Source organism: Geomonas sp. RF6 (assembly GCF_021044625.1).
GTDB lineage: Bacteria > Desulfobacterota > Desulfuromonadia > Geobacterales > Geobacteraceae > RF6.
In genome coordinates this window covers 1-57,671 of record NZ_CP087999.1, presented here as the reverse complement: position 1 = coordinate 57,671, position 57,671 = coordinate 1, and the positions used below count along the sequence as shown (strand labels likewise).

51 protein-coding genes and 1 tRNA gene (1 of these 52 running past the window's edge) are annotated in these 57,671 nt (G+C 60.9%); 23 read left to right on the top strand and 29 right to left on the bottom strand.

What is annotated here, in order from left to right; translation table 11 throughout:
- Positions 1-61 carry the beginning of an adenosine-specific kinase gene (locus LPW11_RS00260; RefSeq protein ID WP_230996124.1) on the bottom strand. Its footprint begins 428 nt before the window's first position, so only the first 61 of its 489 coding nucleotides appear in the window; the start codon lies at positions 59-61; its stop codon lies beyond the left edge, outside the window.
- Positions 62-240: 179 nt separating this feature from the next.
- On the opposite strand from LPW11_RS00260, the gene LPW11_RS00255 reads away from it, so the two are divergent.
- From LPW11_RS00255 to LPW11_RS00245, 3 genes are all read left to right on the top strand, one after another.
- Positions 241-921: a peptidoglycan recognition protein family protein gene (locus LPW11_RS00255; protein WP_230996123.1), complete on the top strand. Its 681-nt coding sequence runs from the start codon at positions 241-243 to the stop codon at positions 919-921.
- Positions 922-1,120: 199 nt separating this feature from the next.
- A complete protein-coding gene (locus tag LPW11_RS00250; protein ID WP_230996122.1) occupies positions 1,121-1,642 on the top strand; it encodes a MucR family transcriptional regulator in 522 nt (173 codons plus the stop codon).
- Between the two features lie 270 nt (positions 1,643-1,912).
- The gene (locus LPW11_RS00245) at positions 1,913-3,076 is read left to right on the top strand and encodes a hypothetical protein (RefSeq protein ID WP_230996121.1); all 1,164 of its coding nucleotides are present in this window, start codon (positions 1,913-1,915) and stop codon (positions 3,074-3,076) included.
- 474 nt (positions 3,077-3,550) lie between these two features.
- On the opposite strand, the gene LPW11_RS00240 is transcribed toward LPW11_RS00245, so the two are convergent.
- Together LPW11_RS00240 and LPW11_RS00235 are read right to left on the bottom strand one after the other, a co-directional pair.
- Positions 3,551-4,060: a methylated-DNA--[protein]-cysteine S-methyltransferase gene (locus LPW11_RS00240; RefSeq protein WP_230996120.1), complete on the bottom strand. Its 510-nt coding sequence runs from the start codon at positions 4,058-4,060 to the stop codon at positions 3,551-3,553.
- A gap of 14 nt (positions 4,061-4,074) precedes the next feature.
- Positions 4,075-5,559, bottom strand: a complete 1,485-nt coding sequence (locus LPW11_RS00235; RefSeq protein WP_230996119.1) for an AlkA N-terminal domain-containing protein — start codon at positions 5,557-5,559, stop codon at positions 4,075-4,077.
- A gap of 399 nt (positions 5,560-5,958) precedes the next feature.
- Between LPW11_RS00235 and LPW11_RS00230 the strand changes: the two genes are divergently transcribed.
- The 4 genes from LPW11_RS00230 to LPW11_RS00215 are packed head-to-tail and all read left to right on the top strand — an operon-like array spanning position 5,959 to position 10,260.
- The gene (locus LPW11_RS00230; protein ID WP_230996118.1) at positions 5,959-6,657 is read left to right on the top strand and encodes an ABC transporter ATP-binding protein; all 699 of its coding nucleotides are present in this window, start codon (positions 5,959-5,961) and stop codon (positions 6,655-6,657) included.
- On the top strand, positions 6,654-8,075 hold the full coding sequence (locus LPW11_RS00225) for an ABC transporter permease (RefSeq protein ID WP_230996117.1): 1,422 nt from the start codon (positions 6,654-6,656) through the stop codon (positions 8,073-8,075). The genes LPW11_RS00230 and LPW11_RS00225 overlap by 4 nt, the downstream gene beginning before the upstream one ends.
- Entirely contained in the window at positions 8,072-8,860 is a 789-nt protein-coding gene (locus LPW11_RS00220; RefSeq protein ID WP_230996116.1) for an outer membrane lipoprotein-sorting protein, read from the top strand. The genes LPW11_RS00225 and LPW11_RS00220 overlap by 4 nt, the downstream gene beginning before the upstream one ends.
- Positions 8,857-10,260 carry a hypothetical protein gene (locus LPW11_RS00215; protein WP_230996115.1) on the top strand — a complete coding sequence of 468 codons (1,404 nt, stop codon included), beginning with the start codon at positions 8,857-8,859 and terminating at the stop codon, positions 10,258-10,260. The genes LPW11_RS00220 and LPW11_RS00215 overlap by 4 nt, the downstream gene beginning before the upstream one ends.
- Before the next feature lie 170 nt (positions 10,261-10,430).
- Here the strand turns inward: LPW11_RS00215 and LPW11_RS00210 are convergent, their stop codons facing one another.
- The 8 genes from LPW11_RS00210 to LPW11_RS00175 form a co-directional block, all read right to left on the bottom strand.
- Positions 10,431-10,664: a hypothetical protein gene (locus LPW11_RS00210; protein ID WP_230996114.1), complete on the bottom strand. Its 234-nt coding sequence runs from the start codon at positions 10,662-10,664 to the stop codon at positions 10,431-10,433.
- 7 nt (positions 10,665-10,671) lie between these two features.
- On the bottom strand, positions 10,672-11,190 hold the full coding sequence (locus LPW11_RS00205; protein ID WP_230996113.1) for a hypothetical protein: 519 nt from the start codon (positions 11,188-11,190) through the stop codon (positions 10,672-10,674).
- 207 nt (positions 11,191-11,397) lie between these two features.
- Positions 11,398-12,084: a cytochrome c biogenesis CcdA family protein gene (locus LPW11_RS00200; RefSeq protein ID WP_230996112.1), complete on the bottom strand. Its 687-nt coding sequence runs from the start codon at positions 12,082-12,084 to the stop codon at positions 11,398-11,400.
- On the bottom strand, positions 12,081-12,464 hold the full coding sequence (locus tag LPW11_RS00195) for a thioredoxin family protein (RefSeq protein ID WP_230996111.1): 384 nt from the start codon (positions 12,462-12,464) through the stop codon (positions 12,081-12,083). The genes LPW11_RS00200 and LPW11_RS00195 overlap by 4 nt, the downstream gene beginning before the upstream one ends.
- 45 nt (positions 12,465-12,509) lie before the next feature.
- Positions 12,510-12,737, bottom strand: a complete 228-nt coding sequence (locus LPW11_RS00190) for a thioredoxin family protein (protein ID WP_230996110.1) — start codon at positions 12,735-12,737, stop codon at positions 12,510-12,512.
- 53 nt (positions 12,738-12,790) lie between these two features.
- Entirely contained in the window at positions 12,791-13,738 is a 948-nt protein-coding gene (locus LPW11_RS00185) for a permease (protein ID WP_230996109.1), read from the bottom strand.
- Between the two features lie 58 nt (positions 13,739-13,796).
- Positions 13,797-14,174, bottom strand: coding sequence for a DUF2703 domain-containing protein (locus LPW11_RS00180; protein ID WP_230996108.1), 378 nt, complete (start codon positions 14,172-14,174; stop codon positions 13,797-13,799).
- 11 nt (positions 14,175-14,185) lie between these two features.
- Positions 14,186-14,500: an ArsR/SmtB family transcription factor gene (locus LPW11_RS00175; protein ID WP_230996107.1), complete on the bottom strand. Its 315-nt coding sequence runs from the start codon at positions 14,498-14,500 to the stop codon at positions 14,186-14,188.
- Positions 14,501-14,706: 206 nt separating this feature from the next.
- Between LPW11_RS00175 and LPW11_RS00170 the strand changes: the two genes are divergently transcribed.
- Positions 14,707-15,552 carry an isocitrate lyase/PEP mutase family protein gene (locus tag LPW11_RS00170; protein WP_230996106.1) on the top strand — a complete coding sequence of 282 codons (846 nt, stop codon included), beginning with the start codon at positions 14,707-14,709 and terminating at the stop codon, positions 15,550-15,552.
- A gap of 46 nt (positions 15,553-15,598) precedes the next feature.
- Here the strand turns inward: LPW11_RS00170 and LPW11_RS00165 are convergent, their stop codons facing one another.
- From LPW11_RS00165 to LPW11_RS00110, 12 genes are all read right to left on the bottom strand, one after another.
- Positions 15,599-16,090, bottom strand: coding sequence for a putative zinc-binding protein (locus LPW11_RS00165; protein ID WP_230996105.1), 492 nt, complete (start codon positions 16,088-16,090; stop codon positions 15,599-15,601).
- Between the two features lie 26 nt (positions 16,091-16,116).
- Positions 16,117-16,356, bottom strand: coding sequence for an SHOCT domain-containing protein (locus LPW11_RS00160; protein WP_230996104.1), 240 nt, complete (start codon positions 16,354-16,356; stop codon positions 16,117-16,119).
- Positions 16,357-16,800: 444 nt separating this feature from the next.
- A complete protein-coding gene (locus tag LPW11_RS00155) occupies positions 16,801-17,403 on the bottom strand; it encodes an RNA polymerase sigma factor (RefSeq protein WP_230996103.1) in 603 nt (200 codons plus the stop codon).
- A 124-nt stretch (positions 17,404-17,527) separates the two neighbouring features.
- A complete protein-coding gene (locus tag LPW11_RS00150) occupies positions 17,528-18,907 on the bottom strand; it encodes a heterodisulfide reductase-related iron-sulfur binding cluster (protein WP_230996102.1) in 1,380 nt (459 codons plus the stop codon).
- A gap of 312 nt (positions 18,908-19,219) precedes the next feature.
- Positions 19,220-19,660 carry an arsenate reductase ArsC gene (locus LPW11_RS00145; RefSeq protein WP_230996101.1) on the bottom strand — a complete coding sequence of 147 codons (441 nt, stop codon included), beginning with the start codon at positions 19,658-19,660 and terminating at the stop codon, positions 19,220-19,222.
- Between the two features lie 21 nt (positions 19,661-19,681).
- Positions 19,682-19,969: a mercury methylation ferredoxin HgcB gene (gene hgcB / locus LPW11_RS00140; RefSeq protein ID WP_230996100.1), complete on the bottom strand. Its 288-nt coding sequence runs from the start codon at positions 19,967-19,969 to the stop codon at positions 19,682-19,684.
- Between the two features lie 13 nt (positions 19,970-19,982).
- Positions 19,983-21,125: a mercury methylation corrinoid protein HgcA gene (gene hgcA, locus LPW11_RS00135; protein WP_334314428.1), complete on the bottom strand. Its 1,143-nt coding sequence runs from the start codon at positions 21,123-21,125 to the stop codon at positions 19,983-19,985.
- A gap of 3 nt (positions 21,126-21,128) precedes the next feature.
- Positions 21,129-22,202 (bottom strand): ACR3 family arsenite efflux transporter, encoded by a 1,074-nt coding sequence (gene arsB / locus LPW11_RS00130; protein ID WP_230996098.1) that lies wholly within the window; start codon positions 22,200-22,202, stop codon positions 21,129-21,131.
- An 81-nt stretch (positions 22,203-22,283) separates the two neighbouring features.
- The gene (locus tag LPW11_RS00125) at positions 22,284-22,622 is read right to left on the bottom strand and encodes an ArsR/SmtB family transcription factor (protein ID WP_230996097.1); all 339 of its coding nucleotides are present in this window, start codon (positions 22,620-22,622) and stop codon (positions 22,284-22,286) included.
- A 700-nt stretch (positions 22,623-23,322) separates the two neighbouring features.
- Positions 23,323-24,777 carry an ammonia-forming cytochrome c nitrite reductase subunit c552 gene (locus tag LPW11_RS00120; protein ID WP_230998346.1) on the bottom strand — a complete coding sequence of 485 codons (1,455 nt, stop codon included), beginning with the start codon at positions 24,775-24,777 and terminating at the stop codon, positions 23,323-23,325.
- Between the two features lie 75 nt (positions 24,778-24,852).
- Complete coding sequence (gene nrfH / locus LPW11_RS00115; protein WP_230996096.1) at positions 24,853-25,320, bottom strand: cytochrome c nitrite reductase small subunit; 468 nt, start codon at positions 25,318-25,320, stop codon at positions 24,853-24,855.
- 831 nt (positions 25,321-26,151) lie between these two features.
- Positions 26,152-27,159, bottom strand: a complete 1,008-nt coding sequence (locus LPW11_RS00110) for a glycosyltransferase (protein WP_230996095.1) — start codon at positions 27,157-27,159, stop codon at positions 26,152-26,154.
- 293 nt (positions 27,160-27,452) lie between these two features.
- On the opposite strand from LPW11_RS00110, the gene LPW11_RS00105 reads away from it, so the two are divergent.
- The 11 genes from LPW11_RS00105 (at position 27,453) to LPW11_RS00055 (ending at position 48,885) form a co-directional block, all read left to right on the top strand.
- Positions 27,453-27,794, top strand: a complete 342-nt coding sequence (locus LPW11_RS00105; protein ID WP_230996094.1) for a hypothetical protein — start codon at positions 27,453-27,455, stop codon at positions 27,792-27,794.
- On the top strand, positions 27,784-28,656 hold the full coding sequence (locus LPW11_RS00100; RefSeq protein WP_230996093.1) for an HDOD domain-containing protein: 873 nt from the start codon (positions 27,784-27,786) through the stop codon (positions 28,654-28,656). The genes LPW11_RS00105 and LPW11_RS00100 overlap by 11 nt, the downstream gene beginning before the upstream one ends.
- Positions 28,649-30,763 (top strand): sensor histidine kinase, encoded by a 2,115-nt coding sequence (locus LPW11_RS00095; protein WP_230996092.1) that lies wholly within the window; start codon positions 28,649-28,651, stop codon positions 30,761-30,763. The genes LPW11_RS00100 and LPW11_RS00095 overlap by 8 nt, the downstream gene beginning before the upstream one ends.
- A gap of 599 nt (positions 30,764-31,362) precedes the next feature.
- Positions 31,363-33,408, top strand: coding sequence for a TonB-dependent receptor plug domain-containing protein (locus LPW11_RS00090; protein WP_230996091.1), 2,046 nt, complete (start codon positions 31,363-31,365; stop codon positions 33,406-33,408).
- A 342-nt stretch (positions 33,409-33,750) separates the two neighbouring features.
- Complete coding sequence (locus LPW11_RS00085) at positions 33,751-35,694, top strand: TonB-dependent receptor plug domain-containing protein (protein ID WP_230996090.1); 1,944 nt, start codon at positions 33,751-33,753, stop codon at positions 35,692-35,694.
- Between the two features lie 6 nt (positions 35,695-35,700).
- Positions 35,701-38,205 carry an EAL domain-containing protein gene (locus LPW11_RS00080; RefSeq protein ID WP_230996089.1) on the top strand — a complete coding sequence of 835 codons (2,505 nt, stop codon included), beginning with the start codon at positions 35,701-35,703 and terminating at the stop codon, positions 38,203-38,205.
- 472 nt (positions 38,206-38,677) lie between these two features.
- Complete coding sequence (locus tag LPW11_RS00075) at positions 38,678-38,899, top strand: hypothetical protein (RefSeq protein ID WP_230996088.1); 222 nt, start codon at positions 38,678-38,680, stop codon at positions 38,897-38,899.
- 26 nt (positions 38,900-38,925) lie between these two features.
- Positions 38,926-42,822 (top strand): multicopper oxidase domain-containing protein, encoded by a 3,897-nt coding sequence (locus tag LPW11_RS00070; RefSeq protein WP_230996087.1) that lies wholly within the window; start codon positions 38,926-38,928, stop codon positions 42,820-42,822.
- 848 nt (positions 42,823-43,670) lie between these two features.
- Positions 43,671-43,892 carry a hypothetical protein gene (locus tag LPW11_RS00065; RefSeq protein WP_230996086.1) on the top strand — a complete coding sequence of 74 codons (222 nt, stop codon included), beginning with the start codon at positions 43,671-43,673 and terminating at the stop codon, positions 43,890-43,892.
- Between the two features lie 25 nt (positions 43,893-43,917).
- Positions 43,918-47,793: a multicopper oxidase domain-containing protein gene (locus LPW11_RS00060; RefSeq protein ID WP_230996085.1), complete on the top strand. Its 3,876-nt coding sequence runs from the start codon at positions 43,918-43,920 to the stop codon at positions 47,791-47,793.
- Between the two features lie 222 nt (positions 47,794-48,015).
- Positions 48,016-48,885, top strand: a complete 870-nt coding sequence (locus tag LPW11_RS00055) for a response regulator (RefSeq protein WP_230998345.1) — start codon at positions 48,016-48,018, stop codon at positions 48,883-48,885.
- Positions 48,886-48,952: 67 nt separating this feature from the next.
- Here the strand turns inward: LPW11_RS00055 and LPW11_RS00050 are convergent, their stop codons facing one another.
- From LPW11_RS00050 to LPW11_RS00040, 3 genes are all read right to left on the bottom strand, one after another.
- A complete protein-coding gene (locus LPW11_RS00050) occupies positions 48,953-49,372 on the bottom strand; it encodes a hypothetical protein (protein WP_230996084.1) in 420 nt (139 codons plus the stop codon).
- 239 nt (positions 49,373-49,611) lie between these two features.
- Positions 49,612-49,688: transfer RNA gene (locus tag LPW11_RS00045), tRNA-Arg, on the bottom strand.
- Between the two features lie 110 nt (positions 49,689-49,798).
- Positions 49,799-50,485, bottom strand: coding sequence for a DUF1573 domain-containing protein (locus LPW11_RS00040; protein WP_230996083.1), 687 nt, complete (start codon positions 50,483-50,485; stop codon positions 49,799-49,801).
- Positions 50,486-50,611: 126 nt separating this feature from the next.
- Here LPW11_RS00040 and hpt point away from each other — a divergent pair, with 126 nt between their 5' ends.
- On the top strand, positions 50,612-51,175 hold the full coding sequence (gene hpt / locus LPW11_RS00035) for a hypoxanthine phosphoribosyltransferase (RefSeq protein ID WP_230996082.1): 564 nt from the start codon (positions 50,612-50,614) through the stop codon (positions 51,173-51,175).
- Positions 51,172-53,007: a DUF3426 domain-containing protein gene (locus tag LPW11_RS00030; RefSeq protein ID WP_230996081.1), complete on the top strand. Its 1,836-nt coding sequence runs from the start codon at positions 51,172-51,174 to the stop codon at positions 53,005-53,007. The genes hpt and LPW11_RS00030 overlap by 4 nt, the downstream gene beginning before the upstream one ends.
- Positions 53,008-53,161: 154 nt before the next feature.
- Here LPW11_RS00030 and LPW11_RS00025 read toward each other — a convergent pair whose 3' ends face one another.
- Positions 53,162-53,329 (bottom strand): DUF362 domain-containing protein, encoded by a 168-nt coding sequence (locus LPW11_RS00025; RefSeq protein ID WP_230996080.1) that lies wholly within the window; start codon positions 53,327-53,329, stop codon positions 53,162-53,164.
- A 241-nt stretch (positions 53,330-53,570) separates the two neighbouring features.
- On the opposite strand from LPW11_RS00025, the gene LPW11_RS00020 reads away from it, so the two are divergent.
- Both LPW11_RS00020 and LPW11_RS00015 read left to right on the top strand, forming a co-directional pair.
- Positions 53,571-54,836 (top strand): acetate kinase, encoded by a 1,266-nt coding sequence (locus LPW11_RS00020; protein ID WP_230996079.1) that lies wholly within the window; start codon positions 53,571-53,573, stop codon positions 54,834-54,836.
- Between the two features lie 158 nt (positions 54,837-54,994).
- Complete coding sequence (locus LPW11_RS00015) at positions 54,995-55,303, top strand: hypothetical protein (protein ID WP_230996078.1); 309 nt, start codon at positions 54,995-54,997, stop codon at positions 55,301-55,303.
- A 259-nt stretch (positions 55,304-55,562) separates the two neighbouring features.
- Here LPW11_RS00015 and LPW11_RS00010 read toward each other — a convergent pair whose 3' ends face one another.
- Together LPW11_RS00010 and LPW11_RS00005 are read right to left on the bottom strand one after the other, a co-directional pair.
- A complete protein-coding gene (locus LPW11_RS00010) occupies positions 55,563-55,760 on the bottom strand; it encodes a hypothetical protein (RefSeq protein WP_230996077.1) in 198 nt (65 codons plus the stop codon).
- Positions 55,761-55,961: 201 nt separating this feature from the next.
- Positions 55,962-57,404 (bottom strand): hypothetical protein, encoded by a 1,443-nt coding sequence (locus LPW11_RS00005; protein ID WP_230996076.1) that lies wholly within the window; start codon positions 57,402-57,404, stop codon positions 55,962-55,964.
- Positions 57,405-57,671 lie beyond the last annotated feature (267 nt).

The window sequence follows — 57,671 nt, the reverse complement described above, 5'->3', positions numbered from 1 at the left end:
CGAGGATGATATTGCATCCGTCTGGATAATCGACCTGCATTACGTCTATCTCGAGTTGCATGGCGAACCTCCTTAGCTGGACTGAATTTCCCAAAACCTTCCAACTATAAACAACAGGCACCCGTTGTCGAGAGAGTGAATCTTCCCCGGCAATGATGCATCTTGCCGCATCGCTCCCTGTATTGACAGGCGGCCGATAGTATGGTCAATTGCCAGGCTGAAAATCGGGAGAGAAATTGCATGCACCGAGTTCGCCAGTCAGCCTGTCCCCTTTTACTGATGCTGTTCGCTGTCCTTGCAGGGTGCTCGCATGGCGGCGAGGGCCGGCTCAAGGTCATCAAGCGGCCGCTCTTCAACGAGGAGCGGCTGGCGCTCACCAACGATTACTGCAGGCTCCACTACGGAAACGAAGGGCATCTGCTGGAAAAGCCGCAGATGATTGTCGTTCACTACACCGCTTTCCTGAGCCTCGCCGAAAGCGAGCGCTTTTTCACTCCCGCCGTTCTTTCGCGCGAGGACATCCGCAGCGGCGGCGCTGTCAACGTCTCCGCGCATTTCATGGTCGACCTCAACGGAACCATTTACCGGCTCGCACCTGACAACGTGGTCTGCCGGCACACGATCGGCTTCAATCACCTCGCCTTGGGGATTGAAAATGTCGGGGAAGGGGAGAGTGCGCTTACCGAGGCCCAGCTTGAGGCGGATGCGGCGCTTATCGCCGATCTCGTTTCTCGTCATCCCTCCATTGGCTATCTCCTGGGACACCACGAATACCAGGACAAGGCGCTGCCTCACTACGCGCTCCGCAGGGAGCTCGACGGAAGGTACCGTCCAACCGTGAAGATCGATCCCGGTGAGCGCTTCATGACCCGGCTTCGAAATCTCCTTAAAGAGCGCTATGGCATGATGCTCAAGCGATAGCTCCGCAAGTACAGGAGTGGCGTGAATTCCGTGCATTGCTTCGACTCGGACCGTAGGACCCCGAAATCTCTGTTTGGAAAGACCGTCTACACATTTTTTTTACTGTAGTTGCTCATAATTGTGCAGTTGGCTATTGACACTTCCCTTAAACCGGAACATTATTCCACAGGTAATTATCCTATAGACGGAAGGAGCACCGATGGCGACACTGGTAGAAGTCGCAGCAAACCTAGTAGCAGCGCATGCTGCTAAGACAACTATGACGACAGAGGAGCTGTTAGCCGAGATCGAAAAGGTTCACACCGCCCTGAAGAAGTTGGAAGGTGGGCAGTCGCTCGAAGAAACAACAGAGGCTAAAGCTCCTTTGATGGTCAAGGATGCCTTCAAGAAGCACGAGGTCATCTGCTTGGAGTGTGGGGCCGGCGGTTTCAAGACCCTTACCCGGCACCTCAGCACGGCTCATCAGATGAAGCCGGGCGCTTACAAGAAAAAGCACGGTATCCCCGCAACGCAGTCGCTCTCGGCAAAGAGCTACTCGGAGGCGAGGAGGCAGATGGCACAGGAGCGCGGCCTGGCGGACAACCTGGCAAAGGCGCGTGAAGTGCGCATGGCAAAGCTGGAGGCAAAGAAAGCTCCTGCAAGAGGGAAGGGCGGCGACAAGGCTGCCAAGCCCGCAAAGCCCGCAAAGACAAAAAAATCTTCCGCCAAGGCAACCGCCTAAAAAACAGAAAAGGCCGCCTCCGATTGAGGAGCGGCCTTTTTTCTCGCCCATACTTTCAGCGTTCAATCCCTGACTCAGAGTCTTCTGTGCCAAACACAGCGGTAGTGAGAGCTTATGTCCTTGTACAGGATTTATTGGGGCCTCGCTGTCATTGACCTTTAAGAGTATTGCACCGGGGAGGAAAAGCTGCTATCAAGACGCAGCACATGCAGTATTTACACTGTTATCGGGACAGGCTCACACCCTGTCTCATAAGACACGGAGGAATTGATGAAGAAGAACGCGCTGTATATGATCCTTGGGGCAGTTGCGCTGTCACTGGCGGGATGCGGCGGTGGAGGCGGGGCTGGGACGACGGCCACCAATACCGTGAGCGGTGTCGCCTCGGCTGGGCTTATCAAGAACGGCCTCAGCAATGTAAATATCTACTCGATCAGCCAGCTGTACGGCGAAAGCGGCCAATTGCTGAAGACGACCTCCACTGACGCGAGGGGGTACTACGCTGCAGATCTCGGGAGCTACAGCGGCCCGGTCCTTGTGACCGTCAGCGGGGCGTACCTTGACGAGGCTACCGGCACGGCGGTCACCATTACGCCGCAGAAGCCGCTTATGGCTGCCGTGGACAAGGTGGCGGGCAACGTAACGGTTTCTGTCACGCCGCTCACCCACCTCGCCGTCCAAAAGGCCGGCACGCTCACCGCCGCCAACATCAAAGCCGCGAACGCAGTGGTCAGCACCATCTTCGGGGTCGATGTGATCGGAACGACACCGGTGGACGTCACTGCTCTGGCCATGTCTACTGCCACCACCCCGCAGAAAATCTACACCCTGGCGCTCGCCACCCTTTCGAAGATGGCTACGACCAATACTGCTGATGCCGTCTTCAACCTCGTAACTGCCCTACAGAACGACTTGGCTGCAAACAGCGACGGCATGTCCGAGGCGAAGAAGACAGCGTTCACCACGGCACTCAATGCATACCTTGGAAGCAACCTGAACCAGACGGGCGTGACGACGGGCACCGTGCCGCCCGCGCTTCTCAATGTCGGTTCGAAGACGATGGTTGTGAAGCTGTCGCTTGCGGGGGGGACGGCAAAAGCGTACGGTATCGACCTGACCCTCGACCTGCCTGCAGGGGTGACCGTTGTCTCCGACACCACCGGGGCTGTGGCGGGTGCCGTAATGAGCGCGGCCAGCGGGTCGCTCGCCATCGCCAAGTACACCGCCGCCTCCACGGGCACCCCCGGAAAGGTACGTGTCGGGCTGGCGAGCTCGGACGGACTCGCCTCCGGACAGTTCATCAGCATCGCCTGCGCAGTGCCCACCGGCACAACGCCCGCCTTCACCAGCAGCCTCATTGAGGCGGGAGCGAAGATTGTCGATCTGGACGGAAACACGGTCCCCGGCGCATCGATAACTGTGACGGCGAATTAGCTAAAAAAGGGTATCTACAGCAAAGGAGAAGCCCCGCGGCGATGGTCACGGGGCTTTTTCTGTGGGATCCAGCAAGTAAAAGCTCTATTCGCAGATTACGCAGAGACAAATAAGCGGTCGCCGCCCGGTACAGGCTGGGAAGACCGAAAATCGGCGATTACAGCAGGCTGCTGCCGTCACGACCGGGGTGGCTATGAAGACGACTGCCGGCACCGCGCTGGAGCGTAGGCATCTTGCCTGCGATGGCGGCGCAGCCGCCACAGGTGCGGCGGCTGGCGCCGCCGGTACAGGCTGGGAAGCCTGTGCTCCAGCGCGGGTTCACTATATGAAGTATAAAATCGGCGATTACGAGGAGGGCTGCTGCCGTCACGATCCGGGGGGGGCTATGAAGACGACTTTTGGCACCGCGTGGAGCGTAGGCCTCTTGCCTGCGATGGCGGCGCAGCCGCCATAGACGCGCGCCCGGCGCCTACCTCACAGCCGCACGCCGATCGATCCGGCTTCCAGCCGCAGCAAGGCCTCTTTCTTCTCCACGCCTCCCGCATACCCCGTGAGCTTCCCGTTTGCCCCCAGCACCCTGTGGCACGGTATCACTATCGATATCGGATTGTGTCCCACCGCGCCCCCTACCGCTTGCGCGGACATCGTCGCGCACCCCATGCAACCGGCTATCTCTTTGGCAATCGCGCCGTACGTCACCGTCTCCCCGTAAGGGATCCTCGTCAGCGCCTCCCATACCGCTTTCTGGAATGGCGATCCCTGTGGTGCCAGCGGGAAGTTGTGGGCGCACGCTTCACCCGAAAAATACCGGGAGAGATAAAGCTGCACCGCCCGAAAAACCGGATGCTTTTCCTGGCAAATCCACTTCTCCGCACAGGTAGGGTAGTATTTCTGCCCCATGAACCACAGCCCCGTGAGCGCATCGTCCTGCACTGCTGCTGTCATTGCCCCAAGCGGCGTTTCGATCGTGCACGTGTAGATCATTTCATCTCCTCTCTCTATTCCTTCGTCGTACTCAGCAGATTCCAAAGCGATATCGTAGCGTAGGAGCGCCAAGGGCTCCATGTCTTCGGCAACTCCCGCCGCTTACCTTCCGGCAACGTTGCGAGCGCCTTCTTTACGCCATAATCAGTATCGGGGAAGGCATCTGGCCAGCCAAGGGCGCGCATGGCGACGTACTGGACAGTCCATGGGCCGAAACCGGGGAGCTTCAGAAGCTTTGCCATCTCCTGTGCGGCATCGGCATGAGGGGAAAGGGTGATGGAGCCGGAGGAAATCCCCTGCGCCAGCGCCTGAATGGAACGCGCCCTCGCGCCTATCACCCCCAGTGGCCCCAGATGATCGGCCACAGGCTCGAGCCCGCACACCCTTTCTGGAAGAGGAAAGGTGCAGCAAAGCTCTGCAAAGGGCGTCTCCACCTTTTCACCGAAAGAAGCGGCCAGCCGCGTCGCCAGCGTGCGGGCCGCCTTCACCGTAACCTGCTGCCCCAGAACCGCCCGCGTCGCCATCTCGAATGCGTCAAAGGAGCCGGGGACCCGGATGCCGGCGACGGGAAGGTGAGGTGAAAGTGCCGCCATCGACGAGAGCTTTTCCTGCACCGCTGCCGGGTCGGAGTCGAGGTCGAAAAGATGCCTGATCCGGGCGAGAGCCTGCGGCAGGACCGGGAGCAGCGACATGGAGAGTGTGGCGGTCAGCGCATCACGGCGCGGCGCCGGCGAAACGGAGATCCACCCCTTGTGCACGGTATCCCCCTTTCGAATCGCCGCAGTTCGACGGTACGCTTCCGCTGTCACCGACTCCACCCCCGGAATGGCGCGGTCCCGCAGGAAAGAGAGAAGCTCGTTCCAGGCGTACGGCGGGCGGTACGCGAGGGTGAAGGTGAGGGAGTCTGCCACCCGCAAGCCGCTCTCCGTCTCCTTTCGAAGTCTCGACGGCGCGAGGCGGTAGCGTTTCTGGAAAAGGTCGTTGAAACGGCGGATGCTGCCAAACCCTGCTGTCATCGCCACCTCCGTTACAGGGAGGGAGGTATCGGTGAGGAGGCTCTTTGCCAGGAGCAACCGGCGGGTCTGGAGGAACTGCACAGGGGAGACTCCGTACTCCGAGAGGAATATGCGGCGCAGGTGGCGGTCGGTGATCCCCAGCATCTCGGCTAGGTCGACGATCTTTTGGTCAGCGAGGCACTCCGTTTCGATGATGCGGGCGGCCGATCTGGCAATCCTTGCAAAGGAATCGGCAGGGGCGAGGCCGGGAGCGAGCTCCGGCCTGCACCTGAGGCACGGGCGGTACCCTGCAGCCTCGGCGGCGGCAGCGCTCGGAAAGAAAGAACAGTTCTTCTCCTGGGGAAGCTTGACGCGGCAGATAGGGCGGCAATAGATCCCGGTGGAAGAAACTCCGCAGAAAAAGCGGCCGTCAAAGCGGGAGTCGTGGGCGCGCATGGCGTCGTAGCAGGCTGTTTTGTCGAGCGGAAGGGTGCGAATTTCCATCCTCTATCTCCTCTTCTCTACTTCTATAGCATCGGAAGGGATAAGACTAGCTGTTTTCGGACATCAACACGGAAGTCACAATGAGCTTTCATAGACGGTCTGGTTGTTCTCGGAGCTCGATTGACATTCTCTTTTGTATGCTTTAATCTGCCGCAGCTGAGGAAGAGTCAAATGTGCACTCATGACATCAGCACCGCTTCAGAGCGTGCGGTACCTCCGAGGACTTCGGGCAGGAGTTGGAACGTCCCCTCCCCCCATGCGGGGGAGGGACAGGGTGGGGGGGAAGGTGCCACGAGTCCAGCTGGTAGCAGCCTCACCCACCCCCTGTCTCCCTCCCGTCAAGGGAGGGGGGACCTCAAGTAAAATTCTTAGTCTGAGTGATATGAGGAGGGGCGCTTCGTGCAGGAAGATCAGGTGGTGATATTCCAGGGGGTGTCGAAGATCTACCAGGTCGGGGAGGTCTCCATCCCTGCTCTGAACAAGGTCTCCCTTTCCATCCCTCGCCGGCGCTTCTCCATGGTACTGGGCCCCTCCGGGAGCGGGAAGACAACGCTCCTCAACATGATCGGCTGCCTGGACCAGCCGACGGAAGGACGGATCGAGGTGTGCGGGCAGGATGTCGGCGCCATCTCCGACGACTCCATCTCCGAATTCCGTGCGAAGCACATCGGCTTCGTCTTCCAGAACTTCAACCTCATCCCTGTTCTCTCCGCCTTTGAAAACGTGGAGTACCCCCTGACCCTCCTCGGGCTCCCGGCGGCGGAGCGGCGCGAGCGCTCCATGGCGATGCTCGAGTCCGTCGGACTCGCGGACCATGCGTCGCACCGGCCGAACCAGCTGAGCGGCGGGCAGAAGCAGCGGGTCGCGATAGCGCGTGCGCTCGTGAAGGGGCCGAGCCTCGTGCTGGCGGACGAGCCGACGGCGAACCTGGACAGCAAGACGAGCGCCGCCATCATCGAGCTCATGTACGGCGTCCAGGAGCGCTACGGCGCCACCTTCATCTTCTCCACCCACGATCCGCAGCTCATCTCCCACGCCCAGGGCGTATTCTCCATCCGCGACGGCGAACTGATCGAGCACGTCGAGAGGGACAAATGACGACGCTGAAGATCGCTGCCAGAAATATTCTCAGAAATCTCAGGCGTTCGCTCATGACCGTCTCCGCCATCGCGGTCGGCGCCATGGCTCTCCTCCTCTTCGGCGGCTTCACTTCCCACATCTTCGTGGCGCTGGAAACGCAGAACGTGACGCGGTCGGGACATCTCGCGGTCTTCAGGAACGGCTACTTCAAGTACGGTGTGGGAAACCCCGCGTCGTACGGCATCGACAACTACCAGGCGGTGCTGGCGCTGATTGGAAACGACCCGGTTCTCAAGCCGATGATCAACGTGGTCACCCCCACCATCAACCTTTTCGGGATAGCGGGAAACTTCGAGGCGCAGGCGTCGAAGACCTTCTTCGGGCTCGGTGTCGTGCCGGCGGATTACAACAAGATGCGACGCTGGAACGAGCACCACCTGGACTACGACCCGGTCGCGGCGAGTAACCGCATCAACGAGCAGGACGAGTCCCATGGCTTCATCGGAGTGGGGCTGGCGAGGATGCTCGGGCTTTGCGAGGCGCTCCATTTGGGCGACTGCCCGAAAGGGGAGGGGGGCGATCAGCCCGCCGCCGGTGCGATCTCGGGGCCGGCGACCCGTGATTTCAGCGCCCTGGAGGGAGAGGCAAAAGAGTCCGCGTCCGGGGCGCCAAACGGAGGGGAGCCGCAGTCCGCTCCACGTCTCGACCTTTTGGCGGCGACCGCGGCGGGGGCGCCGAATGTCGTCAACTTCTATGTCGACAAGGCGATTTCCCAAGGGGTGAAGGAGTACGACGACGCTCTCGTGGTGATGAACTTCAACCTCGCGCAGCGCCTGCTGTACGGACGCGGTGAGAAAAAGGCGGTGGGGATCGTGGTGCAGCTGCACCGCACGGAGGACATTCCGGTCGCCCGCGCCCGCCTGGAGCGGCTGATCAGGGAGAATCATCTCGACCTCGAGACGAAGGAGCTGAACGAGCTGCAACCCTTCTACAAGCAGGCGGTGGGGATGTTCGTGGCGATCTTCTCCTTTATCTCCGTCGTCATGGCGGTAATTGTCCTCTTTACGGTCGTGAACACCATGAGCATGAGCGTGATGGAGCGCACCCAGGAGATAGGAACGCTGAGGGCGCTCGGGGTGAAGAAAAAGGGGATCACCCTCCAGTTCATCCTCGAGGGGGCGATCCTCGGTGTCATCGGCGCGACTCTCGGCATCATCCTCGGCTATCTTGCCAGCTACGGCGTCAACCACGCGGGGCTCACCTGGCATCCGCCGGGACAGTCCCACCCGACCAACCTTATCGTCCGGACCCGCGGCGTCGAGCACCTCATCTTCGAGATCTGGCTCGGCCTTTGCGCCATGGCCACCGTTGCCGCCTGGATCCCGGCGCGGCGAGCGGCCCGGATGAAAATCGTCGATGCACTGGGGCACGTATGAAAAAAGTGAACCTCTCTCTTCCGATTATCCTGCTCCTCTTTTTCGCGGTGCCGTACGCCTTCTCCGCCGAGTCGGCGCAAAACATCATCACCCGCTCCGATGCGGTGCGAAACCCTGCGGAGCCTTTCCAGGTCGGGCTGCGCCTCACCGAGTACGTGAACGGAGCGGCGCGAAACGAAGTCATCCTGCGGGTCTACTCCAAGATCGACCAGGGGACGGGGCAATACAAGAACCTCGTGCGCTACCTGGAGCCCCCTCGCGACGCCGGGAAAGCCGTCCTCATGAGCGGCACCACGATGTGGTTCTACGACCCGGCTTCGAGGACGAGTGTGCGGATCTCTCCGCAGCAGAGGCTCATCGGGCAGGCAGCCGAGGGGGACGTGGTGACGGTGAATTTCGCCAGGGACTACCAGGCGAAGCTCGTCGGCCCGCCGGAAGGGGAAATGCTGAACGACGCGGACCGCAAGCCGCGCAAATGCTGGCACCTCGAGCTCACGCCGAGTAACGACAGCGCGATCTACGGACGCGCCGAGTACTGGGTGGAAAAGGACAGCTACCGGCCGGTGAAGGGAAAATTCTACTCAGACAGCGGTCGGCTCCTGAAGATCGCCTACTATCACAACTTTGAAGAGCAGCTCGGCGCGCAGAGACCGGCGGAGATCATCCTCATCGACGGGGTGAACCCAAAGCTCGTCACCACCATGAACCTCTCCGGCTACAAGGCGAAGAAGATCCCGGACAGCTGGTACCAGCGTGAGTTTCTCCCGCGTCTGAAGGGTGAATGATGCGCAGGCAGGCGACGCTCCTTTTGCTCCTTTTTTGCCTCGCCGCGCACCCGGCGAGGGGGGAGGAGCCGCGCGACGAAAACGAGGATCTTGAGCTCATTCCGCAGGCGGTGCGAAACGCGCCGCAGGAGGCGCCGTCGACTGAAGAGCGTGCAGCACCGGGGGGACGGGCCTTCCTGGAAAACGCCCTGACGGGGTGGGTGAAGCGCAAGGGTCTCGCCGTGCCGGTGCCGGACCGCGTGGGGAGCTGGCAAAACCGCACCAGCGCCGACATGGACTACAGCTGGCAGATCGCGCCGCAGCTGCGGCTGGGGCTCAGCGACCGGCTCAGTCTCTTCGAAGGGAATGTGATCGATTTTCCCTCCGCTGGAACGCTGCGCAACGACTTTCGGGAAGGGGTGATCTCCTGGGAGTTCGCGCCGCGCAGCTACCTGGAGGCGGGGCGTATCAACCTGAAAAGCGGCACGGCGCTCGGCTACAATCCCACCGACTACTTCAAGGCGCGCACCACCGTAAATCTCGCCTCCATCGACCCGTCGGCGCTGCGGGAGAACCGTCTCGGCACCGTCATGGTGCTGGCGCAAAAGATCTGGGACAACGGCTCCGCAACCGTGGCCTTTGCGCCAAAGCTGCAGAACTCCTCACCTCTTGCCCGCACACCCGCGAGCCTCGACCCGCTCCTTGGACAGACGAACTCGGAAAACCGTCTCTTCGCCTCGGCAAGCTACAGCATCGCGGAGTTAAGCCCGCAGCTTCTCCTCTTTCACGACGATATCGGCACCCACATCGGGGTCAATGTAAGCAGGGTCCTGAGCTCGGGGATAGTGGGCTACCTCGAATGGTCCGGCGTGCGTGAAGAGAGCCTGACGGAGAGGGCGATAGGCTTCGGGCAGGAGACCCGGGCCCTGCCGCCGGGGATCCCGGTCGTGCCGCAGGGGGCGCGGGGGAAAGGGTTCAAGAATGACGTTGCCGTCGGCGCGTCGTGGACGGGGATTTCGAAGCTCACGGTGAACCTCGAGTACCACTACCACCAGGCGGGGCTGAATGGTAGGGAGTTCGACAGGTGGATCACGCTCGGGAAGAGGAGCAGCGCATTGTCCTCGGAGCTCTGGTACCTCCGCCAGTACGCGGCGGACCAGCAGGAGCCCTTCATGCAGCACCAGATCTTCCTGCGCTTCGACTACCCGGACGCCATCCCGTCGCGGCTCAACACGAGCGGCGTTCTCTTCATAAGCCCATACGACGGCTCGAGCCTGACGCAGCTCGCCGCGCAATACTTCATCTCCAGAGAGTGGACCGTCGGCGCCTATGTGGGAGGGACTTTCGGGGGGCGCAACACCGTCATGGGGAGCCTGCCGTGGCGGGTGAGCGGGGTGCTGCAGGTGGTGAGGTACCTGTGAAAGCAGGGTAGATGGATGGCTCGTTGTCGGCGTCTTCTTCCTGGCAGCACCGACCGTGCCGACCCCGGAGGCGCAGGGGATCACGCCTGCGCAGGTGCCATTCACGCTGGAGCGCAGGCATCTTGCCTGCGGCGGTAGCCGCCATACAAGCTACGCGGCTGGCGCCGCGGCTACAGGCTGGGAAGCCTGTGCTCCAGCGCGGGTTGTTGCATTTCCTGCTGTGTCCGGTGTCTTCCCCGCGGCAGCGACTCCTCCCGGCGCTGCAGGCGAGGGTGGATCAGGCGTCGCGGGTGCCATTCACGCTGGAGCGCAGGCATCTTGCCTGCGATGGCGGCGGTAGCCGCCAAGGACGAGACCTTCTCCTTCAGGACCGGCGCCTGGGAATCCGTCTGATGGCTATTCATGCTGCACCTAGCCGTCGGCACCATCCGCGGCGTCCCACAGCGAACGCTGCGCGGCCAGGAGCCCGCTCATGATCTGAAGCCGCGCCGAGGCGAAGTCGTCCGCACTCCACGGCGCCGCTTCACTGATCTCCCTGATCGCACGGGCAAAGAACCCCTTCAGCGGGTTGGACGTGATGAAGGTCCTCTCGATCCGGCCGATGTCGCCGTAAAAATTGAAGGTGACATAGTCCGCCCTGCTCATGGCCTCGAATCGCTCCGGATACCCCGGCTGCTGGTAATCCCACCACGTCACATACTCCCGCGAGACATACCGCCCTACCTGCCAAAGGACTGCGACGGCCTGGACTTTCCCGGCGCTGAACGCCCCTCCTTTCATGGTGACCGCTGTCTCGCCGAGATACCTGATCATCGACGACTTCTCCCGAACGTCAAAGACAACCTGCCCGGTACTGCCCACAAGGGAAACGGACGCATCCGCTGCGTGCGCCGCACAGCCGCAACCTGGTGCATGGCCTGTTTCTTCCATCGCTAGACCTCCTCCCTTGATAAGAGTCTATCAGCAGGAGGCGCCGCCGCTGCATGGTGCTGCTTCGGCGGTGGACGCTGCGGCCCGCAGCGCTGCAGAGGGAGATGCCCGGAGACCATCTCTGGCGGCGAGACCGGCCGGAAGTTCTACTGCTGGCCTGGCTGCTACTGGTGCGCCGCCAGGAAGCCGGCGTTTTTCGATGATGAGCTAAAAGGCATTCCAGATAAACCAGCCGCCTGCCGCCGTGATGATGCCTCCGCTTATGCGCCTTACCCATACGGAAAAACTCACCACTCCCTTTGTCTTGATGAAGGCGTCCACAAAGCCTGCGGACGTTCCTGCAGCGAGCATCAACACGCAGTGGCCGATGGCATACGTAAAGAGGAGGCTGACGCCGTACAACACATGACCTGTCGTGGCTACCACAGTAAGTATGACGACCAGGACCGGGGTGGCGCAGGGGGATGAGACCGCACCAGACAGGAGTCCAAGGAGAAAGGACCCGACCACGCCGCGTCTACCGGGCTGATAATTCCACCGGAGCGGCAGGCGGATCTCATAGGCGCCGAGCATCTGCAACCCCATCAGGATGGCTACTGTCCCTGCCGCCACATACCATCCGCCACCCAGAGATCCAAACATGGTACCGAAAATACCTGCCGCGGCGCCCAGCGCGGTAAAGGTCAACGACAGTCCCACGACAAACGCCAGTGAGTATCGGAATGCTTTCCGGCGGTCGCCGTCAGAGTACCCTCCTACGAAGCCGATCACCAGCGGGATTGTCGCCAGCACGCAAGGGGATGCTGACGAAAGTACTCCGGCCAGGAAGACTGCCCCGAAGGCGACGACGGGGTAGAGGGTGACGATCTGCTCGATGTTGTCCAGAAAGCTCATTTCAGCCCGGCCGTCTGGAGATACTTTACGATCTCCGCCTTCTCCAGGAATCCGATGTGGCGCTTCACCTCTTTCCCCTGGGCATTGAAGAAGATCTGGGTAGGGATCATCTGGATGCGGAATTGCTCAGCGGCAGCTCGGTCTGCATGAACGTCTATGAAGAGGACGTTCGCCTTGCCACGGTACTCTTTGGAGAGCCCCTCCAGTATCGGCGCCATTTTCTTGCACGGGATGCAGGTGCGAGCGCCGAGGTCGATGACGACAGGTTTTCCCGAGGTGAGGGCTTGCTGAATGGCAGCTGCAGAAGCGGATGGCAGTTCTGCATGTGCCTGCGCGGCGAGAGCAAGGATAATCGCCATGGCTGCGAGCTTTGATTTCATTACCGTCTCCTTTGGTGGTTTCTTCACACGTGGCGCCTGCCCGTCCTAAAGCATCCCCTTGAGCTCATTGACGGAGGGAACCTTCCCCGAGAACTTTACCTCGCCGTCTATGACGAGTGCCGGGGTGCTCAGGACGCCGTACGCCATGATCTTCCGGATCTCTTCCACCTTGACGACTTCGGCAGCTGAACCGCTCTCTGCAACTGCCTTCCTTACGTTCTCGTACAGTGTCTTGCACTTCGCGCAGCCGGGACCCAGGATTTCGATTTTCATAACTATCCCCCTTCAGGAAAATTCGGCTCTGCAGCTCCTTTCGAGGAGCGCCGTTACAAAATGGCGTTGAAGAGGTAGCCGACGAGGATTATGGCGAAGGCTACCGTACCGAAGAACGTCGCCAGAAGCGGCTTTTTAAGGACGTTGCTGAGTATTACTGCTTCAGGCAGGGAGAGTGCCGTGACAGCCATCATGAAGGCGAGGACTGTGCCGATGGCCATTCCCTTTGCTGTCAGGGCCTGAACGATCGGAATGATCCCGGCGGCATTGCTGTAGAGCGGCACCCCCAGAGCCACCGCGACCGGTACGGCGAACGGATTTTCCCTCCCTGCCCACTTCGCGAGGAAATCCTGCGGGACATAGCCGTGGATGAAGCCGCCAACGGCGATGCCGATCACCACGTATGGCCAGATTTTCTTCAGGAGACCGAGAGTGTACTCTCTGGCGTACCGGAAGCGCTCCGGCCATCCCTGCTCCACAATCTCCGTGCTCCCCACCCGCATCTCCCAGACGTAGTCCTGGACGTGCTTCTCCATTTTGAGCCGTCCGATGACGATGCCGCTGGCGATCGCGACGACGAGTCCGGTACCGATGTATATGAGGGCGATCTTCCACCCGAACATGCCCCACAGCATGATGAGCGCCACTTCGTTCACCATGGGGGACGATACCAGGAAGGAAAAGGTAACTCCCAGGGGAACGCCGGATTCCACGAAGCCGATGAAGAGGGGAACGGCCGAACAGGAACAGAAGGGAGTGACGACACCGAGACCGGCTGCGACAGCATTTCCGACATATTCCCTTTCGTGCGACAGGATCCGCTTCGTCTTCTCGGGTGGGAAGTACGATCGGATGATAGCCACCAGGTAGATGATCACCGCCAGGAGGAAAAAGATCTTGAGTGTGTCGTAGATGAAGAAGTGGAGGGCATCGCCGACGTGGCTCCCGGGGGTGAGATTGAATAGTGTGAAAACTATGAAGTCCGCGACCGGCGTGAACATCTGGTCCCTCCATGAGCGGTTGAGTTTCCACTCATATAGTCCGGCAAAAAAAGGGGAGCTACCTCCGTAGAGCCGCAGCGACTGCTTTACGGATGAGGTGCTCGGGGATGTCCTCATACTCGGCGCCGTCACATCTGACGGTTCGGCAGGCCGTCTCACTGCCGGTCAGGCATGAGCATGAAGGGCATGGGCTCGCGGATGCCTCGGCATCGACAAGGGTCTCCAGCGCTTCTCCGTTTAAAAGGATCATGTTTGATCTGGAGATCTCTGGTGCCTCCAGCAGGGTCTCGACAAAGGTCACCGTGACCCCTTGTGCAGCCAGTTCGTTGCGCAGGTCCTCCACTGTCTTCGCAAGGGTACTCCCTGTACTCGAGCACCGGTCGCAGGTCTCCCCCGCCTCGTCGTAGTGCAGCCACTCGATGCGCAGATCTTTCATGACTTCTCCGCTTACACCGCCTTCAACATCTCATGCCGCTTGGTTATTTCCGACATCATGATCGTGGCGGCCAGGTCCACAATGATCAGGACTTCGGCGTGGTTGATGGCATAGTAAATCTTCAGCCCGTCCTTCCGTCGGGAGAGGATCCCGCTGGCAGTCATCATGTTGAGATGACGGGAGGTATTGGACTGCTCCTCTCCTATGGCGGGAAAGATCTCGCAGACGCAGCGTTCCCCTTCCCGTAAGAATTCTATGATTTTGAGGCGTGTCGGTTGCGCGATGGCCTTGAGGATTTCTGCCTTTAACTTCGTCGTGTCGCTCATGTAAAGCCCCCAGTGTATGCGTATATACTCATATACTCCTTTGTTCTCGTCTGTCAAGCTCTTGTATTACTCCGGTTGTGTTCGAAAAAATCCTCTTCATCTGGAAATGCCATGCTTGGCCAGGGGCGCTAATATATTCTTCCTATGCTTTGGTTAATGTGTTATTGCTCCCTGACGAGAGTAACGGGGCAAGGAGGGACTAGGTTGTGGATTCGACAGTTCAGAAAGAGAAAGCAGAACGGCTGCGCTCACTTCACTACGGCGATAACATGCTGGTGTTGCCGAATATTTGGAGCCCTCTAGGTGCACGTATTCTTGAGAAGAAGGGGTATCCTGCAGTTGCAACCGCCAGTGCCGCGATCTCGGCAGCTCTTGGTTATGAGGACGGCGAAAAGATCAAGAGAGCGACTGCTCTCGATGTCATCGAGCGCATAGCGCGAGCTGTGGATGTGCCTGTGACTGCTGACATTGAGACGGGATATGGAGAGTCGTTGTCGGAGTTGGAAGAAACCGTCTTCCAGGTGTTGGGTACCGGAGTAGCTGGGATCAATATCGAAGATGGTCTTGAGGCAGGAGGCGCCCTCAGGGATATTGACGAGCAATGCCAGAGGATTGCACTGGTACGGCGAGCCGCGGCAGCGCGTAACATCCCTCTCGTCATCAACGCCAGGATAGACAGTTATTTCTCGTCGTCATTCAGCACACGGGAAGACGCCACAGAGGACGCGGTGGCAAGGGCGAGGGCCTACTCCGGTGCCGGTGCAGACTGTGTATATCCTATGGGGCCGGGAGACGAGGATACGGTACGGGTCCTTAAAAACCGGATCGAGGGCCCCTTGAACATACTGGTGACGCCCAATGCTGCTCCGTTGGCAGTGTTGCAGAAACTGGGAGTGAACAGAGTCAGCTTTGGCCCTTTCATATTCCGATCCTGCATGCGCAAGTTCGCCGACATAGCCGACAGTATTGGCAGAGGTGGAGACTATTGGTGCTTTAGTGACATGATGTCCCGTGCCGAGGTCGAAGAATTCCTTATTAGCGGTGCAGAGTAGGCAAAGGTAGGCATCCCCTTTTTGGAGGGGATGCCTCGGTTGGGCTTCAAAGACTTGCCGCGATTTTTTCTGCGACAGCACGAGCATGCTTCTGGATTTCCTCTGGAGTCATCTCGTCGATTCCGAAGAGGGCTCGGTCGAACTCGTACAGTTGGTCCGCGATGATCACTTCTGGCGTCAACCCGTCGATGACCCCACCCATCATACGTGATGAGCAGTTGATAAAGCAGCCTTCCAAGGCAATCAGCCGGCTCGCGTCCCTGACCAAGCCACGCTGCCCTGTATCCTTAGTAAAGGCGCCGCCAAGGCAGATACGCACGGTCTTCTCTGGCGCAAGGGAGTGACAGAGGAGATTTGCGGCCTGTCGGGCCACTTCTCCACGGAGGCAGGCCCCTTCGCAGCAGACCACCGCTACCGGCTTGGACTTCTGGCGCTGCGCATATTCCTCGCACATAGGGCAAACCTGCGTTGCCCTCTCCAGTTTTACGAGCTCGTAGTCGGCTCGTTGTTTTTCTTTGCTCCCACAGCATCCTTTCATGTTCAGCCCCCTTTCGTTTGGCCGTGTCACTCGGCTATCTTTTTCTTCATCTCTTCAAACCGCTCAAGATCGATCTCCCCGAGTGCATACCGCCTCTTCAGGATTTCTTCCGCGGCTATCGCGGAGTTGGGATCGCGGCGTTGCCCGCGGCCGCCCCAACCGGACATGCAACCGCACCCTCGCATCATGAAGAAGCCCATCACCAGGAAGAACAACAATGGATAGACCCACCAGAAGCCTGTGCACCCTACGCCCCATCCGAACATACTCCTACCTCCTTCGTGGCTTTTGACTGTATAGACGATTCGGATGCCCTAAAGGATACGCCGCAGGGGGGCACTGGTAATGATTCTGACCTTAGGGACCGACCCGCTCTCCGGCGATCAGCTCTTTGATCTCCTCCGTTACATAGGTGAACGTGCTACCGCATCCCTGAGCACCGAAGGAACCGAGCCCTAGGACCAAAATGAGGGCAAGAACCCACCAGCCTAATCTCAACATCGCAACCACCCCCTTTGAACAGAAAAATTTTCAGGTATAGACGGGGAGAGGACTGAAAAGGATACGTGTGGCCGAAAATAAAATTGCAGATGGAGCGTGATGCCGTAGCTGGGCGAAAGATCGATAACGTGGTCGGGGGGGCAGGTTGTTGAAGACTTCGTTGTTACGGGCGCAGGAGTGCTCTCCTGCACCCGTTCATTGTCTTGAAACTATTTCCTTCGGGAGGGGATTAGAGTGGGAATGGAGAATTTAACTACTGCTGGTCCAGATGCAGGTTTTCGGTCACATGACAGGACATTGCGCTCGTCGTGATACATCGTGCATTGGCACTCGAGTGCCTCCTTGAGCTTTTTCCGACCGCGGTGGAGCCTGATCTTCACTGTATCGAGGGAAATCTGAAGGATGTCGGCGATCTGCAAATTGGAGAGCTCCTCGAAGTCGCTCATCACCAGAACATTTCGGTACTGCTCCGGCAACCCGTCCACGACGCCGCGGATGCAGGCGTTCATTTCCCTGCGTACGTATTCCTTCTCCGCACCAGGAGTCTCGGCATCGGGGATAGCGTCAAGCTCGACCTCTTCCTCGCGGACTGCCCCAGAGCCGGATCTCGCGTGGTCGTGGGCCGTGTTGGTGGCTATACGGTAGATCCAGGTTGCAATGGAACACTCCCCGCGAAAATTCGCGAGGGCCTGGCTTGCCTTCAGGAAGACGGCCTGCGTCAGATCGGGGGCGTCAGCTTCTCCACAAAGGTGGCAGAGATAGCGATGAATTCTCGGCTGGAATTCTTTGTAGAGTGCGTCGTAATCGTGCATGGTTTCTCCGGTTCCGGGTGCTACTGCCAGGTGTCCCTCGACGACGCGAAGAGGTACCTATAAGCTGAAGAAAAAGGGCGGCTAAAGTCGATTAGCCGCCCTTGCAAGCCGGGTCAACAAGGCATCACAGGTTCTTGTACGCCATGGCCAGAATCTCCAGCGGATGGTACACAGGGTACGGGAGAGTGTGGTTGAACTGCAGCTTACAGCTCATGCAGTCGGTGACGATGGCCTGCGGATTGAGCTTCTTGATCTTTTGCTGGAGAGGGCGTCCGATCGACATGGAGTCTTCGTGAAACGTCCTCTTGTATCCGAAGTTCCCCCCCATGCCGCAACAGTCCACTCCTGCTGTCGCGTCGATCTCTATGCCGGGTATCAGCCGCAGAAGATCCAGGTATGGCGTCCCGATCTTCTGCTCCCTCTGGTGGCACGGGGCGAAGTAGACCAGCCGTTCGGATACCTTGCCGAACTTCGTCGACAGCTTTCCTTCGGCATGGAGTCGCGCCAGGTACTCTCCCAGATCGTTGAAGGCTTCAGAGATGGCAACGCGGTCCAGTGGCGGGATCGACGAAAAATAGCCGTCATCCTTCAACACACGCTGGTACTGGGCCTTGTGCACATTCCGGAAGATCTTCTTTCCCTCCTTTACGTCCGGTATCATCATCATCTGTTCCGAAGCACCTACCGACTTCTGATATTCGTCCGAATAGCAGGCCCGCTCTTTCATCACTTTCTTCATGAAGAAGTTGCAGGTGGAGCAGGAGCCGACCAACTCGTCGCCCTTGTTGACGCAGGGGAGCAGATGATCCACGTTCGCCTTGACACGGTCGAGCAGGGTCGGGAGATCCCCCTCCAGGAGGTACGGCATGCCGCAGCACTCCTGTTTCGGGACGTACACCGATACTCCGTTGTGCTCCAGCACCTCGACGGCAGCGCGACCGACCTGCGGGAAGAGGTACCCTGCAGTGCACCCCGCAAAATACGTGACGCTCTTGTGCCCTTCCTTCCTGCTGGAAAGGCCCTTCTTCTCCGCCCACTGGAAGAAGCTCTGATCGGGAAGAGCCGGAAGTTCTCTGTCAGGATGCATGTCAGTGATCTTCCGGAGGAGGGGTGCCACCGTCTTGTTTTTGCGCAGCGCATTGTAGAGCCATGGAATCGTCCCGCACACCTTCGCCATCCGTGGCACGTCGATCAGGAGCTTCGTCGACGTCGGCAGCCCTTCCTTGGCGACATAGCCGCTCTTCGCCTCCATCACGTCGGCCGGAATCCGCGGGCAGGGGCACAGCCCGCAGAAGGTGCACAGATCGACGAGGTGCCGCAGTTCCTCATCGGAGATCGGTCTTCCCGTTTCCTTTTCATTGTTCCAAAGCCTGTAGAGTTCGGGGAAGAAGACGCATTCCTCTTCGAGGAGGGTGCTGCAGGTGTCGCAGTCGGCACACAGGTCGATGATGCCGCGGAGGATCTCCTGTGGGCTCTTCTTCTGTTTAGAGTTCCGGTCGTCCATACCTGCTCCTTGGGATGTCATTGTATTAACCGTTATACCCGGTCACCTCTGCAAGAACTTTGCAGACCTCTCTGGAGAATTTCTCCGCCTTCTGCACCTGTACCTGACGAACCTTCTGTGCCATGGTGATGGCACCACTGAGCTCCTCTGCATTTGCGCCAGCCTCACGGGCGGCTTTCAGGTGGTGGTCCAGTCATTCGCTGCATCCGGCGCCTACGGAGGCTCCGATCGCTACAAGTTCCACAGTCTTCCGGTCCAAAGCCATTGGTGATCCCTCCTTTTTTGAGTAGTGGCAGCAATTACTTCCCTTGATCAATCGTTCCCAGTGGGGCCTTCAGCCACGAACTTTTCAACGCGGGCCTTTATGGCATCGCGAATCTCCCTCGTCGCCTCAAGCTTTGCCTCATGGCTCCCCTGCAGGGCGGAGGGATCGGGAAAGCTCCAGGCGAGCCTTTTGGTGCCCCCCGGGAAAACGGGACATCGCTCCGCACTTGCCTCGTCGCAAACGGTGATGACATAGTCAAACGAAGCTCCCGATTTCTGCACCTCATCGACGGACTTGGTCCGCTTTTGGGAGATGTCGATCCCCACTTCCGCCATTACCTCAACCACGCACGGATTCAGCACACCGGGCTCGAGGCCGGCACTGTCAGCCAGAAACCGATCACCAGCAAGATGGTTCACGAAAGCTTCTGCCATCTGGCTGCGGGCACTATTGTGAATACAGACGAACAACACGTTGACTCTGCTCATTTCTTCTCCATACGACCGAAACTACCCACAGCAACTGCCGGTGCCGCCGAACTTTTTCCCGCCGAACCATCGGTCAATCACCCAAGTGGCACAGCCGACTCCCGCCTCTACCTCGATGGCCGCAGTGGGACAATTTTTTGCGCACGCTCCGCATTCCATGCAGGCATCCTTGTCGACGATGTGAGCCTTTCGGTCACTCACGGCAAAGACCTGGTGCGGGCACACCTCGACGCACCTGGTGCATCCTACGCAGGCCGAGGGATCTAGCCGCACCGTCGCTACGCCATCAAGATATCTGAACCCTTTCACCCCTTTTGCCTCCTTAACCGAACCTGCTTACCAGCAGAAGTACGGTACTCGCGACGATGGCACATCCCATGACCGGCATCCCCATGCGCATCTCCCGGTTCACCCCAGAGAGAGACGTATAGTTGGTGCAGCCGGTAAAATTCAAGGCGTAGAAAGCGCTCACCGCAGGTACCCCGAGGAAGAGGGCGGCCGTTGCAGCGGGACCCAGTGACGATCCTCCTGCTACGGCATAGAAGAGCCAGCTCCACAGCACTCCTGCGACCGCTCCCTTCACCAGAAAGCTCCTTGTCGGCAGCGCCGGCAGCAGGAGAGGGGTCAGGGCAGTTCCTGTAATAACTGCGCCGGCATAGGCAATGAGCGCTGCCAGACCGGCTCCGAGACCACTTGCGACAGCGAATAACAGGAATATGGCGATCCCCGTCACCAGCAGCGACTTCATCACCAGCACCAACTCCACCGGAACGAGCACCATTCTCTCGTACAGGGTAAAGGTGAGGTGCCGCATTTCATCGGTGGTCACCATTCCCCTGTCGAGGAAAGCCGGCAGGTCCTCCGCCCTGATGGCGGCGTAGGTCACTGTGAAACCCGACTTTTTCGTCACTTCGTGTCCTGCAACGCCTGGAGCCCCGAGGATCGGGAGCAATAGCCGCCGGTGAGATACCACCTCTGGAAGACGGGTCTCCCGCATCCGGTAAAGGAGCTCCTCGGTACCGAAGGTGCCCTTGCCGGCCGCACACCACACGTTGACGCCAAAGGTCTCCAATACGAGCAACCAGATGTCGCGTCCGCTCAGAGCCTGCCGCACCAGGTCGTAGCTCATCTTGTAGTTGGCGGTAACGACCACCGGGGCTTCAGCTGTCGGGGTGCCCACGGCGTAGAGACCGGGGGGAACGATGAAGTTCATCCTGTTGATGCCCCAGCGCGCTTTCCACGAACCAACCCGATCCGTAAAGGCAAGCGTTGAAGAGATGCGCGGTACACGCCCGGCAGCTGTCTCCATCCAGCAGATGAATCCCGGAACCTTTTCATCGATGACTCCGCCACCGGCGGAGGTTTTGGGGCCTCAACAGGGAGCCGCTTCTGTTACTTCCTTAGGAGGCGCATCGCAGAGTGCGGTTTTTTTGCCGTCGTCTTTACCACCGTCACAGCATCCCATTGATCATCTCCCTACAGGCACAGAGTTTGGCTCGCGGGAAAACAGGCGGGTGCGCAGCGCAAATGCCACGTTCACCAGGGCGATCATGACCGGAACCTCAACGAGGGGCCCGATAACCGCGGCAAACGCCGCTCCCGAGTTCAGCCCGAAGACCGCGACGGCTACCGCTATGGCGAGCTCGAAGTTGTTGCTGGCTGCAGTAAAGGCAAGGGTCGTCGTCTTGCTGTAGTCAGCTCCGAGCTTGCTTCCCATCCAGAAGGAGACGAGGAACATGACCACGAAGTAGATGAGCATCGGCAGTGCGATGCGCAGCACGTCCATCGGCAACTGCACGATCAGGTTCCCCTTGAGGCTGAACATGACGACGATGGTGAAGAGCAAAGCGATGAGAGTTATCGGACCAATGCGGGGCACAACTTCCCGGTGATAACGCTCCACACCCATAGCCTTCACCCCGATTAGCCTGGTGATGGCGCCAGCGATGCAGGGAATGCCGAGGTAGATGAAGACGCTCTCGGCGATCTGCCTGATGCTGACTTCCACGATGCTTCCGCTGAGCCCGAAGAGGGGGGGGAGGACCGTGATGAAGAACCAGGCATAAACGCTGTAGAAGAGGACCTGGAAGACGCTGTTGAAGGCGACGAGCCCGGCGGCGTACTCCGTGTTTCCCTTCGCCAGCTCGTTCCAGACAATCACCATGGCGATGCAGCGCGCCAGGCCGATCATGATGAGACCGACCATGTACTCGGGCTTGTCGGGGAGGAGAAAGATGGCAAGGGCGAACATCAGCACCGGACCGATGACCCAGTTCTGCACGAGGGAGAGGCCGAGCACCCTCTTGTTCTTGAATACCTCCGGCATCTCCTCGTACTTCACCTTCGCGAACGGAGGGTACATCATGAGGATCAGGCCGACCGCGATGGGGATGTTCGTCGTGCCCACCTGGAACCGGTTGATGAAGGACTCGACGCCGGGGACGAAGTACCCGAGGCCGATACCAAAGGCCATCGCGGCAAAAATCCACACGGTGAGCCAGCGATCGAGAAAGGACAACCTGCTAGAAATGCCTGATGACATCTGTAGCCTCCGTGACGTGTTTTTATGGGCATGGGCCCGTTAGTTCCAGCATGTGCAGCATGTCGAGTCGTGTGCAGGTGGCTACGCGCAGCGGTTCTGTGCAGCTCGAGCAGCAAGAATTTCCCGATCGGCAGCGGCAACGTCCGTGTCAACAAGCTGCTTTTTCAGAAGGGAAACCAGCTCCTGTTTCGACTCGTTCTCTTCATTGATGGAGTAGTAAATCCACAATCCGCAGCGCCGGTCGTTGACCAGCTCCGTGTTCCGCAGGTGAGCAAGGTGTCGCGAGACCGTCGACTGCGGCAAGTTCAGTGCTGCAATTATGTCGCAGACGCAGAGCTCTCCTTCGGATAGCAGGAGCGCCAGGATGCGGAGGCGGGTTTCATCGGAAAGGGCCTTGAAGAGGGAAGCGTGTTTTTTCATGCTGCTAATGTATCCGCCTATGCGGATGCAGTCAAGCGAATTTTTGGCGTATCCTAATGCGGATAGTGCACATTCAGCTTATGCCGGACACGCTCCGCTTGCCTCGATTCCTCGCAGCCTCCATGTAGGCCGGGATAAGCCGGAGGCGTTCCCGGCGGTCCATTCCCAAAAAGGCTCGTCCGCGATTGCGGAGAACGGTCTGTTTCGCTGAAGCGCCGCACGAGGCCTCGCGTCCCCCCTTTGCGAAGGCTCATCCGGGAATTCCGAGAATTCAGCCCGGTCGCTTCCGTTGACGTGAGGGGACACTAGTGGCGCCGCGCTGGAGCACAGGCTTTCCAGCCTGTACCGCGGCGCCAGCCGCGCGGTCTGTGGCGGCTGCGCCGCCATCGCAGGCAAGATGCCTACGCTCCAGCGTGGGGGCACCCGTATTCTTTGTAGCGCGTTCCCCAGAATTCCCGGAAGATCCTTTGCGAAGGGGGAAACGTTGGGCCTTCTGCAGTGCTTCGTGGCAATGGACCCACGCTCCCCTGGAATTCCCGGATGAACCTTCGCAAAGGGGGGAACGTTGGGCCTTCTGCAGTGCTTCGTGGCAATGTACCGCTACGGTCCCCTGTAATCCCCGGATGAACAAAAAAAGCCCCACCCTGCGGGAGGGTGGGGCCAGTCGGCAAAGAAAAGAGTGTGCGGAAGGTGCGTCGACCTATTTCTCCGCGAGGGGATCCTTGATCTCGTCCTGCGGGCGGAACATGAGCTTTTTGGCGCCGCGGTTGTTGAGATACTTCGCCAGTTCCAGGTCTACCTTGATCGGCACCTCGACGCCCGCCTTCGTCAGCGCCTGCCTCAGCAGTGCCTCTGCCTTCCCGGAGTGGCCTGCGGCGTCGGTGAGGATGCGCAGCGCCTCGCTCGGGTTGTGGAACCCGCTGGAGTTTTCGGCGCCGATGAAGACAACCCGGTAGAAAGCCTCCTCGTAGTGATCCTTCGCCTGTGCATAGAGCGCCTCGTCGATTGTTTTCCCTGCGGCCTTCGCCTTGTTAGCCATCTCAAAGAGCTTCGCGACGGTGGCGGTGGCATAACCGGAACGGATGAAGCTCGACATGGTGCGATCCTGGATGGCGATGACCTGCCCGCGCAGCCATTCCGGGGTCTCCGCGTGGCACTGCTGGCACGCCTTCAGATCATTTTTCAGCGGGCTCATGACACGGTGGTCCGACACCTTCTGCGTCCCCACCTTCGTGTACGGCATGTGGCAGTCGGAGCAGGCGACCGCGGCCTGCCAGTGCACGCTGTTGTTGGAGAAGAGCTCGAATTCCGGGTGCCGGATGAAGCCGAGCTTGAACCCGGTCACGCTTTGGGTCCACTCGCCGTAGGCCGGATTGCTCCTGAGCTGCTTGATGATCTTCTCGATGGTGATCTTCCCGTAGTTGCTCCCCTGCCAGGGGAAGTAGAGATCCGTGGACTTCATCTCCCCGTCTTTGGGGATCGAGTAGGTCACGTGGCACTGGGCGCAGACGAGGCTGCGCTTGTCCTGCTGGGTGAGGCTCGCTTCATCTTTGCCGAGCATGGCCAGCGCCTTCCCGAGGGTGAAGCCGCGGGAGAGCTTCAGGTTCAGGTCCTTTTCGTTGTGACAGTCGATGCAGGTCACGCCGAGAAGCTGATGCTCCTTGGGGATCTTGGAGAGAACCTGTGCGTACGGATCTTTGAAGTAGGAGCCGCCAAGCTCCTTTTGCAGCTTCGGCGCGTAAGGAGTCTTGCAGGTGAGGCAGGTGCCCCCTGCCTTGTAGCGCCCCGGATCGACCTCCTGCTGGTCCTTCAGCATGTGCACATGGCCGCGCGGCTCGCTGTACTCCGAACCCATCGCCCATCCGTTGTACAGCAGCGCCAGGAAGGGAAACTCGTCGAGCTTGTCCGGGCGATGCCCACCCTCGTCCGAGCCCTTCTTGTACTTGCTCTTCCCCGCGGGGGTCCCCTCTGCAGTCTTCTTCCACAGCTCGTACTCAGCCGGATAGACTTTCCCCCACTCCGCGGGCTCAACGGTTCCCGCGGGGATCTCGCTGGTGCGCACCGGCTCCGCCTTCTTCGGCGCACATCCCGCGCCGACTGTCGCGAGCGCTGCGAGAGCGACGGCTGCAAACCCTTTCATCATTCGATGCTTCATCATCTTCTCTCCAGTTTCATCGGTATTTGCTGTTCCTGCCTGGCGCCAGCTGGCTCGCGGGCGTCGGATCGAAATTTACAACCTCGTGCCTCGGCTGCCGGTGAGACGGTGGCTCAACTGTCTGTGGCATCCCCAGCAGCGTCTTGTGGTGTCCATCCGTGAGATCGTCTGCTGGTGGCAGCGGATGCAGTTTTTCTGCACCACCTCCGTGCCGTGCTCGGAGAGGGTAATTCTCTCCGGCACCCTGCCGGAGTGGAAACTCACCACATCCTTCATGCCGTCAATTGATTTCCAGATGTAGTGCTCGACCGGATTGCCGCCGGGAAGGTGACAGTCGACGCAGCGCAGGCGACGATGAGCCCCGGCATGCCTCCAGGCGGTGTGCTCCTCCTCCATCACGTGGCAGCTGGCGCAGAAATCGGGGGACTCCGATTTTGCGAGGAGCTGCGGCGGGCCGATGGCGACAAAGAGCGCAGCCGCGGTGGCAACGAGAAGAGCAAGGGCGAGTGCCTTCCAGGGGTGTTTGATTGTCGGGAGATGCATGTGGACTCCTTGCAGCAGAAAAAGGGGCGCACTTCCCCGCACGAGCCGTAGCTCGGGATTGCCTCTTGGATCGCCTGTCGGTGCTGAAAAAGGGAATGAAACCGGGGGCGTAGCGAGACGTGCAGGTTAGGCAGTCAGGATGATAACGGTGGTTTGAAGGAGAGTCTTTGACTCAGGTCAAAAATGAGGGAGGTGAAGGTGAAGGATTTTGTGACGGGTTGTATTTGTAGGCCGGAATAAGCGGTAGCGTTTCCGGCATGCGCTGGTGGCGGCTGCGTGGGTGGTGGACCGCCGGGAACGCCTGGCGGCTTATCCCGGCCTACATGGACACCTGAGGCTCGACCATGTCCGCACCTTGCGGAGGGGACGTGGTGCCGTCTGCACCGAAAGGTGGCCGTCGCGCTGGAGCGTAGGCATCCCTGCCTGCGGTGGCGGCGCAGCCGCCATAGGTATCTTGATGAGGCGGCAACGGTGGCGTCGTTCTCCAATGCCCGCCGAACCCGATCCCCACCCTGTCCCTCCCCTTGAAAGGGAGGGGACGTGGTGCCGTCTGCACCGAAAGGCCGCCGTCGCCGACACTCGCAAGGCGGAATAAGCGGTAGCGTTTCCGGCATGCGCTGGCGGCGGCTGCGTCGGTGGTGGACTGCCGGGAACGCCTGACGGCTTATCCCGGCCTACATGGACACCCGAGGCTGAACCCCATCCGGACCTTGCGGGGGACGTGCGCCGTCTGCACCGAAAGGTGGCCGTCGCGCTGGAGCGTAGGCATCCCTCCCTGCGGTGGCGGCGCAGCCGCCATAGATTACGGTGACAGCTCCTGCTCACTCCGTCCTACGCGACGCAGGTGTAATCGATACCTTCCCGCCACCGGCGCATTTGCGCGGTCTTGCGGAATTCCTCCCGCCCGTCGCGCACGCCGATCGCGACTACCATTTTTCTTCCCGCGACATCCGCATCCATGGAATGAGAGACCGGTGCGCCGTGCAGGATCCGGCCGATCTTTCGTGGGTCCACGTCCAGCCAGTGGCACACTTTCACTCCCTCGGCCGCCAGCAGACGTTGCCACGCCCGCGCTTCCCGCCCCGCGCCCGCCATCACTACCTCCGTGACCCCTTGCAGGAAGCCGCGGCGCAGGTGGTGCAGCTTGCAACGGCGCATGGCTTCGGCGGCATACGCTCCGCTCGTTCGCGTCTCCCGCTCCGGGTGATCGCGCCAGAAAAAGAGCGTCTCGGGGAGGCGCCCGAACCGAACCCCGGCGGCCGCCATCCTCAGCCACAGGTCGTAATCCTCCGCCCACCCGGCGTCTCGGTAGCCGCCGACTTCCTCCACGACTTCACGACGCGTCATCACACTTGGATGGACAAAGGGGGATTCGACGAAGAGGTCCCGACAAATCAGCGCATGATCGGAGAGGGAGTTTTGCCACTTCTCGTAGCCGATCATGCCGCGCTGAAGTGTCGGCCTCGGGAAGTGCCGGAAGTTGGAGGCGACGAGTCCGACCCCGTGGTGCAGCTCCAGGTACGCCGCCTGCCTTTCGAACCGACGGGGGTGGCATATGTCGTCGCCATCCATGCGGGCGAGGAGCGGTGCGCGGCACGCCTCGAGCCCGGCGTTCAGCGCAGGAACGAGCCCGTCCCCCTGGAGGCGCACGACCTTCACCCGCTCGTCCCCTCTTGCCGCCTGGGCGAGGATGGCGGGGGTCGCGTCGGTGGAGCCGTCGTCAACGGCGACAAGCTCCCAATCGGAGAGGGTCTGACGAAAGAGGGAATCGAGCGCCTGCTCGAGGTAGCGCTCCTCGTTGCGAACCGGCATGAGGACGGAGATGCGGGGCTGGGACATAAAATAGAAACTCCGGGATGGTGTAACGCAGCCGGTACGCTCGAAGTGTTAACCTGACAGCTGCTGGAGAGCAGGTTTATATTTTTCTGCACCATTCGGTCAAGGTGGAAATAGTGCCACAGGGCAAACGGCCGTGACGGTCCTGAGCCCTGCCGCCACGCCAACCCGCCCCACGCCGCCTCCGACTCCTGCCAGACCCCGTCGTCTTTAATAATACCGCTAAAGGCATCATCCTAATCTGTCGATACTGTCACCATCTCAAACCCCCGCTTTATGCTGGAATAGGAGGATTGGTGGCACTGGTGCATATCGACAACCTGGTACCGGGAATGGTGGTGAGCCAGAACGTCTGCGACCGCAGCGGCAGGATGCTCCTCCCCGCCGGTTGCACACTCACTGAAAAGCACTTCTCCATCCTGCGCATGTGGGGGGTGCTGGAGGCCGAGGTGGCATGCGACGCCGATGGCGACGGTGAGGTACCTGTGCCTCAGGGGGGCGAGGACTTTCCCCCAGAGGTCCTTCATGCCGCGCGGGAGGAGGTGGAGCGCCTTTTCCTGCACAACGACCCGGAGCACCCGGCGGTGAAGGAGCTGATGCGCATCTGCGTCCTGAGGAGGGCTGCCCGTGCGTCCTGACAAGCATCTCTCCGCCGAAATCATCGTACAGGACATCTCCACCATCCACTCCCTCCCGATGTTCTATTCGCAGCTCTCCGAGGTCATGGACCACCCCCGCAGCTCCATCGGAGACGTGGCAAAGGTCATCTCGGAAGACCAGGGGCTGACCGCGCGCATCCTGAAGCTCGCCAACAGCCCCCTCTTTGGCTACTTCTCCAGGATCGACACCATAACGAAGGCGGTCACCATCATCGGCGTGCAGCAGGTGCGCGACCTCGCCCTCGCTCTCTCTGTGATGGACGTCTTCACCGGCATCCCCGAGGATCTGGTGAACATGGAGCAGTTTTGGCGCCACTCCATCGCCACCGGTCTCGCCGCGCGCATCCTTGCCACCACGCAGAGGGAGGCGAACCTTGAGCGCTTCTTCGTGGCGGGGATACTCCACGACATCGGCCGCCTGGTCATGTACGTCCGCATCCCGGAGCTCGCCCTGGAGCTCCTGGAGAGGTGCAGGGCGACGGGGACTCTGCTGCACAAGGCGGAGACGGAGCTTCTTTCCTTCACCCATGCCGATGTGGCCGGGGCGCTCCTGCGGCACTGGAAGATCCCGCCGGGTGTGGCGGAGCCGGTGGCGTGCCATCACTCCTGCCGCAGTGCGGGGCAGTACCCCCGGGAAGCCTCCATTCTCCACTTCGCCGACATCATCGCCCATGCCCTCGAGCTCGGCAGCAGCGGCGAAATATTCGTTCCCGAGCTCGATGCGACGGTGTGGGAGGGGCTGAAGATCTCCCCCTTTTTCCTTCCGTCGCTGGTGAAGCAGGTCGACGGGATGTACGACCAGACGATTTCGGTCCTTGTGGGGAGCGAATCCCATGAGTGAGGCGGAGAGGGAAATCCAGCGGCTCCTGGAGAGGGTGAGCTTCCTGGAGGAGACGAACCTGAACTATGCGCGAACGCTCGATGTCCTCACCGCCTGCAGCGAGCTCCAAAGCGACATCTACCGCGACAGCGATCCGACCTGGGTGCTGAGGGCGATGTTCGGGCAGATGAGGAGGCTCGTCCCCTTCGATGCCATGGCGGTCTACGGCACCGGGGAGGACGCCTTCTTCACCCTCACCGTCTGCGAGCCTGAGGCAGCCGGGGGCGCCATCGGGGAGGAGGTCGACGCGAAGATCGCCGACGGCACCTTCGCCTGGGCGCTGAACCAGAACCACCCCGTCGTCGTCCCCACCGTTTCGGGAAGGGACACCCTCGTCCTGCACGTTGTCGCAACCAATGCGCGCATCCGCGGCATCTTCGTGGGAATCCTTCCCGGAAGCCACCTGCGCGCCGAGGTCTGGACCCTGAACGCCCTGAGCAGCGTCCTCATCACCACGGCTTATGCGGTGGAAAACTCGGAGCTCTACGAGATGCTCCGGGAGCATTCCCACGGCTTGGAGCTGAAGGTGCAGCAGCGCACCACGGAGCTGGAGGCGGCGCTCCTACGCGCCGAGGAAGCGACCGCCGCAAAGAGCGTCTTCCTCGCCAACATGAGCCACGAGATACGCACCCCAATGAACGGGATCATGGGGGTGGCGCGCCTCATGATGGACACTCCGCTGGACGACGAGCAGCGCTACTTCGTGAAGGCGCTCTCCGGCTCCGCGGAAAACCTCCTCACCATCATCAACGAGATCCTCGATATCTCGAAGATCGAGGCCGGAAAGGTCACCCTTGAGGCGGTTCCCTTCGATCTGAACGATCTCCTCGATCGATCCCTTGCGACCTTCGTGCTGCGTGGGCGCCAGAGCGGGGTACCGGTGACGCTGCAGGCGGGGCTCGACCTCCCCCAGTGGGTGGTCGGTGACCAGGTGCGCATCGGGCAGGTCCTGTCAAACCTGGTGGGGAATGCTCTCAAGTTCACCGAGCGCGGGACCGTCTCCGTCCGATGCGAGGTGCAAAGCCGGAACGCGGATACGGTGACGGTACGTCTCTCGGTCTCCGACACGGGAATCGGGATTCCCCCGGAGGCGGTCGGGCGGATCTTCGAGTCCTTCTCTCAGGCCGACAGCTCTACCACCAGGCTGTACGGCGGAACCGGTCTCGGCCTTACCATCAGCAAGAGCCTCGTGGAGCTCATGGGGGGAGAGATCTCGGTAGAGAGCCGGGTAGGGGAGGGGAGCGTCTTCTCCTTCGCCATCCCGCTCCCCCTGGCGCAGAAGGGAGCGATCCCCGCCACAAAGTCGGGAGAGACAACCGTGGCGAAGGCTGTCAGAGACTTGCGGATCCTTGTGGTGGACGACGTCCCGCTAAACCGGCTCATCACCTCGAAGCTCGTCGAAAAGAGCGGGCGTCACGCGGTGGAGTTCGCCGTCGACGGAAAGGAGGCGGTGGAAAAGTGGCAGCACGGCGGCTACGACCTCATCTTCATGGACGTGCAGATGCCGGTCATGGACGGCCTTGCGGCAGCCAGGGAGATCCGCAGGGAGGAGCAGGGGGGGCGGCCGGTGCATATCTGCGCCATGACCGCCAACGCCATGAGGGAGGATGTCGCCATGTGCCGCGAGGCGGGAATGGACAGCTACATCTCCAAGCCCGTGCGGGAAGGGGATGTATCGGAGGTCATTCTGAAAGTGGCGGCGCAGGGGGGAGCGGCGGATGGCGCAGCTCCGGACCTGTCGCAGGCGTTTAACCGGGCCGAGTTCCTCTGCCGCCTGGAGGGTGCTGAAGATTACGCTGACACCCTCCTGCAGATGTTTCTGGATGGGGCGATGGAGCAACTGGCTCCTCTAGAAGCTGCCATCGCGGCTGGGGACGCCGCAGTGGTTTGCTTCCGCGCCCACACCATCGCCGGGTCCGCCGCCAATGTCTCCGCCCCCTCCATCGCCGAGGTCGCCGGGAGGATGGAGCACCTGGCGAGAAAAGGGGTCCTCCCGGAGCTCCCGGGTCTGTACCGGCAGCTCATCGACGCCTTCGCCCTCTTCCGGGCCGCCGCAGGCATTGCCTAAAAAGGTTGATAACGAGAGTCCCGGGAAGCTGAGTTCAGCGCTGTAAAGGAGTATGCGAGGCTATTGGTTCCCCCCTCTGCAAAGGCTCATCCGCGAATTCCTGGGAACGAGGAGCCACGAAGCGCAGGAGGAGACCTCGCGTTCCCCCCTTTGGGGGACAGGGGGGATTTGGGGTGGTCTGGCCATACGACGTTCAACCCTCCAGAAACCGGCGGGCCCTATGTCGTTCTATGCTGCCGCAGCACTCCTTTCTGACGAGGTAGTGGACGCAGCGCTGCGGTTCTCGGGGAGATTCAGATGCCGAAAAGATCAAATCCCCCCTGCCCCCCCTTCGCAAAGGGGGGAACGTTAGGCCTTCTGCAGTGCTTCGTGGCCACGCTCCCCAAAATTCCGGGATGAACTTCGCAAAGGGAGGAACGTAAGGCTTCGCCCACTGCCTTGAGGCAACAGTAACCGCTGGTTCCCCGGCAGATTGAAAAACCTTTCACTCGTTCCGCTGCTGCCATCCTTCCTCTTCTGCCCACCAGCCGCGCCGCGAGCTTATAAACATACCGGGGGTCCCCCCCCAAGCAGATAATCAAGACGAGACGAGCCTTTCCATGAAACAGAACAAAAAGAGAGTTACCCGCACATTCCTCCCCCTTCTTTTCACCCTGCTCGCCTGCGTGGCCCTGCCGTTCGGAGCGCATGCCGCCGATACCGACCAGGGTTCACAGCCGCTCGACCTCACCTCCCTGAAGCTGGAGGACCTCATGGACCTCACGGTGACCTCGGTGGGGAGGAAGGCGCAAAAGATCTATGATTCCGCCGCGGCGGTCTTTGTCATCACACAAGAAGACATCCGCCGCTCCGGCGTCACCAACATTCCGGACGCCCTGCGCATGGTGCCGGGGCTCGAGGTCGCGCGCATCGACGGCAACAAGTGGGCGGTGTCGAGCCGCGGGTTCAACGGCCGCTTCGCCAGCAAGATGCTCGTCCTCATGGACGGGCGATCTGTGTACACCCCTCTCTTTTCGGGTGTGCTGTGGGACTCGCAGGACACCCTCATGGAGGACATCGCCCGCATCGAGGTCGTCCGCGGTCCGGGTGCGACGATGTGGGGGGCGAATGCAGTCAACGGCATCATCAATATCATAACGAAGGAAGCCGAGGATACCGTCGGGGGGCTCGTCACGGCAGGGGGGGGGACACAGGAGCGCGCCTTTGCCAGCGCACGCTACGGGAAGCAGCTCGGGGAGAAGGGTAACTACCGGGTGTACCTGAAGTACTTCGACCGGGAGGGGCTCGAGGACCCGCAGACGGGGCGCGAGGGACACAACGGCTGGCACGCACTGAGAGGGGGGTTCCGCCTCGATGCCGCCCCTGCGGAGAAAGACACCTTTACCCTCCAGGGGGACTACTACGACCAGAGGCTGAACGAGACGTACCTGAACATCCCCGGGTTCGGCGACACCCTGAACTACACTACCCCGGTCTCCGGCGGCAACCTCATCGCGCGGTGGAAAAGGACCTTCTCCGAGAGCGCCGACATGGGGGTGCAGCTCTATTACGACCGGACCGACATGCGCTATGCGGTCGTCGATGCGTCAATCGACACGGTGGACGTGGACTTCCAGAACCGCTTCCGCTTCGGTTCCGAGCACGAAATCCTCTGGGGGGCCGGATACCGCTTCATCCGCGACCGGCTCCGCTTCCCGCTGCAGGACTTCACCCTGAAGGAGCGGGAGCAAAATAACCTCTTCAGCGCCTTCCTGCAGGGGACCTTCATGCTGGTGCCGGAGAGGTTGCACCTCATCGTCGGCTCCAAGTTCGAGCACAACGACTACACGGGGCTCGAGGTGCAGCCAAGCGCGCGACTGCTGTGGACCCCTGCGGAAAAACAGTCCGTATGGCTTTCGGTGTCGCGCGCGGCCAGGACCCCCTCTCTCGGGGAGGACTCCGAGTCCCTCTCCATCGCGGCTCCCCCCACCAGCATCCCCCCTTTCCCTGAACCTGTGCCGACGCACGTGCACATGATCGGCTCCGACACCCTGAAGGCGGAGAAGCTGATCGCCTACGAGCTCGGCTACCGCGTGGAGCCGGTGCCGCGCCTCACCGTTGACACCGCACTCTTTTACAACGTGTACCGGGATCTGATCCTGCTGCGTGCTGATGCGCCGATCTTCTCCTTTGCGCCGGCCCCCGCCCTCACGATACCGGCACAGCTCCAGAGCCGCAGCGCGGCGAAGACCTGGGGGGGGGAGCTCGCGGGAGATCTGAAGGCGCTCCCCTGGTGGCGCCTGCGGCTGGCCTACACCTTTCTGCGAGTCCTGAGCCAGGAAACGGATCCCGCCATCCTCGCGGCGGATCTGAAGAAGGAGAACCCGCAGCACCAGGTCTCTCTGCGCTCAGCGATGGACCTCGGCAAGAACGTCGAGGGGGACCTCTGGCTGCGCTACGTGGACGCACTCCCTGCCTTCGGGATCGCCAGCTACCTGACGCTCGACGCCCGCCTCGACTGGCAGCTCCGCAAGGATCTCCATCTGGTCCTGGTGGGGCAAAACCTCCTCCACGACCGGCAGATGGAGTTCGTGTCGCAGTACATAAGCACGCAGCCGGCGGCGCTCGGGCGCAGTTTCTACGGTAAGTTGCAGTGGGAGTTCTGAAGGTGATCGGGAAAATCGATGAACAGTCCATAGGATCCTCCCCTCCCCCCTTGCGGGGGAGGGCCAGGGTGGGGGGGAAGGTGCCACTAGTTCAGCCTGGCGGCAGCTTCACCCACCCCCTGTCCCCCTCCCGTCAAGGGAGGGGGGACCTTCCTGCCGCTGGCTCCCCGTCATACCCGGATCAGCCAGTTTCAAGGGGGGCGGCCTCCGCGAGATGGAGACGACGATGCAGCGGAAGGCGCGCCCTTTCCCTCTGCTTCATCCTCGTGGCGCTCGTCGCCCTTGTCGGCACGGCACAGGGGGGGCGTATCCGGGGAGGAAGGGGAGGGGGGGCGGGACCTCATGGGGCTCACCCTCGAGGACCTCATGCACGTGCGGGTGACCTCGGTATCGAAGAAGGAGCAGTCGGTGGCGAACTCCGCCGCGGCGATCTTCGTCATCACCAGCGAGGACCTGCGGCGTTCCGGCGCCACCTCCATTCCGGAGGCGCTGCGCATGGTCCCGGGGCTCGAGGTGGCGCGCATAAATTCCAACAGCTGGGCAGTCACCAGCCGCGGCTTCAACGGGCTTTTTGCCAACAAGCTCCTCGTCCTCATCGACGGGCGCAGCGTCTATACCCCGTTCTTTGCCGGGGTTAACTGGGAGATGCAGGACACTCTCCTGGAGGATATCGACCGCATCGAGGTCATCCGCGGCCCGGGCGCCACTATCTGGGGTGCCAACGCGGTAAACGGCGTCATCAACATCATCACCAGGAGCGCCCACGACACCACCGGCACGCTCCTGAGCGCCGGAGGGGGGAACTACGAAAAGGCCTTCGCCGGGGCGCGCTACGGCACGACGCTCGGCGATGACGGTGCCCTGAGGATCTACGCGAAGTACCAGAACCGCGGGGAGAGCGAGGTGAAGGGAAGCGGTGTGGGAGGGGAGGATGCCTGGGAGACGGCGAGGGGAGGGTTCCGCTACGACAGCTCCTTAAACGGCAGAGATACGGTCACGCTGCAGGGGGACCTGCATGGCGGCAGAATCGACGACACCGAGACCCTTATCTCGCTCAACCCCATCGGCTCCACCACGGTGACCCCGGGAATCTCCTTCGTGGGGTCGAACCTTCTCGGGCGCTTCCAGCGGACCTTTTCCGACGCCTCCGATATCTACGCGCAGCTCTATTACGACCATACCGCGCGCTATATGGCGGTGCTGGACGAGAAGCACGACACGATCGACCTGGAACTTCAGCACCGCTTCCCGCTGGGGTCTGCCCAGGAGATCATCTGGGGGGCGGGGTACCGCTTCAACCACGACCGCTTCAGCAACAAGGAAGCAGGGCTGAAGCTTTCGCCGGCAAGCCGCGGCGACAGCCTGTACAGCGTCTTCCTGCAGGACGACATCACGCTCTACCCGGAGCGCCTGCACCTCATCGTGGGGACGAAGCTGGAACACAACGACTACTCCGGTATCGAGGTGCAGCCGAGCGGGCGCATCCTGTGGACGCCGGACGATCGGCACACCGTGTGGGGGGCCGTGTCACGCGCGGTGCGCACCCCTTCGCGGGCGGACACCACGCTGTACAACAATGCGTCGGTCACTCCCGCAACCGGTCCGGGAAGCAGTCCCACCCTCCTTTCGGTGGTCGGCTCCCCCTCCTTTGGCGCGGAGGGTGTGGTGGCCTACGAGGCGGGGTACCGGGCGGAACTCGCACAGACCTTCTCCCTCGACCTCGCCACCTTCTACAACCGGTATCACGACGTGGGGGACCGCGAGAGGGGTTTCATCCCCGCAATGGCGCCGCAGCAGCGCAACCCGTACAACACCATCCTCCTGACGGCGGCAAACGGCACGAGAGTGACGAGCTATGGTGCCGAGCTTTCAGGGGAGTGGCGCCCGGTCCCGCGCTGGAAGGTGAAGGGCGCCTACACCTTCATCAACCTGCAGGCCGAGAGCTCCCATGACCCGCGCGGCGCGGGGAACCTGGAGGATACCGTCCCCGCACAGCAGTTCTCACTCCGCTCCATGACGGACCTCGGACGCGACCTCTCCCTCGACCTCTGGGGGCGCTATGTCGACGGGATAAGCAGGGCGTTGCCCAACTCGCGGGGGGTGGCCATTCCGTCGTATGTGGGGCTCGACGTGCGCCTCTCCTGGCGGGTGCTGCCGGGTGTGGAACTGACTGCTGTGGGGCAAAACCTGGTGGAAGGGGCGCACGAGGAGTTCTCCTCGGAGACGTCGCAGGCGGTGTACCTGATGGGGCGCTCCTTTTACGGAAAGCTCACCTGGGAGTTTTGAGACATCATGAAAATTTTTCACAAGCTTCTTCTCGGTTACTTCGTCGTTGCCCTTCTTACCTGCGTCGTCGGGTATTGCGCGATGCGGACCAGCAGGGACATAAAAGCGCCGTACGACCATGTCACCGGGGATGTCATCCCCCTTACCGGTGCCCTTGAGTCCATGCGCTTCTACGGACTGCGCATCGTCTCCTCCACGGTGGAACTCGCGTACCTGAACAACGTCGCGGCCGCCTCGCAGCACGAAGAGGAAGTCGAGCTCTTGCTTGCGTCAAAGGCGCAGATAAAAGGGATTTTGTTGAGGTGTGAAAAGCTCATGGTGGAGGACGAGCAGGAAAGCCGCCTCTACAATGCGCTGCGGCAGAAAACGGTGCTCCTGCTGGAGGGGAGCTCCGACTTCCTGCAGCAGAACAAAAAACAGTCCTCCGCGGAGGCGTATGTCGAGGGGAAGGAGAGGTTCGAGGCAGCGGAGATGGATTTTCTAGCTGCTGTCGACGCTGCCGTGCAGCACGAAAAGGGGGAGATGGACGGCAGCGGCGCAGAGCTCGCCGATAGGATACGATATGCCATTCTGTTCATGCCTGTGCTCTCGGCGGTCACCTTCCTCCTTGCCCTGGCCTGCGGCGCTGTCATCTCGGCGTCCATCGCCAGAAGGCTGAAGCGCCTGGAGAAGGGGGTGGAGCTTGTCTCGCAGGGTGATCTGTCGGTGCACCTCGATATTGATTCTTCAGACGAGATAGGGACCCTTTCGTCCGCCTTCAACGGTATGGTCCTCGAGCTGCAGCGCTCCAAGGACGACATCGTCACCACCAGCAACTACCTCGACCGCATCATCGCTTCGATGGCGGACGCCCTCTTTGTCCTCTCTGCCGAGGGGGTCATCGTGAGGGTCAATCCCGCCACCTGCCACATGCTGCGTTACAAGAGGGAGGAACTGCTGGGACAGCGGTTTTCAAAGGTTCTCGAGGACGTGTCGCAGTGCGAGACTCTCCTTGAGATATTGAATCGCGACGGCATCATCCGGGAGCTGGAGATATCGTGCCGCACCAGGGAAGGGGAGGGGCTCCCTGTTTCCTTTTCGGCGTCGGTTATGGAAAATACTTCCGCCACCTCCCGTCACCACGTCTGCATCGCGCACGACATCAGTGCCCGGAAGCAGGCGGAGCAGGAGATAGAGCAACTGGCGTACTACGACCCCCTGACCGGGCTGCCGAACCGCCTCCTGTTCAGCGACAGGCTGAGGCAGGGGATGGCCCGCGCCCAGCGGGACAAGACGAAGCTCGCTCTCCTTTTCTTCGACCTCGACCGTTTCAAGGACATAAACGACACCCTCGGCCATGCCTGCGGCGACCTCCTCCTGCAAGGGGTGGCGCAGCGCATGAATTCCTTCGTGCGCCGCAGCGACACCTTCGCCAGGCTCGGCGGGGACGAGTTCGTCCTTTTGTGCAACAACGCCGGCGGGGACGTCAGTGTCGAGACGGTGGCGAAAAAGATCATGGAACTTTTTGAGGTGCCGTTCGAGCTGGAGGGGAACGAGGTGTACGTCACCTCGAGCATCGGGATCGTCTTTTATCCCACCGATGGGACGGACGCGACCTCGCTGCTGCGCAACGCGGATCTTGCCATGTATGCCGCGAAGGAGACAGGGCGCAACGCGTACCAGTTCTTCTCCGACGAGATGAATGAGCAGGCCCAGGAGCGAAAGGCGCTGGAGGACTTGCTGCGCAAGGCGCTTCTCACCGACCAGTTCACCCTCCACTACCAGCCGCAGGTCGACCTCGCCACCGGTCGCATCTATGGCGTAGAGGCACTGCTGCGCTGGTTCACGCCGGAGCGCGGCTACATCCCGCCTGCGGTATTCATTCCCGTCGCCGAGCAGACAGGGATGATGAGGGGAGTCGGGGAGTGGGTGCTGAGGGAAGCGTGCCGGCAAGGGCGCGCCTGGGTGGACGCGGGATATCAGCCGGTGCGCATGGCGGTCAACGTCTCCGGGACTCAGTTCCTGCATCCCTCCTTCCATACCCAGGTGGAGAGCATACTGCGGGAAACGGGGCTGGAGCCCTCTCTGCTGGAGCTGGAGATAACCGAGAGCGTCTTCATGTCCGACCCGCGGGAGACCGCCCTTTCAATGGAGCGGCTGAAGGAGCTCCAGGTGCTGCTGGCGGTGGACGATTTCGGCACCGGTTACTCGTCGCTCAGCTACCTGATGAATTTCCCGCTGGACCGCCTCAAGGTGGACAAGTCCTTCATTACGGCGATTTCGGAGAAGGGTCACTCCAGGGTCATTGTCGATGCCGTCATCGCCATGGGGCACAGCCTGGGGCTGCGCGTACTCGCCGAGGGTGTGGAGACAGCGCAGGAGCTCGCCTACCTGAAAGAGCAGGGGTGCGACGAGGCGCAGGGGTACCTTTTCGCGCATCCGCTGCCGGCACACGATGTGGAGCGTCTCTTTTCGATGACCCAGGCCTGGCAGGAGAATGAAGACGTACCTCCCGCCACCACGTTTGCGTAGGGCGCACCTTGCGCCCTACGTTATGACTTACCTCCGTACCCATCACACCACCGTCACCATCTTTTCTTTCGCCTGCGCTCTCCCCTTTTCCCCTTTTGCCAGGGGTGCGAAAAATCATCCAACGTAGCATATATCTCAAATTCCCCTCCCGCCCCTTCTGCAGCGGCTGTGCAGCTTTTTTTCCTTCCCGATTTCCACAAGGTGCGACACCCTTCACAGAACAATTCCTGGTTCTCAGTCACTGAAGTCGCTGGAAATACAGACAAAGCATCTTCATGTGACTGTTGGCATGTTCCCTGAAATGTATTTCACAAAAATGAATCTTCATAACTAGCAGCGATCGCCCACGGGATACTGTCCTGAACCAGTGGCAGCTTCTTTTATGCAAGAGTGGTCTTTCGATTAACTTCAGCTAATACATCTGCAGGGGAAGCGTCGTTCCAACACTCAAAGAGCGAAGGAGGTAACAACTATGAGACGCGTATTTGTAGTGGCAGCAGCCTGCTTGCTTTCAGCTTCGGTTTGCGCAACTGCAGGCGCCGCTCCGGCGGGGAAAGCGGTGGCAGCGAAGCAGCCCCAAGGTCTGAAGAATGCCAGGAAGGTAATGCAGGCACGTTTTGATCGTGAAAAGAAGATGGCGGAGGTAAGGAAGCAGGCTCTGGCGAAGAAGCACCAGGCCCAGAACGGGAAGTAGGAATCTAATCCCAAAGGAGGAGAGTTATGGACAGGCGAAAATGGACCATGCTGGCTTGGCTCGCGGTTCTGGTCGGCGCCCTTTGCAGCGCGCCGCCTCCAGCCCAGGCGATAGATGAGACGAAGGTTCCCCACTACTTCGGACCGTATCCAAACTGGGCGCTATCCCCGCTGCCGGCCGTCGACGCCACCGGTGCAGTCACCGGCGGCATCAAGAAATTCGTGGATGGACTTCCCGGACTCGGGCCGAACGGCGCGAACAACCTCGGTCAGTACATCCCGGTGGCGCAGCCGGATACCACCACCTACCCGGGATCCGACTACTACGAGATCGGGCTGGTACAGTACCGGGAGCAGATGCACTCCAATCTTCCCGCCACCCTCCTGCGCGGTTATGTGCAGCTCGGCACCTCCGTGGTCCCCGGCAGCGTCCCCCTTTCCAACGCGCGTCTCGACGGCTCCACCACCGACATTGCCGGCTTTACCGGTGTGGACAAGCCGCACTACCTCGGACCGGTCATCGTGGCCACCAAGGACCGCCCGGTGCGCATCCTTTTCCGGAACCTCCTCCCCACCGGCGCGGGGGGGGATCTCTTCCTCCCGGTCGACTCCACCATGATGGGATCGGGGATGGGGCCGATGACGATGCTGGATCCCTCCGACGGCCGCTCCGTCACCGACGAGGTCAGAAATCCCGACTGCACCGGTTTCCCGAAGCCGAAGATGTGCTTCAAGGACAACAGGGCGACCCTGCACCTGCACGGCGGCGTCACCCCGTGGATCAGCGACGGCACCCCGCATCAGTGGACCACCCCGGCGACCGAGGATACGCCCTGGCCTCAGGGTGTGAGCGTGAAAAACGTTCCGGACATGAACAGTCCCGCCCCGCGAGCCGGAGAGATAACTTTCTACTACACAAACCAGCAGAGCGCCCGCCTCATGTTCTACCATGACCATGCCTGGGGGATTACCCGGCTGAACGTCTATGCCGGCGAGGCCGCAGGATACATCATCACCGACTCCACCGAGGCGAAACTGAAGGAAACGGGAGTCATCCCCGGTGATCAGGACACCATCCCGCTCATCATCCAGGATCGCACCTTCGTGCCGACCGACAAGCAGCTCCTTACCGGCGATCCCAAAAACGGCGTCTACGCTCAGGACCCGACCTGGGACAAGAGCCGCTGGGGCGGCTTCGGCAACCTGTGGTACCACCACGTGTACATGCCCGCGCAGAACCCGAACGACCCGAGCGGCATGAGCGCTTACGGGCGCTGGATGTTCGGCCCGTGGTTTTGGCCCCCCGCATCCCCGAAGTTCGGCCCGATCCCGAACCCGCGCTACGGCATGGACCCGGCCACGAACTTCACCACCAAGCTCGCCACTCCGTGCAGCCTGGACGACCCGCTCACCTGGCAGTACCCGGTCGACCCCTTCTGCGAGCCTCCGCTCATCCCCGGTACCCCGAATATTTCGGTGGGGATGGAGCAATTCAACGACACGCCGGTCGTAAACGGCACCGCCTACCCGACCACCACCGTCGACCCGAAGTCCTACCGCCTGCGCATCCTGAACGCGGCGAACGACCGCTTCTTCAACCTGCAGCTGTACCAGGCGGACGCCAGCGGAACGGAGGTGGCGCTGAAGGCTTCGGAACTCGCCGCGGCGCAACTCGATCCGGTCGTATTCCCGACCCCGGACACCACTCTCAGCCCGGCAGGCCCCTCCTGGATCCAGATCGGCAGCGAAGGCGGCTTCCTCCCGGCACCGGCGGTCATCCCGCCGCAGCCGATTACCTGGATCACCGACCCGACCCGCTTCGACGTGGGGAACGTGGACCAGCACTCCCTCGTCCTCGCCCCCGCCGAGCGCGCCGACGTCATCGTCGACTTCTCGCTCTATGCAGGAAAGACGCTGATCCTGTACAACGACGCACCGGCCGCCTACCCGGCGAGGGTGGCGAGCTACGACTACTACACCGGGTCCCCCGACCTCTCCCCCGTCGGCGCCCCCGGCGTTCTCCCCGGGTACGGGCCGAACACCAGAACGATCATGCAGATCAAGGTGCGGGACATCGCTCCGTCGGCACCGTTTGATCTCACAGCGCTCAATAACGCCTTTGCCCATCACAGCGACGGCTCCGGCGTCTTCGAATCGGGGCAGCACCCGATCATAGTCGGGCAGTCTGCCTACAACACCGCCTACGGCACCAAATTCGTCACCGGCAGCTGGTGCAACGCCCCCGGCACCAATGTGGAGACGTGCGACGGTCTTGCCCGCATCTTCGACCAGGGCGGGTCCCTCTTCGGCTTCAACACCCTCGCCTCGCCGACGAAGAAGCTGCAGATTCCCCTCGAGCCGAAGGCGCTGCACGACGAGATGAACGCCGTCGCCTTCGACGAATTCGGCAGGATGACCGCCAACATAGGGGTGGAGGCCGTTCCCGCCGCCCCCGGCGTGCAGAACGTGATCCTCTACCCGTACGTGAACCCGCCAACAGAGCTCATCGACGGCACGAACCTCCCGAAGGGGGACGTCAGCGTAACGCCGATCGCCACCGCGGACGGAACGCAGATCTGGAAGATCACCCACAACGGCGTGGACACCCATCCGATCCACTTCCACCTCTACGACGTGCAGGTGCTGAACAGGGTTACCTGGGACAATATCATCATCGCACCGGACGCAAACGAGCTCGGCTGGAAAGACACCGTCCGCATCAGCCCGCTGGAGGACACGATCGTCGCCTTGCGCCCGATCATCCCGACGCTGCCGTTTGATCTGCCCAACAGCATCCGGCCGCTCTCCCCGATGATGCCGGTCGGCGCGACCGCAGGGTTCGAAAATACCGACACCGCCGGGAACCCGACGGACCCCCTGATCAACCAGCTGGTGAACTTCGGGTGGGAATACGTCTACCATTGCCACATCCTGAGCCACGAGGAGATGGACATGATGCGCCCCGTCTCCCTGGCACTGCCGCCGAAGCCCGCTGACGGACTCTCCTTCTCCATCAGCGGAAACGGCAACAGGGCGAGGACCGTCCTTAGCTGGAACGACAACTCTATCAGCGAGACCGGATTCCTGGTCCAAAAGACGATCAACGGCACGACCTGGACGAACGTGGGAACGAGCCCCTCGCCGCTCGACCAGCTAAACACCACCGGCACGAGGACCCTCACCGACAACACCGCTTCCTACACCCCGAACGTGACCGTGAAGTACCAGGTCGTGGCACAGAACACGGTCGGGTACGGCGGGCAATTCCCGAGCATGACGGTGAGCTCGACTCCCACCACTCTCGTGGTCGGAACGAGTGCTGCCACACCGAGCAACCTGACCGCTGTTCTGCAGGGGGGGCCGCAGGTGAGCCTTACCTTCACCGACAATGCCACGAACGAAGTCGGGTTCATGGTGGAGCGCTCCACCAACGGCGGGGCCTTCACCCAGATCGGCACGGCACCCGCTCGCGCCAACACCGGCACCGTTGCCTTCGTGGACAACACGATCGCGGCCGTCGCCGGGGCAGACACCACCTACAGCTACAGGGTTTTCGCCTACAACGCAGCAGGTCCCTCCGGGGCGGCGGTATCGGGGGGGGTGACAGTCCCGGCTCTTCCGGCGGCTCCGGCTAACCTGAGAGCGGTAAATGGCCCGAACGGTGCCGGCAACAACCGCACCGTGATCCTCTCCTGGCAGGATCTCTCCGGTAACGAAAGCGGCTTCACTGTGCAGCGTGCCACCAACTCGAGCTTCACCAGCGGGGTTAGCAGCACGAACGTCGCCGCCAACACGACCACCCTCACCCAGACGGGGCTTGCCCGCAACACCCAGTACTGGTACCGGATCCGCTCCAACAACGGCGCATTCGTCTCCTCCGGCTGGGTCAGCGCGACTCCGCTGCCGATCAGGACAAACCCGTAGTCTCACCGATCTGCGGGGAGGTGATGGTCACCTCCCCGCGCTGAACACGCTGTACGAAAGGGCCCGCACGGGCCCTTTCCTTTTCTGTGGCTCATTCGAGGATTCCGGGGAAGCCGTACGTCTTTAAGCGAAGCGGCGCAAGAGGCCTCGCGTCCCCCCCTTTGCGAAGGGGGGACAGGGGGGATTTGGCTCTTGTTGGCCTATTACCTCCACAACCGCAGGCGTTTCCAAAAACGAGTCACGGCTGCCATCACCTTTCGGACATTCTGAAGGCGCTGGCTGCCACCTCGTTCTTGCCAGCTGAACTGGACAGAAAAAGGCTTGTTGCACGGTAGATGAGGACACAGCAGTTTCTCAGCACATGGCGGCTTCTACTGATGCCCTGTGGCCTGACAAAGGCAAATCCCCCCTGCCCCCCCTTCGCAAAGGGGGGAACGTTAGGCTCCTGCAGCGCTTCGTGGTGCACCCACGCTACTCCCCGAAATTCCCGGATGAACCTTCGCAAAAGGGGGGGACGCGAGGCCTCGTGCGGCCCTTCATTGGAACATACTACGGCTTCCCCGGAATTCTCGGAAGAGCCTTCGCGAAGGGGGACATAGGGGATGACTTGGTCAGCCTAGGGGCCGCCTTTCGCAGAGTTTGAACAGGAGTGCAGCGCAGCATCATCCGCGGCGGCGCCTGCTCTCATGATTTTCGACGGTTATGCGACTTTAATGTTGGCACCCATTGTGAAACCCTCTCCTCCAGCCGGTGCAGTAGCACGCCGTCGAGTACAAGAGCGGCAGAAGGAGGTGATGTAGGGACGTGCCCGGTATGTTGAGGATTCCACCACAAAGGAGGTGACAGGTATGAAGAGACTCGTAGCGGTGGCGGTAGGGGGCATGCTGGCCATCTCCATGGTAGCCTCGGTGGGCGCCGCTCCGGCGGCCAGGACCGAGCGCCCGAAACAGCAGCAGGGGATAGTCAACGCGAAGAAGGTGATGAAGCACAGACTGGAGCGCGAGAAGAAGATGCACGAGGTAAGGAAGCAGGGACAGCTGAAGAAGAAACAGGCAGCGATGGCGAAGTAGTCCGGTAACCGGAAAGGAGATCGTTATGAACAGGCGAATAAGCACGATAGCGGTTTTTCTGACCGCTCTGGTCGCCGCCCTAAGTGGTCTCGCCCCTCCTGCGGCTCAGGCGGTCGATGAAGCGAGGATCCCGCACTACTATGGGCCATCCCCCAACTGGGCGCTCAGCCCGCTTCCGGTGAAGACCGCTTTCGGGACGTACACCGGCGGGATCAAGAAGTTCAAGGACACTCTGCCCTTCCTCGGAGAGACGGGCGCGAACAACCTCGGGCAGTTCCTCCCGGTAGCAATCCCCGATACCGAAACCTATCCCGGCTCCGACTACTACGAGATAGCTGTGGTGCAGTATCGGGAGAAGATGCATTCCGATCTCGATCCGACGTTGCTGCGCGGCTATGTGCAGCTCTCGACGGAGAAGGTCCCGGGGGGGAAGGTCCCCCTGAGCAATGCGCTTCTCAACGGCGGCACCGCTCCCATCACCACGTATTCCGGAGTGACCGCTCCCCACTACCTGGGCCCCATAATCCTTGCGACAAAGGACCGGCCGGTGCGGATTCTCTTCCGCAACCTCCTGCCGACCGGCGCGGGTGGCGACCTCTTCCTGCCGGTGGACTCCACACTCATGGGCTCCGGGATGGGGCCGATGGCGATGATGGACCCGGTAAACCAGGGCCTTGTCACCGACGAGGTGCGCAATCCGAAGTGCACCGCGTATCCCAAGTCGGATGGGTGCTTCAAGGACAACCGCGCCACCCTGCATCTGCACGGCGGCATCACGCCGTGGATCAGCGACGGGACGGCGCATCAGTGGATCACCCCGGCAGGGGAGGAGACTCCCTGGCCCAAAGGCGTATCGGTGAGAAACGTTCCGGACATGCCTGATCCCGGTCCCGGCGCCATGACCTTTTTCTACACCAACCAGCAGAGTGCCCGGCTCCTCTTCTACCACGACCACTCCTGGGGGATCACGCGGCTGAACGTGTATGCAGGTGAGGCTGGAGGGTACCTTATCGGGGACAACACCGAGAAGGCGCTGATCGACTCCGCACTCATCCCCGGACTCTCCGACACGATCCCTCTCATCATCCAGGACCGGACCTTCGTGCCGAAGGGGGACCCCGTCACCCGTACAGGTCAGTTGTACGAGCTCGACCCGACCTGGGACGAGAGCCGCTGGGGGCGCTTTGGCAACCTGTGGTACCACCACGTGTACATGCCGGCGCAAAACCCGAACGACCCGGGCGGCATGAGCGCCTACGGGCGGTGGATGTTCGGCCCCTGGTTCTGGCCGCCGGCGAAGCCTCTGTACGGTCCGATCGCCAACCCGCGCTACAACATGGCGCCGCCGGACTTCACCTTGCCGCTGCCCCAGCCATGCAACCTGGACGATCCCTCCACCTGGCAGTACCTCGTCGATCCGTTCTGCGAGCCGCCCCTTATCCCGGGGACTCCAAACATCTCGGTGGGGATGGAGCAGTTCAACGACACCCCGGTCGTGAACGGCACAGCCTACCCGACGACGACTGTCGACCCGAAACCGTACCGGATGCGCATCCTCAATGCCGCCAACGACCGCTTCTTCAACCTGCAGTGGTATGTCGCTGACGGGACCGGTACCGAGGTGGCGCTGAAGGCCGCCGAGGTCGCAGCAGCGCAGCTTGATCCGGTCGTCTTCCCGACTCCGGATACGCTCCTCAGCCCGGTCGGCCCGTCCTGGATCCAGATCGGCAGCGAAGGCGGGTTCCTCCCTGCTCCGGTGGTGGTCGACAACCAGCCGATCACCTGGATCACCGATCCGACCCGCTTCGACGTGGGTAACGTCGACCTGCATGCACTCCTCCTCGCCCCTGCGGAGCGGGCTGACGCCATCGTCGACTTCTCCGCCTTCGGAGGGAAGACCCTCATCCTGTACAACGATGCCCCTGCGGCGTTCCCGGCCCGCGTGGCAAGCTACGACTACTACACAGGCGCTCCCGATCTCTACCCGGTCGGCGCCCCCTCCGTCGTCCCCGGCTTTGGCCCGAACACCCGCACCATAATGCAGGTGAAGGTGCGTGAAGGGCAGGGCCCGGGGTATGACCTTGCGAAGCTGCAGGCAGCATTTGCACACCAGGCCGACGGAAGCGGCGTCTTCGAGTCGGGGCAGCATCCGATCATCGTCGGGCAGGCCGCGTACAATTCGGCCTACGGCACCCACTTCGCCGCCAGCAGCTGGTGCACCGGCGACGGCAACATGGTCCAGAGGTGCGACGGGATGGCCCGCATCTCCGACCAGGGTGGGGATCTTTTCGGCTTCAACACCCTTCTTTCCCCCGACACGAAGTTCCAGATCCGCATCGAGCCGAAGGCGCTCCATGACGAGATGAACGCGGTGGCATTTGACGAATTCGGCAGGATGACCGCCAACATCGGTGTGGAGGCGGTTCCGGCCACCCCGGCAGCGCAAAACGTCATCCTCTATCCGTTCGTGAACCCGCCCACCGAGCTCATCGACGCCACGAACCTCCCGAAGGGGGACCTGAGCGTAACCCCCATCGCCACAGCAGACGGCACCCAGATCTGGAAGATCACCCACAACGGCGTGGACACCCACCCGATCCACTTCCACCTCTACGACGTGCAGGTGCTGAACAGGGTGACCTGGGACAACATCATCATTCCCACTGATCCTGCCGAACTCGGCTGGAAAGACACCGTGCGGGTAAGCCCCTTGGAAGACACCATCGTGGCGCTGAGGCCTGTGATACCGATCCTCCCCTTCGAAATCCCGAACAGCATCCGGCCTCTCAGCCCGATGATGCCTATTGGCGCAACTGCCGGCTTCAGCAACATCGACGTGCAGGGTATTCCCACCCCGGCTATCGTGAACCAGCTGGTCAACTTTGGCTGGGAGTATGTCTACCACTGCCACATCCTGAGCCACGAGGAGATGGACATGATGCGACCCGTCTCGGTGGTGCTGCCACCGAACAAGGCCGACGCCCTCTCCTCCACCGTCACAGGAAATGGCATCAACCGCAGGCTGGTACTGGCGTGGAACGACAACTCCATCAACGAGACGTCATTCCTGGTGCAGAAAACCCTCGACGGCACGACCTGGACCAACGTGGGGACGAGCCCGTCGCCGCTGGACCAGACCAACACCACCGGTCGGCGCACCTTCACCGATCCGAGCGTGTACAACCCGAACGTCGCGGCGAGATACCAGGTCGTTGCCCGGAATGCGGTGGGGTACGGCGGGGCGTTCCCCAGCCTGACAGTTTCCTCCATCTCCGACCAGTTGGTCGTCGGCACCCGGCCTGCCGCCCCCACCAATGCGAACGCGGCGCTGCAGGCAGGTGCGCAGATCACCGTGACCTTCACCGACAATGCAGTGAATGAAGTCGGCTTCGTCATCGAGCGGGCCACAAGCGGCGGCGCCTTCGTCCGGATCGGCACCGCGCCTCCCCGTAACAACACCGGAAGCGTGACCTTCACGGACACCACCATCGTTCTCGCGCCGACCGCTACGAGCTATACCTACAGGGTTGCCGCGACCAATGCCGCCGGTCTCTCCGCCTATGCAGTGGCCGCCCCGGTCGTCGTTCCGGCACAACCGGCAGCCCCTGCGAGCTTTACAGCGGCTAACGGCGCGAACGGCAACGGAAACAACCGCACCGTTATCCTCAACTGGCAGGACCTGTCGGGGAACGAAACCGGCTTCACCGTCCAGCGTGCCACCAACTCGACCTTCACCAGCGGACTCAGCAGCACGAACGTCGGCGCCAACACAACGACCCTCACCCAGACCGGGCTTTCACGCAACACCCAGTACTGGTACAGGATCCGCTCCAACAACGGCGCATTCGTCTCTTCCGCATGGGTCACCGCAACACCGCTGCCGATCAGGACAAACCCGTAGTCTGAAGCTACCTGCCGGGGAGGGAGATCATCCCTCCCCATCTCTTTGCCCACAACCTCCGACTTCCACTGCACAATCGCATTTCCTCCTCACCACACTTCACAGTATCTTCATCCCCCTTCACAGTAGGCCCTCTCTTTATTAATAGCCTTTATCGCGGAACCGTATTATAGTGGCGCCCGCTCAGAGCGTGACACAGAAGGAGAGGGGACGTTGGAAAAGATGGCCACTGGCAACCCGGGCGGTGCGACAGACCGTGCTGCGCTGCCGCGCAAGAGACTGGGGGAGATCTTTGTCGAAAAGGGGCTTCTCACATCGGTAGGTGCGGAAAGGCTCGTCGATCTTTCCAAGAGGATCGGGAAGCGGTTCGGTACCGTGCTGGAAGATCTAGGGCTGGTGACGGGAGAAGAGCTCGCGGAAGCCCTTGCCGTTCAGTACCGCTGCAAGGTGGTGAAGGAGTTCCACCGCCTGCGCTTTGCCCCGGACCTTTTCACCCTCGTGCCGGTGGAGGCCGCGGTGGAGAACACTCTTTTTCCGCTGAAGGTGGAGAGCGGCAAGCTCGCGGTGGCCATCAGCGACCCCACCAACGTGCGGGTCATCAGCAATATAGGGGCCAACAACGGCCTTGTCGTCGTTCCCTTCATCGCCACCAGGCGCGACATTCGTCGTGCCATCAGCTTACACTATCTGGGGAGGCAGGAGCAGACCTCGGAGTTGAAACGGATCCTGGTCGTCGAGGATGACAAGCGGGTGCGGACCTCGCTGGCGACGCTGCTTGGACGGGAAGGGTACGAGGTGGTAACGGCGGAAGACGGTATGGAGGGGTTCAGGGAGCTCGTCGCCTCGACCCCGGACCTCGTGATAACCGGGAAGGATATGCCGAAGATCGGCGGCTACGCCTTCTTTGATGCCGTGAGAAGCATGCCTGAGACGGCGCGCACTCCGGTAATCCTCGTCAGTGCGACGGCGACGGCAGAGGAGGAGGCGGGGGCCTTCGAGAAGGGTTTTTTCGACTTCATGCCAAAGCCGATCAAGGAAGCGACGCTTTGCGTGAAGGTGCGGCGGGCGATAGCGAGCTCCTCCATTGTGTGACAGGCGGGAGCGTTGCTACTGCACTCAGTCTCCCGCCATTCTGGCATCGGCCTCATGCAGGGTCGCATCAGAAGCCTACCTTGACCGTCTGCGGGCACCTTGCCGCGACCCCATCAAATGTTGCTGCCGGTGACTCGGCCAGCCAGCAGGCAAACTGGTTGCAGTCATTCTCCAGGAAGTATTCTTTCCCCACCTCAGGCTGTATTGCCACATGGTCCGGGCGCATCGAAGTAATCTGCGATACGACGATAGCTTTGCCTGCCGGGACCCTGAAAAGGATGTGTTCGCCGCAGGCAAGCCAGTAGAAGTCGGAGTGGTCGATCTGGATCGTCGTCCTGACACCGCAGCCGATGAACCCTGAGGGCCTTGCGATATGAACCGTCGCAAAGCTCTCCCTTTCCACCACCGGAACCTTCCCAACGAGCTTCCCGGCGCCACAGCCGTCCAGCAACGTCATCATCAGTAAAAATGCAAAATTCTTGACCACTCTCACCCCCTGTTGTCCCTCTTTCCTGCCATCTGGGAAGTCCGCTGCAACCAAAGGTATCGGTAGAGGCGGCGTTTTCTTTAATCGAGGAGGGAGCAGGTGCGGGAAGGATCGGAAAAAAAGTGGGGATTGTAGAACGGAGTGGGAGGAAGGGGCGTTGGTGGGGGATGGCGCAAAAAAAAAACTCCGAAATGTGCAAACATTTTCGGAGTATTTAGTGTCCTGACATTGTTGTAAGTTGGTGGGCGAGATGGGATTCGAACCCATGACCCCAGGCTTCGGAGGCCTGTACTCTATCCAACTGAGCTACCCGCCCGTAGAAAGATTCTTTTACACTATTCAGCCACGCAACTCAAGGAGTTTCGCCACTATTTCTGCACCTCTTCAGTCCCTACTGTCATAACGGGCTGATTTGCCGTCGTTCCTCTACTTCGTGGGAGAGGCATAAACCGGCACCGTGATCTCCTTCTTCTGCGGGTTGTCTGTTGTGATATGGACATACCCGCTGAGAACCCGAGCCTCTGTCTGCGGAGTGACGGCGATCTCTACTGTTCCTGACTCCCCGACAGGTATCGTTCCCTTCTTTATGCTCGCCTTGATCTGCGGGGAGGTGGTGTTGACGGACAAAAGCTTAACCGTCTCATTGCCGCGGTTCGTCACGTTCAGCGACACCTCCCGCGTTGCACCGATCTTTATCGCTCCGAGGCTCAGCGTGCGCGGCGATACCTGCAGCGCCTCGACTACCGTTCCGTCCATCACCAGTGTGTAACTCGGGTTCTTTCCGGCGTTCGTGTCGACGACGACACTCTTTTGCATGCGGCCGGAGAAGTTGGTGGAGTCAAAGACTACCTTTATCTCTGCACTCTTCCCCGGCGGGATTTGGGAAGAGGAGGGGGTGGCGGCAGTACAGCCGCAGGATGGCCTCAGCTGCCTGATCTGCAGCGTTGCATCCCCAGTGTTCTTAATGACAAACGTATGTTGTACCTTCTTCCCCTGCGCGATCGAACCGAAGTTGAAGACACCCTGCTCAACGGAGAGTTCGGGCGCGGCGTAGGCGGCTGCTGCAACAAAAAGGCTGCCCAGCAGCCCAAGGAGAGGTATACGGATGTTCATGGCGGACCCCTTAATTATTTGCCTGGATTGGCGTTTTGGGCTATTTATAGCATAACAGTACCATCATGGCCAGAATGATTTGACACTACAAATTGGATCTGCTATAGGATTGCTGGGAGAAAATTCATGGAGCGTAACTACCTGTCAGCCTTGGGAATTAACCTGAAGGTCAGGTTCTCGAAGGAGGAGATTGAGAGGGAAGTCGCCCGGCTCGCCCGTGAGATCAACGAGGCTTACGCAGGTGAGGAGCTCCTGGCTGTGGTGGTCCTAAACGGCGCCTTCATCTTTGCCGCCGACCTTTTACGCGCCGTGCAGGTTCCGCTACAGGTTGATTTCGTTAAACTTTCCAGCTACGTCGGTACCAGTACTAGCGGCCAGGTGCTGGTGAAGAAGGATCTTGAATGCTCCGTGGAGGGGCGCCATGTTCTCGTGGTGGAGGACATCGTCGACACGGGGATCACCCTCAGCTTTCTGCTGGAGATGTTGCGCAGCAGAGGCGCCAAAAGCGTACGCATCTGCACTCTGGTCAACAAGAAGGCGCATCGCGAGCGTCCCATCGTCCCTGAATACGTGGGGATGGAATGCGGCAGCGGCTTTCTGGTCGGCTACGGCCTCGACCTGGACGAGCGGATGCGGGAGCTTTCCGCTATTTATGAAGTAACCGATACTCCTCTTAAAGGGACAGCATGATACTCCAATGTGAACAGTGCAGCACCAGATTCAGGTTAGATGATTCGAAGCTGAAGCCGGGCGGCGTGAAGGTCCGCTGCTCCAAGTGTCGCCACGTCTTTATAGCCGGCGCCGAGCAGCCGCAGGAGGAGACCGATTTCGACGCGATCCTCTCCGGCCTTGGTGCCCCCGCAGCGAAACCTGCCGAACCCGCCCCCGCGCCGCAGGAGCCCGCCCCCCCGGAACTCCCCGTCCCCGAAGAGAAAGAAGAAGGAGATGCGGCAAAGGGCGCAGCGGAGCCCGCCGATTTCGCCTTCGGCCTTCCCCCCGAAAAGGAGGAGGAGCCGGAGGGCGCCGGGCGCTTTGCTGGGGTGAGCGAGTTCAGCTTTGAGCCGGAGCCCGCCGGTGAGCCGTCTGCCACAACCGATTTCGCCCCGTCCGATTTCTCCTTTGATCTCGAGCCGTCCGCAAAAGGGGAGGAACCTCCCCCGACGGAGGAGATGGCAGGATTCAACGAGTTCTCCTTCGACGACGAGCCTTCGGCGAAAGAGCTGGAGCCGCCACCTTCGGGCATGGAGGTGGTGGGATTCCAGGAGTTCTCCTTTGAGGAGGAGGTAACTGCACCTGCCCCCCCGGCGCTGGAGGCGGAGAAATCTCCCGCGCGGGAGTTCGACTTCGGCGAGTTTTCCTTGGAGGAAGAGCCCGCTGCAGAGCCCGCCCCGAAGCAGGGTGTGACACCGGTCGGCAGTGATTTCGACTTCGGCGACTTTTCCTTTGATGCGGAGGAAGAGGGAGAGAAGCCGGTGCCTGAGTTCGACCTCAGTGACTTCACCTTTGAAGGGGATGCTGACCAGGCGGCCCGTGAGCTCGCACAGAGCGGCTACGAGGAGCCGGAGACAGGGGGCTTCGCCTTCTCCGGCGAGAACGCCGCGCCCGCCCCCCCCGGAGTTGACGAATTCGCCTTTGCAGAGGAAAAGGAGGAGGCGGCTCCGGAACTGAAGAATGCCGCGGAGGAATCCGCTTTCTCGTTCAATGATGACCTCCTCGGCGGTGCCCCCGCTCCAGCTCCCGTCGTTCCCGCTCCGGCCGCTACCCCTGCCGCACCGCGGCATGATGAGGAGGCCGTAGCGAGCACGCACCCTTCAGCTGAAGAGGAGAGTGCGTCCGACGCGGCGGGTGGTCCGGGAATACCGCTGTCGAGCCTCCTCGATTTCGACAAGGTCTTCGGAGATTCCGCGACCGCTCCTCACGGTGCGGCTGCCGATGAGGAACTCCCCCCCTTGGGGATCCCCTCCCGTCGCAGGGGGCGTCCCGTCGTTACCACCTCGCTGGCGCTCCTTTCCGTTCTCCTGGTGGCTGCCCTCGCCGGAGGCGGGTACTACCTCATGAAGGGAGGCCCTTCCGCCCTCGACCGCCTCGGCCTCGGGACGGTCGCTCACTGGCTCGGGCTGGAAGGGGCGGAGGAGGGGCGAATTGCCATCGTCAACCCGCTGGCCTCCTTCTACCAGAACAAGGAGGCGGGTGAGCTCTTCGTGGTGAGCGGGGAGGCGGAAAACCAGTTCCGCAAGCCTCGCGCCTCGATCCACGTAAGGGTCTCCATCTTCGACAAGAGCGGAAAGGTGCTGGTACAAAAAACCGCCTACTGCGGAAACCGTCTCTCCGAGCAGCAGCTGACCACCCTTCCGATGGCGAAGCTCGACGCGGCCATGAACAACCAGTTTGGCGACTCCCTCGCGAACCTGGGTGTGAAGCCGGGGGATAAGATTCCCTTCGTCGTGGCGATACCGAATGTGCCGAAGGAGGCTGCCGACTTTGGCGTAGAGGTTATCGGCTCTACCGTCGCCGGGCAGTAACAGTCAATTCAAAAGGAAGAACAGAAAAAGGCCGGCTTTCGCCGGCCTTTTTTGTGGCTCATATTCTCCCAGCGCACTGCGCGCCGGAAATAAAAAAAGGCCGGCGGCGGTAAAACCGCTGCCGGCCATGGCATTGCATACTACGGTAAATCGATTAAGCGTGGATTGCGTTCACCGGGCAGGTGTCAACGCATGCACCACAGTCGATGCAGGTGTCAGCGGAGATTACGCGCTTGCTAGCCTGCTCGCTGATAGCGCTAACCGGGCAAGAATCGTCACATGCGCCGCAGTTGATGCAATCGTCGGTAATGGTATGTGCCAAAGTAACTCACCTCCTTTATGCGTATTTGGGTCAAAATTTTTCAGGAACTTACCACAGCAAAATCAAAATGTCCACCAGAAAGAGGGCCTTAAATCCGCTTCAAGTATACGTTACGCCTCCAGAAAAAAGTTGAACTGTAAACAACTCTGTTGTATATAAAAAGCAGTTTTATTTTTTGACGGAGATCTTTCTCCGTGGTATATCAACGCACCATTTATATTTGCAGGGGGATAGAGAACTGATGGATATACTTGCCCTGAACTGTGGCAGTTCGTCGGTAAAATACCAGTTGTTTGACTGGGAGAAAAAAGAGGTTGTCGCGAAGGGAATGGTGGAGAGAGTAGGGATTGGCGACTCCTTCATCGTGCATGAGGTTCCCGGCAGGGAGAATTACCGCGAGGATTCAGACTGCCCTGATCACCGCTTCGCCGTTGACCTCATACTGCGCACACTCACCAGTCCGGAGCATGGCGTCGTCAAGGACATGAAGCAGATCGCTGCGGTGGGGCACCGCGTCGTTCACGGCGGCGAGCACTTCACCAAGTCGGTCCTCATCGACGACAGCGTCCTTGCTGCCGTAGTGGAGGTGCAGCACCTCGCGCCTCTGCACAATCCACCGAACATCGCCGGTATCGAGGCGGCGAAGCTCGTCCTCCCCGATGTGCCGCAGGTGGCGATCTTCGACACAGCGTTCCATCAGACGATGCCGCAGCACGCCTACCTCTATCCACTCCCCTTCGAGTGGTACGAGAAGCACGGCATCCGCCGCTACGGTTTCCACGGCACCTCGCACCTCTACGTCTCCAAGCGTATCGCCGCGATCCTCGGGAAGCCCGCCTCCGAGTGCAACGTCATCACCATGCACATAGGGAACGGCGTCTCCCACTGCGCCATCAAAAACGGCGTCTCCGTCGACACGAGCATGGGGCTTACCCCGCTGGAAGGCGCCATGATGGGAACGCGCTGCGGCGATATCGACCCGGCCATCCCCGCCTTCATGATGCAGCGTGACGACCTCTCCGCGAAGGAGATCGACAGCATCCTCAACAAGAAAAGTGGCGTCATCGGGATCACCGGCCGCTTCACGGACCGCCGCGACGTCATCGAGAATGCCGACGCCGGGGACCACCTCTGCGAGCTGGCGCTGGAAATGGAGGCCTATCGCCTGAAGAAGTACATCGGCTCCTACCTTGCCGTTGTCGGGAAGCTCGACGCCGTCGTCTTCACCGCCGGGGTAGGTGAGATGGGGGCGCCGATCAGGGCACGCGCGCTGCGCGGGCTGGATCACCTCGGCATCGTCCTCGATGAGGAGCGGAACAAGGGTGCCATGACCAGGAAGCGGGAAAGCCTTATCAGCACGGACGATTCACCGGTCAAGGTGTACGTCATCCCCACCGACGAGGAACTCGTCTTCACCGAGGACGTGGCTGCCATTCTCGCAGGGACCTATACTGATCACATGAACTTCGAGTACAGCTTCTCACGCCCCGATTTCGTAAGGAAATAGAGGCAGGGAAGGGGAGATGAAGAGGCGGCGCGGGAGTTACCCGGCCGCCTTTTTCTTTGTGCCGCGGCAGGGCGCATCGAGTCCCGCCACTACACCGTCAGATGACAAACCTTCACAGGACTTTTTCGCGGGAGGCGGGGGGCGTCGCGGGGCGGGTCATGGCAGTGGCAGACGTCTACGACGCACTGGTGTGCAAACGAGTCTACAAAGGACGCCTCACCCATGCAGAGGCCGTGGAGACGATCGTCGCGGATTCCGGCCGGCACTTCGAACCGGAGGTTGTTGCCGCCTTTCTGGCAGTCAACGAAGAGTTTCTGCACATATCGCAGATGTTTGCGGAGGAGCCGGTTTTCGTGGCTGATGCAGCGGAAGCGGCAGAAGGGAGATCATTCGGGTGCGCATTATCCCGTAGTGGGGTGCTGGGGCGAGCGGCGTTCTGCGTGAAGTACTTTATCGGGTCGCGGTAGGAGCTACGGCCAGATGACGCAAGCCCCGTCTGGTGAGAGGGAGGGGGGCGAGGCTCGCTGACAGCAGAGAATGTCGAGGGTGGTGCGAGGTTCTGCATAAAGGTCTAAAGCCCGCAGGCTCACCGGTAACCCTCGGAGGGTAACCACTTCATCGCTTCGCGGAAAAAAAGGGATAAGCCGACACAGGCCAATCCCTTTTCACCTTTCTGTACCCCTACACCTCCACGGCCGGCGCCTTCAAAGCGGACCCGCTGCAGGTCTAACCTGTCTCGCTTTTCGAAGTACCTCTGTTCTGTATGAAGCTCTCCATTGCCTGCGCCACCTGCGCCGGGTTTTTGGCCGGGAATATGGTCCGGTACCAAGTACAGTAGTAGGGTGTGTAGAAAAATTCTACTGCTGGGGGATCGACAGGGACCTCCGGATCGGCAGAGACGACGCGACTTTTTGCCGGTTTCATGCGAGACCTCCTGCGGGCCTGGGTACTGTCTCTTCGGCCCTCTTTTTTTCCGCTCCTCGTTTCCCTCCCCCCTTCTTCCCGCACGGACAAAGCATCAAAGCCATCTGCTCAAATGGTATCATCTGCCACCAGGCATACCACTGCCACTTCTGGGGTTAGTTGTGACGCTCCCCTTTGGCATGCGAAGGTTCCCTCTCCGCTTCACTCTTCCAGTGCCTCTCTCGCAAGACGCGGCACGTATGCCAGACGTGCTGTAATGTTCCCCGGGTGGCTTACGTATAACGGGCCCCAGGACGGGTTGGAATTGTGCATGACCTTCAGGATGGTTTGCATGCGCTCGAAGATCAGATCCACATCCCCCCCCTTGGCGAGCGCGGCGGTGACGGCGGCCGCGACGACGTGTGCCGCGTAGTACCCGCAAACGTAGCGGGTCGGAACCTGGTTTGCCGTCGTCAAGACGGTCCGCAGCTTCCGCGCGATCGTCTCGTCATGGTTGTACCAGTTCTGGATCTCTCCCAGCGCGTGGTTCTCGAGGGTGCACATCCTGGCGTTCACGACGGTATCGGCGACGATCTGTGCCGAGAGCTTCGCCTCCTCCGGTGTTATCACAGTCCCCTCCAGCCTGATCGTCGTGCGGTCCTTCTCCGTTTCTGCCTCGATGACTTTGGCCCATTCGCCCGCTCCATCGAATTTAAGGAGGCTCGCGGTCGATGCAGCGAGGTAACCCCTCACTATGTCCGCGGGATGAGGATCATCGGCAGGCCCGTCGTTGCGCAGCCCAGGGTGACCACCGTAGGCGGCATTCAGGGCTCGGAAATACCCTATGAGACCTATGCCCGCAGCGGGTCCTATGTTCAGGATCCCCATGATGTCGGAGGCGGTTTCGTCAATCCTCGAAGCCCAGTACGCAGGGAGGCCGTGCCCGATGTTTCGCTTTACCAGGGCAGCATAGACCGCTCCCTTCAACTCGGGCTGCAAACCGTCGTCCGCTCCCAAAATGTCGTGGCCGGCGGTCTCGTGCTCCAGTGCGCTCCAGGCAAGGAGCCCCCGCCTTGCGTTTGCCGGTGGCATGTTCACGATGGCGACCCGCACCCCGAAGGAGGCGGTCGCCTCCACCGGCCAGGTGTACGGTCCCCACTCCGGGTTCCCCCATTTCACCAGGGGAGCGACAACCTCATTGTCTGGCGGCTTCACCCCTTGCCGGTCCTCGGCACTGAGATAGCCGTCATAGGTATCCGCGATGACCTCCTGGAACGCGTCTGTCGCTCTCTCGTTATACCCTTCGCCGTTTTGCAGGATGGCCTGGGCTATATCAAGCATGAGCCCTGCAGCTCCTTCTTTGGAGGGATCCTGGAGGAGCAGTTTGGTAAATCCTCCTTGCCCCAGGCTGTCCAGTGCCGCCTTGAATGGCTTGAATGCAACATCCTGGTAGAGGGGGGGGAGTTTGTCTTTGCACGCGTCCAACCTGCGGCGCAGGTCGTTGTAATCGGTCGGAGCCTCGGGCCCAGCGTCGCCGTCGAGCGCGGCCTTCCTGGCGTCCTCGATGCACATCTCCAGGTTGGAGATGTCCGGTTTCCCTCTGCGCGCTGCTCTTTGCGAAGCGAAATCCTCAGCTGCTACCACCCTCGGTTCATTGCTCTCCATGCAAGACCTCCTTCTGTAAGTAGTGGCCCAAGGCCCGCGCGGGAAGGCTCGCTCTGTGTCAAGTGGTCACAGCTCGGCCTTCCGGACAAGGTTCGTCAAAAGGTCTAAATCAACAATGTGCTGTGTCAATAAGGGAGCGGGTAAGGCCGGGTATTTTCAGCAAAAAGCGCATCCGGCGGGGCGGGAATCCTTACGCACGGATTGGCGGAGAAAGGGGGACTTCCTACTTTTCCTGAGCGCAAAAAAGTAGCCTGTCCCGCAGCCTGG

Bases quoted from the DNA above. Each gene is read 5' to 3' on its own strand.
- LPW11_RS00075 (WP_230996088.1), top strand. From the start codon at position 38,678: ATGAGACGCGTATTTGTAGTGGCAGCAGCCTGCTTGCTTTCAGCTTCG.
- LPW11_RS00015 (WP_230996078.1), top strand. From the start codon at position 54,995: ATGGCAGTGGCAGACGTCTACGACGCACTGGTGTGCAAACGAGTCTAC.
- LPW11_RS00200 (WP_230996112.1), bottom strand. From the start codon at position 12,084: ATGAGCTTTCTGGACAACATCGAGCAGATCGTCACCCTCTACCCCGTC.
- LPW11_RS00240 (WP_230996120.1), bottom strand. From the start codon at position 4,060: ATGATCTACACGTGCACGATCGAAACGCCGCTTGGGGCAATGACAGCA.
- LPW11_RS00250 (WP_230996122.1), top strand. From the start codon at position 1,121: ATGGCGACACTGGTAGAAGTCGCAGCAAACCTAGTAGCAGCGCATGCT.
- LPW11_RS00190 (WP_230996110.1), bottom strand. From the start codon at position 12,737: ATGAAAATCGAAATCCTGGGTCCCGGCTGCGCGAAGTGCAAGACACTG.
- LPW11_RS00055 (WP_230998345.1), top strand. From the start codon at position 48,016: ATGGCCACTGGCAACCCGGGCGGTGCGACAGACCGTGCTGCGCTGCCG.
- hpt (WP_230996082.1), top strand. From the start codon at position 50,612: ATGGAGCGTAACTACCTGTCAGCCTTGGGAATTAACCTGAAGGTCAGG.
- arsB (WP_230996098.1), bottom strand. From the start codon at position 22,202: ATGTCATCAGGCATTTCTAGCAGGTTGTCCTTTCTCGATCGCTGGCTC.
- LPW11_RS00040 (WP_230996083.1), bottom strand. From the start codon at position 50,485: ATGAACATCCGTATACCTCTCCTTGGGCTGCTGGGCAGCCTTTTTGTT.
- LPW11_RS00085 (WP_230996090.1), top strand. From the start codon at position 33,751: ATGGGGCTCACCCTCGAGGACCTCATGCACGTGCGGGTGACCTCGGTA.
- LPW11_RS00010 (WP_230996077.1), bottom strand. From the start codon at position 55,760: ATGAAACCGGCAAAAAGTCGCGTCGTCTCTGCCGATCCGGAGGTCCCT.
- LPW11_RS00095 (WP_230996092.1), top strand. From the start codon at position 28,649: ATGAGTGAGGCGGAGAGGGAAATCCAGCGGCTCCTGGAGAGGGTGAGC.
- LPW11_RS00160 (WP_230996104.1), bottom strand. From the start codon at position 16,356: ATGTTCGGATGGGGCGTAGGGTGCACAGGCTTCTGGTGGGTCTATCCA.
- LPW11_RS00175 (WP_230996107.1), bottom strand. From the start codon at position 14,500: ATGAGCGACACGACGAAGTTAAAGGCAGAAATCCTCAAGGCCATCGCG.
- LPW11_RS00205 (WP_230996113.1), bottom strand. From the start codon at position 11,190: ATGGAAGAAACAGGCCATGCACCAGGTTGCGGCTGTGCGGCGCACGCA.
- LPW11_RS00060 (WP_230996085.1), top strand. From the start codon at position 43,918: ATGAACAGGCGAATAAGCACGATAGCGGTTTTTCTGACCGCTCTGGTC.
- LPW11_RS00065 (WP_230996086.1), top strand. From the start codon at position 43,671: ATGAAGAGACTCGTAGCGGTGGCGGTAGGGGGCATGCTGGCCATCTCC.
- LPW11_RS00090 (WP_230996091.1), top strand. From the start codon at position 31,363: ATGAAACAGAACAAAAAGAGAGTTACCCGCACATTCCTCCCCCTTCTT.
- LPW11_RS00180 (WP_230996108.1), bottom strand. From the start codon at position 14,174: ATGAAAGATCTGCGCATCGAGTGGCTGCACTACGACGAGGCGGGGGAG.
- LPW11_RS00185 (WP_230996109.1), bottom strand. From the start codon at position 13,738: ATGTTCACGCCGGTCGCGGACTTCATAGTTTTCACACTATTCAATCTC.
- LPW11_RS00210 (WP_230996114.1), bottom strand. From the start codon at position 10,664: ATGAATAGCCATCAGACGGATTCCCAGGCGCCGGTCCTGAAGGAGAAG.
- LPW11_RS00195 (WP_230996111.1), bottom strand. From the start codon at position 12,464: ATGAAATCAAAGCTCGCAGCCATGGCGATTATCCTTGCTCTCGCCGCG.
- LPW11_RS00120 (WP_230998346.1), bottom strand. From the start codon at position 24,777: ATGAAGCATCGAATGATGAAAGGGTTTGCAGCCGTCGCTCTCGCAGCG.
- LPW11_RS00165 (WP_230996105.1), bottom strand. From the start codon at position 16,090: ATGAAAGGATGCTGTGGGAGCAAAGAAAAACAACGAGCCGACTACGAG.
- LPW11_RS00030 (WP_230996081.1), top strand. From the start codon at position 51,172: ATGATACTCCAATGTGAACAGTGCAGCACCAGATTCAGGTTAGATGAT.
- LPW11_RS00245 (WP_230996121.1), top strand. From the start codon at position 1,913: ATGAAGAAGAACGCGCTGTATATGATCCTTGGGGCAGTTGCGCTGTCA.
- LPW11_RS00110 (WP_230996095.1), bottom strand. From the start codon at position 27,159: ATGTCCCAGCCCCGCATCTCCGTCCTCATGCCGGTTCGCAACGAGGAG.
- LPW11_RS00225 (WP_230996117.1), top strand. From the start codon at position 6,654: ATGACGACGCTGAAGATCGCTGCCAGAAATATTCTCAGAAATCTCAGG.
- LPW11_RS00255 (WP_230996123.1), top strand. From the start codon at position 241: ATGCACCGAGTTCGCCAGTCAGCCTGTCCCCTTTTACTGATGCTGTTC.
- LPW11_RS00005 (WP_230996076.1), bottom strand. From the start codon at position 57,404: ATGGAGAGCAATGAACCGAGGGTGGTAGCAGCTGAGGATTTCGCTTCG.
- LPW11_RS00070 (WP_230996087.1), top strand. From the start codon at position 38,926: ATGGACAGGCGAAAATGGACCATGCTGGCTTGGCTCGCGGTTCTGGTC.
- LPW11_RS00155 (WP_230996103.1), bottom strand. From the start codon at position 17,403: ATGCACGATTACGACGCACTCTACAAAGAATTCCAGCCGAGAATTCAT.
- LPW11_RS00145 (WP_230996101.1), bottom strand. From the start codon at position 19,660: ATGAGCAGAGTCAACGTGTTGTTCGTCTGTATTCACAATAGTGCCCGC.
- LPW11_RS00235 (WP_230996119.1), bottom strand. From the start codon at position 5,559: ATGGAAATTCGCACCCTTCCGCTCGACAAAACAGCCTGCTACGACGCC.
- LPW11_RS00220 (WP_230996116.1), top strand. From the start codon at position 8,072: ATGAAAAAAGTGAACCTCTCTCTTCCGATTATCCTGCTCCTCTTTTTC.
- LPW11_RS00215 (WP_230996115.1), top strand. From the start codon at position 8,857: ATGATGCGCAGGCAGGCGACGCTCCTTTTGCTCCTTTTTTGCCTCGCC.
- nrfH (WP_230996096.1), bottom strand. From the start codon at position 25,320: ATGCATCTCCCGACAATCAAACACCCCTGGAAGGCACTCGCCCTTGCT.
- LPW11_RS00020 (WP_230996079.1), top strand. From the start codon at position 53,571: ATGGATATACTTGCCCTGAACTGTGGCAGTTCGTCGGTAAAATACCAG.
- LPW11_RS00080 (WP_230996089.1), top strand. From the start codon at position 35,701: ATGAAAATTTTTCACAAGCTTCTTCTCGGTTACTTCGTCGTTGCCCTT.
- LPW11_RS00125 (WP_230996097.1), bottom strand. From the start codon at position 22,622: ATGAAAAAACACGCTTCCCTCTTCAAGGCCCTTTCCGATGAAACCCGC.
- LPW11_RS00150 (WP_230996102.1), bottom strand. From the start codon at position 18,907: ATGGACGACCGGAACTCTAAACAGAAGAAGAGCCCACAGGAGATCCTC.